The organism is Pseudoduganella lurida (genome assembly GCF_007830455.1).
Lineage (GTDB): Bacteria > Pseudomonadota > Gammaproteobacteria > Burkholderiales > Burkholderiaceae_D > Rugamonas > Rugamonas lurida.
The window spans coordinates 172,719-228,043 of record NZ_VLLB01000006.1; the positions used below are offsets into that span (position 1 = coordinate 172,719).

Here is a 55,325-nt window from a genome sequence, read left to right on the forward strand (position 1 = left end):
ACTTCCAGGTACAGGAAGCCGCCGATACCGCCCTTCTTGACCATGTCGCCGACACCGCTCTCGCCCTCTTCACCCTTTTCAAGATAGCTGGAGATCGCGTCCACGCCAACGTAGATCAGCACACCCCACAGGCCGGAGATCAGCACCACGAACTTCTGCGCTTCCTCGACGATCGACAGGCTGCCCAGCAGTACGCCCAGCGCGATCATGATCGAGACGGACGAGACCTTGCCCAGCGAACCGATCTTCTTCTCGAAGTTGCCCAGCCAGTGCGTTTCCTTCTCCGGGTCCAGCAGGAAGTTCAGGAACACCATCAGCAGGAACATGCCGCCGAAGGCCGCCACTTCCGCGTGGTGGTTCGTCAAATGACGCGAATACTCGTCCGGGTTGTTCAGTGCCAGCGTCCATACTTCCGTCAGCCCGATGTCGGCAGCCACGGCCACGATCACCAGCGGGAACAGCAGCCGCATGCCGAACACGGCGATGATGATGCCCACGCCCAGGAACAGCTTGCGCCAGAACGCGTCCCACGTCTTCAGCACGGAGGCGTTCACCACCGCGTTGTCGAAGGACAGCGAGACTTCCATCACGCCCAGAATGATGGCGATACCCAGTGCGGACATGGCGCCCGCCATCCCGGCCTTTTCATAGCCCCACCATCCCGCGACGGCAAGACAGACGAACGTGACCAGGAATGAAATCCTGAAGTGCTTCATCGATGCCCCTTGTTGATTAATGTCAATGCATGCAGTGTAGAGAAATCCCGCCAATTGAAAAATAGAAGATAATATGAACTTCACTTCGTAAAATCCGAACCATGAAAACCAGCGGCATCAATTTCCGCCACCTGTATTTCTTCCGCGTGGTAGCCGCGGAAGGCAGCGTCACCCGGGCCGCGGAGCGCCTGGGCCTCGCCATCCAGACGATCAGCGCGCAGCTGTCGTCGCTCGAGCAGCAGGTGGGCAAGCAGCTGCTGACACAGCAGGGCCGCCGGCTGGTGCCTACCGAAGCGGGCCGCGTGGCGCTCACCTATGCCGAGCAGATCTTCGAGCTGGGCGACCGCATGCAGGAGGCGCTGAACGAGGCCGACGCGGGCCGCATGCGCCTCACGGTGGGCATCTCGGACTCGCTGCCCAAGCTGATCGCCTATCGCCTGCTGCGCTCCGCCTTCGACATGGATACGCCCGTGAAACTGGTGTGCGTGGAGCGCGAGTTCGAGGCGCTGCTGGCCGACCTGGCGCTGCACAAGCTGGACGTGGTGCTCACCGACCGTTCGGTGCGCGCCTCGGCCAGCCTGCGGGTGTACAGCCACCTGCTGGGTGAAAGCGAGATGCTGCTGTTCGGCGCGCCGGCGCTGGCGAAACGGCACGGCCGCAACTTCCCGGCCAGCCTGGCGGGTGCGCCGCTGCTGCTGCCAACCCGGAACAACGCCCTGCGCGGCCGTATCGACGAGTGGCTGCTGCAGCACGATGTGCGGCCGGACGTGGTGGGGGAATTCGAGGACAACGCGATGCTGACGACCTTCGCGCGCGACGGCCTGGGCCTGTTCTTCGCGCCGGCGCGGCTGGAAGCGGATGTGAAGCTGCAGTTCGGCGTGGTGCCGGCCGGTGCGGCCACCGAACTGCGCGAGCAGTTCTATGCGATCTCGAGCGAGCGGCGCATCCGCCACCCGGCCGTGGAAGCGATCCTGCAGGCGACGAACACGGGCCTGTTCGGCGCCTGACGGTGCGGCTGGCGGCTCAGCCTTTCGAGCCGGCGGCCCAGCGCAGGCCGAAGCCGTATTTCTGGTCCATCACCTGGTGCGAGCCCGTGCCGGGCCGCGCGCCGATGTAGTCCACCAGCTTGGTGACCTGCAGCTCGCCGTTGCGGTTCTCGATCGACGCGATGGCGCACATGCGTTCGTTGGCGGCATGGTCGAGCCGCACCTCGACGGTGGGGTGGCCCGGCACCTCGATCGTCACCACGCCATCCGTGGCGGCCCAGTTGGGCACACCCTCGTAGATGAACGCGAACACCAGCACGCGCCGGATCTCGTCGAAACGGTCGCCGTTGATGTGCATGTTCTCGCCGGCGGTCGACGTGCCGGTGCGGTCGTCGCTGTCCAGTTCGATGAACGGCTTCTCGTCGAAACGCCCCCACGCGTCGCCCAGCGCCTGCACGCAGCCGGGCCGGCCATCGGCCAGCTCGAACAGGCAGCCCAGGTCCAGGTCGATGCCGTTCGGCTTCTTCGCGCCGAACATGCCGCCAAACAGGCCCTTCTTCTCCGGCTCGGCCGCGACCCCGCCGCGGTTCCAGTTCAGGTTGACGCGGATCCTGCCGAAACCGCGGCCGCCTGCCTTCTTCTCCAGCGAGACCTTGTCGCCGCGTTTTTCCAGCGTGACCTTGGACAGCGAAATCTTGGCCGGTGCCGGAGCAGGAGCAGAAACAGGCGCCGGAGCAGAAACAGGAGCTGCCGTGGGTGCGGCCGCCTCGCCGCCGAAGTGCGCCAGCAGCGCGGCCAGGCCGCCGTTGAAGCCCTGCCCCACCGCGCCGAAGCGCCACTGGCCGTCGCGGCGATACAGCTCGCCAAGGATCACGGCCTTCTCTTCCTGGAAGTCGCCGCCCGCGAACGGGAATGCCGCGCCGTCGCCCAGCTTGAGCGTGCCATTGCCGATGCCCCGCATCGTGCCGCTGCCATCGACGGCGCCGGTGAACACCAGCTTGGCGATCGACGCGGGCAAGGCGTCCAGGTCGATGTTGAAAACAGCGCGCCCGGCCGACAGGTCGACGCGCAGCGCGCCTTCCGGGCTGGCCGGCTGGTTGTAGAAGATCATGTAGCGCTCGTCCGCGAGCTTGTCCGCCGCATCGAGGCCGAAGCAGGACAGGTCGACGGTGATGCCTGGCGCCGGCATGTCGATGGCCACCGCCAGGCGCGTGCCCAGGCCCAGGTCGGCCAGGCGGCTCTTTTCGCCACGTGTGAAGGTTTTCATGGAATGGGAAGTGAAGGATGAAAAAAACGGCGGCGGCTGGGGTACCAGCGGCCGCCGGGCGGTCATGGGGCGGTACGTGCTTACACGTTCACGCCGAACGAGCGGGCCAGCGGGCCCAGGCCGCCCTTGAAGCCCTGGCCGATGGCGCGGAACTTCCAGTCGGCGCCGTTGCGATACAGCTCGCCGAAGATCATCGCCGTTTCCGTCGAGCCGTCTTCCGACAGGTCGTAGCGGGCCAGTTCCGTGCCGCCATCGGCGTTCACGCAGCGGATGAAGGCCTTGGCCACCTGGCCGAAGTTCTGGCGGCGCGCATCGGCCTCGTGGATCGTCACGGCGAACGACACGCGGTCGATCTCGGCCGGCAGTGCGGCCAGGTCGACGGCGATCGTCTCGTCGTCGCCCTCGCCGGCACCGGTGCGGTTGTCGCCGGCGTGCACCACGGCGCCATCGGTGGATTTCAGGTTGTTGTAGAAGATGAAGTCCGCGTCGCCGCGCACCTTGCCATCGGCCTTCACCAGGTAGCAGCTGCCGTCGAGGTCGAACTCGGAGCCGTCGGTGGCGCGGGGATCCCAGCCCAGGCCGATGATGACCTTCTTCAGGCCCGGTGCTTCCTTGCTGAGGTTGACGTTGCCGCCTTTTTGCAAACTGATTGCCATGGTTGACTCCTATCTGGTTAATGTGTGGCGAGGCCGTGGCCTGCGCCGTTCAGGTACACGGCGATCCGGGATCGCCGCCAGGCTGCGTCAGTGCCGACCCGGGTCGGCGCCGATGATTTTTTCTGCTGCCATGCCACCGCCTTGCCGCCATGCGGCGGGCCGCAGCAGGCTGACCCGCGCGGGCGGATGCGTGCCGAAGCGGCTGGCCCGCGCCATCACGGCGCTGGCCCAGTCGCGGTGCGTGGCCACCTCGCACATCGAATCGTCCATGCGGAACACGGCGGGCGCATCGGCATCGAGGATCCTGCGCGCCATCGCCACCTCGGTCGGCTGCACGCGGTAGTGCTGCTCGATCAGGTCGATCTGCGTGGGATGGATGGCCGTCTTGCCCACCATGCCGTACGCCAGGTCCTGCTGCACTTCCTGCGCCATCAGTTCCGGGCAGTCGAGATGCTCGAACACGGGCGCGGTCAGGCGAAAGCCGTGCGGGCGGAACGTCGTCACCAGGTTCGCGATCACGGGTCCCAGCGGCGTGGCGTACAGCGTCATGGTGCGCGGACGGCGCAGGCCGAGCAACGCCAGCAGGTCGTTGCCGCCGATGCGCAGCGCCAGGATGCGGGGCGCCACGTCCGGTGCCGCCAGCCGCACGCGCAGCTCGCGCATCTCCAGCGGATCGAACACCTCGGCCGTTTCCAGCGTGGGCATCAGCAGGTGGCGCGTACCGGCCAGCGGCGCCAGGTAGTCGTCCAGGTTGGCGCGGGTGGTCTTCGGCAGCACGAAGCCCGTCAGCTTCGCCGCGCCGGGCATCGCCAGCACGCGTGCCAGGATGTCCGGGTTCCGCACCCGCACGAAGCGGTCGAGCGGTGCCTCGGCCGGCATGTCGCGCAGCGTGGCAGCCAGGTTGGCCAGCGCGATGGCCAGGTCGCGCGCCGCCACCGCATCCTCGGTGCAGAAGATCACGGAGCGCAGCGATGGCAGCCGCGCCCCGCTGGCGATGGCGGGCAGGTCCTTGTGCGTAGCGGGCACATACAGCGATGCGCCTATGGGCTGGTCATGCATCGGTACCACTCCTGATCAATGAAACGGCATGATAAGGCAAGTCGGGATCGACCGCGACGGGCACGCCCTTCTCCTGTGCCAGCACCTGCAGGTGCGCCACTGCCTCCGCGGCCGGATCGCGCAGGATCAGCAGGTATGGCACGCGGCGCAGCAGCACGCGCGTGGCTTCGCCAATGCCGGGCTTGACCAGGTTGATGTCGGCGATGCCGTACTGCGCCGAGATCGCGGCCAGGCAGGCGCGCGACGTGGCAGCGGCACGCTCGCGCTCCAGCGGCACGGCGTCGGGAATCCCGGCACCGGCAGCGCGTTCCAGCGCCGCGGCCACGATGTCGTCGGCAAAGCTGCGCGAGCGGTCCTGTGGTGCGAAAGTTCCGTAGTACACGCAGCCATGAAAGTCGCCGGGCCCGATGGCCTCGTTCAGGATCGAACGGCTGATGAGGCCCGAAACGGTGGCGTTCAGGATGCTGGACGGGATCAGGTAGTCGGCCGCGGACGCGGCGCAGGCGGCCGTGCCGGCCAGGTCGGACAGCACGAACAGGCCGCTGTCGATGGCCACGCCATGGCGCGCATTGAACAGCGCCACCCAGTGTTCCAGCTCGCGGGAGATCACGCCCTTGCCGGTCCAGCCGTCGACGAACACGATCGATTCCGGCGCATGGCGGGCCACGATCGCCCCCAGCGCCACTTCGTCGATGCCGCGGTCGCGGATGATCGATACGGAATAATGGGCCGCCGCGCGGTCGAACACGCGGGCCAGCAGGTGCTTCAGGATCACTCCCACCGGCGTGCCGGCGCGGGCCAGCGATACCAGCGTGATGTCGCCGCCCCGCCGCGCGGCGATCAGGCTGGCCAGCACCAGGCAGTCGGCCGCCATCTGCTCGCGGTTCTCGCGGCATGCCGCATCGAACAGGTCGAGATAGCGCGCCGATGGCAGCGATTCCGGCGACAGCATCTCGCTGTAGTGCCGCTGGCCGGACTGGATCAGCGCTTCCTTGTCGGCCACGCTGACGAAGTCCTGCGCCGGCAGCTGCTTGAGCAGGATCTGCACGTCGTCGGCGCGGTAGCTGCCGGAGAAAGGGGTGTCGCGGGATGGCGTCACAGCGCCTCCACCGTCAGCGCCGCCAGCTGCGTGCCGCGCGGGATGATCGCGTAGTCGCAGGCGGCCATGAAGCGCGCGTCCGACCGGCTGTCGCCCATGCCGAAGGTCATGATGGCACCATGCTGCTCGCGCAGCCGCGCCTGCACGTACTCGACGGCGCGCACCTTGTTCAGCCGCTGCGGCATGATGGCCAGGTTGTTGCCGTTGCGATGCAGGCAGAAGTCCTGCCCCTCGTCCGCCAGCCATGGCAGCACGGCCTCCGCTTCGACGGGATCGAGGCGCTCGGACCGCTTGTCCGGATCCTTCACCACCACGTAGAACGGCAGGCCGTAGTCCTCGATCAGGCGCGCGCGCATGGCCAGGCCGGCACGTTCCGCGTACGCGTCGATCACCGCCATGGCCCGGCGCAGGCCCGGCAGCGCGGTCGCCATGTCGTCGCCCATGCGGGCCAGCCAGACGGGGTCCGGCGCGCCGTCGGGGGCCAGCACGATGCCGCCGTAGTCGATGATCTGGTAGCTCGTGAACGGCAGGCGCACGCGGCCCAGCGCATCGCGGTTGCGCGCCGTGGCGGGAATCATCGTCATGCCGGCGGCGAAGTGCTCGATGAAGGCGCGCTGCCGCCCGTTGGTGTACGAGATCGGCGCGCCGTCCTTCAGGAAGGCCACCGGCTCCAGCACATCGTCCGCGCCGCACTTGGGCAGCGAGGTAAACAGGGTGTCGTCGAGGTCGACGAACAGGAATTTATTCAACGTGATGCTCCGAGCGGAAGTGGATGAGCCGGGCGCCGAGCTGCGCGGCGAGCGCATGGAGCCCGTCCTGCTGGCTATTGTCGAGCGGCGTTTCGTGGCAGATGAACACGTGCGCATACTGGCCGGGCCGCACGTTGTACAGGTAGTTGGCGACGCCCTCGCCGTAGTTGTCGGCGAAGGCCAGGCGGCTGCCGATGGCGCCCCATTGCAGGATCGGCGAGCGCGTGGTGGACTGCACGGCCACGTCGATGCCCCGATCTTCCAGCGCGCACGCCAGCACGAACGGCGCGTGCATGAATTCGCCCGTGCCAAGCACCAGCACGGATTCGCCGGGCTGCACGGAGGACGCCAGGGCTGCCACGATCGATGACGGGACCGTCAGCCTGTGCGCCAGCCCGGTACGGCCGAATGCGCCGCCGACCGGCAAGCTGCCGGCCGCGCCCACGATCTGTGCCGGCGGGGCCTGCGGTGGCGCGTCGCCGGCCTCGAACGCATAGCTGCCCTGCAGCGCGGCGCCCAGGGTGACGGGCAGGCCGATGTCACGCCCCAGTTCGGCCGCGGCCCCTGACCCCATGAAGTTGGCCAGCGTGACCACGTGGACGTGCGCCAGCGCGGGATTGAGCGCGCGGCAGGCGGCGGCCAGGTTGCGGAAGGTGTTGCCCGTGCTGGCCTCGTCGTCCACCAGCACCAGCGTGCGGGCGCGCAGGAACAGCTCGCGCAGCGTCGCGTCCACGGGCAGGTGCAGGAACTGGCGCGGCGCATGGCTGTGCGCTTCGGTGAATTCGATCAGGGGCACGCCATCCATGCGGTAGCGGGTGGTGTGCAGGAACAGCGCTTCCTGCGCGCCATCGCCGGCCAGGTGGGCATCGAACACGCCCTGCCCCAGCCCGACGGCCGTCTCGGCCAGCCCGACGAACACCAGGGGACCGGGCAGGTCCGCCGGCAGCTGGGCGGCCAATGCCGCATGCAGCGCGCGCATGGCGGCGGGACGCGAAGGCCAGTGCTTGCCCAGCACCTTGCTGACGAACAGGAAGCCGCGGCGTGCATTGGCGCGGGCACCGAAGCCCAGCAGCGCATCGAGGGCGAACGGCCCGGGTGCCACGTCAACGCGCAGCACGCCGGTGGGCATGGCGATCTCGCGGCTGTCCGTCACGAGGGTCGTCATGCGTCCTCCGCCAGCACGACCGGCAGCGCCGCCTCGGCCACCCGCACGCCGGCGCGCACCGGCGGTATGTCGATGCGGTCGAAGCCCTGGTCGAAGCCGGCCAGCGCCACGTAGGGCAGCACGGGGCCGGCCAGGCAGGCCATGCCGATGCCGCCGGACATGCGGGGATTGATCTCCAGCAGCCGCAGCCGCCCTTCGTGCTCGCGGAACTGCACGTTGAACAGGCCGTTCAGGCCGTAATCGGCCGTCAACTTCGCCGTGGCGGCGAGGATGTCTGCACGAGGATCGATCACCTGCCCCGTGCCGGCCGCCATTGGCTTGCGGCGCGGGACGGCGCACACCAGGCGCCCGGCGTCGCCCACGCAATCGACGCTGTACTCGTGGCCGTCGAGGTACTCCATCAGCAGCATCGTGCGGAAGTCTTCCAGCTGGCCGAGGCCCGTGCGCAGGTCCTCCAGGCCGATGTGATACTGCTCGCCGGCCAGCAGCAGTTGCGCGCTGCTGCGCCGTTCGTCCAGGATCGCAAAGCCCAGCCCATACACGGACTGGGAAGGCTTCACGCACAGCTTGCCGTGCTTCGCGCGCAGCACGGCGTGCGCCGCATCGAATCCGGCCAGCGTCGTGAAGGGCAGCGTTTCCGGCGGCGCGGCCAGCGGCAGGTCGACCGTCGCATAGAAGCGCGCCTTGTCGTGCAGGAGCTCTAGCACGGCCGGGCTGCCCACCGTCAGCACGCGCGTGCCCATGGCAGCAAAGCGCTCTGCCGCACCGCTGATCAATGCCGCCTCGCGGCCCGGCACGAAGATGCCCACCTCGTGCCGGCGGCAGAAGTCGAGGCACCAGGCCAGGTACTCCTCGCCCTTCAGCTTCGGTTCCAGCTCGAAATGGTCGGCGGCCGCGGCGGCGATGCCGGCGCTGCCGGCGGTGTAGATCAGGCGATAGCGGCCCGCCCGGTCTTCCTGCCGGATGAGCCGCATCGCCGTGGCGACCGATGAAAACGTCCTGTTGAACCAGACCCGCATAATGCCTCTGAAGTAGGGAAAGCGACCACCTTGCGTGGAACTATCCGGCCCCCGTTCTGCAGGCCAAACCTGCCAACTATACTGGTTTTGCGGGCCGGCTCAAAACACGGCTGGCGCGCGCGGCACGCGGCATCCTTCGCCGGCATGGTCCGCACGCGCCGGCGAAAATTGCGCGGACCGGCGGCCGGGTCGGATAAGATGGCGTTTTAAACTACCCGCTTTCGGGGAAGTTCGCGCCTTTTGGCAGCGTATGGCCACACGTCAGCGCCTGCGCCGGGCCGGCTGCAACCCGAAGTGCGTCCTATGCATAATCTACTGCTTGTCCTGCTGGCCTTCCTCCTCGTTGCATTGAACGGTTTCTTCGTGGCCGCCGAATTCGGCATCGTGACGCTGCGCCGCACCCGCGTGCGCGCCATCGCGAAAACGCAGGGCTTCAAGGGCCGCATCCTGGAAAAGGTGCACGGCCAGCTCGATGCCTACCTGTCGGCCTGCCAGCTGGGCATCACGCTGGCCTCGCTGGGCCTGGGCTGGATCGGCGAACCGGCGTTTGCCGGCCTGCTCGAACCGCTGCTGGCGGCCATCGGCATCACGTCGCAGGAAATCATCCACGGCATCTCGTTCGTCTTTGCCTTCGTCACCATCTCCTTCCTGCACATCGTCGTCGGCGAACTGGCGCCGAAATCGCTGGCGATCCGCATTCCGGAAGCGGTGGGCCTGTGGTGCGCCGTGCCGCTGTATGCGTTCTACTGGATGATGTATCCCGCCATCTGGCTGCTGAACCAGAGCGCCAACATGGTGCTGCGCCTGGCCGGCCTGAAAGGCTCGGGCGGCCATGAGTCGCACTATTCGCTCGACGAGCTGAAGCTGATCCTGCGCACCAGCAAGCCGGGCGAGCAGTTCAACCGCGACGAGCGCAACATCCTGGCCAACACGCTGGACTTCTCGCAGCTGCGCGTCTCCGACCTGATGCGACCCATCAACGAGGTGATCGCGCTGCAGGCCTCCCGCCCCATCGAGCAGAACCTGGAAACGGTGGTGCGCAACCGCTTCTCGCGCTATCCGTATTTCGACGAGGACGGCAACAGCGTGCTGGGCGTGGTGCACCTGAAGGACCTGTTCTTCGCCCAGCAGTCCGGCAAGCCGATCCACTCCTTCACGGCCTTCCTGCGCCCGGTGGAAACGATCTCCGCGCGCACGCCCGCGCTGGAACTGTTCCGCCGCTTCCGCGAAGGCGCGCCCCACTTCGCGCTGATCGGCGAAAAGGGCAAGCGCCCGGTCGGCTTCCTTACGCTGGACAACCTGCTGGGCGCGATGGTGGGCGAGATCCACGACGAATTCCGCCTCAACGAGAACGACTGGCTGAAGGGGGCCGACGGCACGCTGATCGGCAAGGCCAGCCTGCCGATCTTCTCGCTGGAACGGGTGCTGGGCATCGACATCGAGAACGAGGAAATGGGCCTCGACGAAGTGGAATCCGTGGGCGGCCTGGTCATGCTCAAGCTCGGCGACATCCCGAAACAGGGCCAGCGCGTGAGCTTCAATGCCTTCGACATCGTGGTGCGCAAGATGAACGGCCCGCGCATCCTGCTGGTCAAGGTGATCCCCCGCCAGGTGCGTCCGGCCGAGGACGAGCAGGACTGATCCGCCACTGGACTATACTCGGGGGCTTCACCACCGTGGAGATCCCGATGCGTCCATCCTGTTCCGCCATCTTCCTCGCGCTCCTGCCGGCGCTCCTGCCGACATTCCTGCTGGCCGGCGCAGTCCACGCCGCACCCCAGTATGTCGAAGTGGGCAGCCAGCTGCCCCGCTTCAACCTGCTGAAGGAAGGCAGCCACCGCTACCTGCGCTACCTGCGCACGGCCGACAGCAACACGGCGCTCGACATCTGGCAGCGCGACATCCACTTCGACGGCAAGCGCCTGCAGATCCGCCAGCGCTGGGACGCGGTCGGCAAGACGCCATCCACCAAATGGCTGGAATCGACGTTCGACACAGGCACCTTCCGGCCGCTGACGCACGTGCGCATCACGGAGAAGGACGGCAAGAAGACTGTCGAAGGTTTCGCGTTCGCGCCGGACCGCATCACCGGCCTGCCGGACCTGCCTGACAACACGCAGAAGGCGCTGGTGGTGCCCTCGCCCGAAGCGGCCTTCAACTTCGAGACGGACATGGAATTTTTGCAGGCGCTGCCGCTGGCCGAGGGTTACGAGGCGCAGATCGTGTTCTATCACGCCGGCGGTGCGGCCGCGCCGGCGCGCTACACGTTCAAGGTGGCGGGCAGCGAGGCGATCGGCGGCCCGGCGGGCCCGGTGGACTGCTGGCTCGTCACCACCGACTACAACCAGCCGGGCAGCGTGTCGAAGTTCTGGTACGCGAAAGGCACCCAGCAGATGGTGAAGCAGGAAAGCACGCTGCCGGATGGCCGCGTGCTGGTGAAGACGCTGCTGGACTGATTGCAGGTTCCGTCACGGCGCCGCCTCGCCATGCGCAGGGCCGGCCTGGTGCGGCGTGACGGGATGCACATTGGTCCAGTTGCGCAGCAGGCCGAGCGCCACGGCCAGCAGCGTGGGCCCGATGAACAGGCCGACGAAGCCGAAGGCGATCACGCCGCCCAGCACGCCCAGCAGCACCAGCAGGAACGGCAGGCTGGAGCCGCGGCTGATCAGCAGCGGCTTGACGACATTGTCCACGCCGCTGATCAGGAACACGCCCCACACGGCCATGAAGATCGCCCAGCCGGTGCTGCCCTGGTAGAACAGCCACAGCGCGGCGCCGCCCCACACCAGCGGCGGCCCGACGGGAATCAGCGAGAACAGGAAGGTGGCCACGGCCAGCAGCGCCACGGCCGGCACGCCGGCGATCAGGAAGCCCACGGCGGCCACGGCGGCCTGCGCCAGCGCCGTGCCGAGCAGGCCGTACATCACGCCGCGCACGGTGCGGGCGACGGTGTCGGCCACCTCCAGCGCGTGCTCGCCCATGATCTTGTCCATGCCTACCGACAGGGCCCGCAGCAGCGTCTGGCCGTCGCGGTACAGGAAGAAGCTCACGAAGGCGGCCAGGCTCACCTGCGCCACGCCGCTGCCCAGCACGATACCGCCGCCCAGCAGGAAGTGCCGGGCCGGCTCCATGAAGCGCTTGGCTGTATCGACCAGCTGTTCGCGGCTGCCGATCAGGCCTTCGAAATAATGGTAGGCACTGTCGCCGATGACGGGGATGGTGCGCAGCCAGGCCGGCGGCGCGATGGTGCCGGCGTCCAGCGCGGCGCGCAGCGCGCGGTACACATTGCCGGCGTTATCCGCCACGTTCCATGTCACGAGCGCCAGCGGCAGCAGGATCACGAGGACCAGCGACACGGTCATCACGGTGGCGGCCAGCGTGCCGCGGCCGCGCAGCCGCGCCACCAGCCGCAAGTACAGGGGCCAGCTGGAGATCGTGATCGCGCAGGCGAACAGCACGGCGGGGAGGAACGGCCGCAGCACCCACAGGCAGCCGATGACGAGGAAGACGATGGCCGCGAGGCGGGTATAGGGTTGAAAGCGCTTTTCCATGCGTTCGGCCGGCAGAATGGCGATGCGCCAGCTTAGCAGGGTTGCGCGGCGCCGCGGCCGCCTGGAACTTAAGGGTTCATGAAAGCAGCAGCTTCAGGTCGTGCACGATCGGCGCGGCGCCCTGGTTATGGCGCAGGAACAGGCGCGGCTTGCCCTGCTTGTCGAACACGTAGCTGCCGGCCGTGTGGTCGATCGTGTAGCTGTCCGGCGTCTGGCCCGGCACCTTCTGGAAGAACACCTTGAATTCCTGGGCCGTCTGGATCGTTTCGGCCGGCGTGCCGTACAGGCCCACGAAGCGCTTGTCGAAGGCCGGCGCGTATTCGCGCAGCAGCTCGGGCTTGTCGCGCTCCGGATCGAGCGTCACGAACAGCACCTGCACTTCGTCCGACTGCGGGCCCAGTTCCTTCATCACATTGGCCATTTCCGCCATCGTGGTCGGGCACACGTCCGGGCACTGCGTGTAGCCGAAGAACATGACGACGACCTTGCCCTTGTAGGTCTCCAGCGTGACGGGCTTGCCGTCGTGGTCCTTCAGCGAGAAGCCCTTGGCGTAGTTCAGGCCCGTGATGTCGGTGTTGTTGAAGGCCGGCCGGCGCTCCGAACAGGCGGCCAGTGCGAGGACGAGGAACAGCGGCATGCACAGCGCGGCGAACAGCTTTTTCATGTCAGATCCGGACGTAGTGGTCGAGCAGCAGTGCGCCGAACAGCAGCGCCAGGTAGAGAATCGAGAACGCGAACGCCTTGCGGGCCAGCAGGTCGCTGTAGTTGCGCCAGATGCGCCAGCCGTACCACAGGAACACGGCATCCAGCACGACGGCACTGGCCAGGTAGATCAGCCCGCTCATGCGCACCGCGAACGGCAGCAAGGTGGTGGCGGCCAGCGCGATCGAGTACAGGAACACGTGGAACTGCGTGAACCCCATGCCGTGCGTGATGGGCAGCATCGGCAGGCCGGACTTGGCGTAGTCGTCGCGGCGGTACAGGGCCAGCGCCCAGAAGTGCGGCGGCGTCCACAGGAAGATGATCAGCACCAGCAGCCAGGCCTGCATCGGCACGTCGTTGGCCACGGCCGCCCAGCCCAGCGCCGGCGGCATCGCGCCGGACAGCCCGCCGATGACGATGTTCTGCGGCGTGGCCGGCTTCAGTATCATCGTGTAGATCACGGCATAGCCGACGAAGGTGACGAAGGTCAGCCACATCGTCAGCGGATTGACCAGCGCATACAGGATCCACATGCCCGCGCCACCGATGATGGCCGAAAAGACCATGGTCTGCTGCGGGGTGATCTCGCCGCGCGCCATCGGCCGGCGCGCGGTGCGGGCCATGCGCGCATCGATCTCGCGCTCGGCCAGGCAGTTGACGGCGAACGCAGCGCCGGCCAGCAGCCAGATGCCGATCGTGCCGGCGACGACGGTGCGCCAGGGCGGCAGCTCGTCGGTGGCGAGGAACATGCCGATGACCGCGCAGAACACCGCCAGTTGCGTCACGCGCGGCTTCGTCAGCGCCCAGTACTGGGCGACGCGGCTGGCGGTGGTGTGGGTCAGGGCTTGGGTGGTCATCGGGGGGACGTCAGGAACACAACCCGGTAGTTTACCATGGTCAGGCACAGCACGAGGGCGGCCGCCCCGGCGTTGTGCAGCACGGCGATGGCCAGCGGATAGCTCAGGTAGATCGTGGCGATGCCTGTCAATGCCTGCAGCACCAGCACGATCGCGATGCCCCGGACGGGCTTGCGCAGCGCCGCCACGTGCCGCGCGCGCCAGCAGGTGTAGCCCAGCACGAACACGACGACGAGCGCGAAATTGCGGTGCACCCAGTGGATCGCCGTGAGCGCCGAGAACGGCAGGTAGTGGCCGGCCGAGGTCTTGCCCAGCTCGCGCCACAGGTGGAAGCCGTGCCCGAAGTCCATCTCCGGGATCACCCGGCCACCGCCGCACAGGGGGAATTCGGTGCAGGCCAGCGTGGCGTAGTTGGTGCTTACCCATCCGCCCAGGAACAGCTGCACCAGCAGCACGACGCCGGACAGGGCCGCCAGCACGCGCAGGCCGCCCGGCATCACGGCGGGTACGCCAGCCGGGCCGGACGACTGCACCGCGTGGTTCTGCTTTTCTCCGAACCACACCAGCAGCGCCAGCAGGCCCATGCCCAGCAGCAGGTGCATCGTGACGATGATCGGCTGCAGCTTGAGCGTGACGGTCCAGGCGCCGAACGCGCCCTGCAGGCAGATGAACAGGAACAGCGCGGTCGGATAGCCGGGCTGGTAGCCGGCCTTCTTCTCGCGGCGCCAGCGGTACCAGGCGGTGGCCATCATCGCCATGATCAGAATGCCGATGCCCATCGCCAGGTAGCGGTGGATCATCTCGACCCAGGCCTTGAACAGCGTGACGGGGCCGGTGGGCATCAGCGCCTCGGCCGCGCGGATCTCGTCATGCGCCAGGAAAGGGTTGGCCAGGCCGTAGCAGCCCGGCCAGTCAGGGCAGCCCAGGCCGGAATCGGTCAGGCGGGTAAAGGCGCCGAACACGATCAGGTCGAAGGTGAGGAACACGCTGACCCAGACGAGCTTGCGGTACTTGTCGACATCCTTCGAGATCCAGACCATCGACAGCGGCAGCAGCGCGACGATCAGGGCGGTGATGGCCATCTGGGCCAGCGTGGTGTGATGCATGCAGTCTCTTTAAAATGGTCGGCCTAGCCGATCGACGACGCCTTGAGCAGCTTGCCCAGATCCTTCTTGACCTGCGAAGGATCCGGGTGACGCGGAAAGCGCATCATCAGATGGCCGCGCGGGTCGATCAGCCAGATATGGTCCTCGGCGCGGCTGCCCGGTTCGACCGGCAGCCATTGTGCCACCTTGTCGGCCGGCGCGCGCAGCATGCGCGTGCCATCCTCCACGCGCAGCAGCACCGTCTCGAGCGGCCTGTCGTCCGTGATCAGCCAGACCCGTTCGATGCGCTCGCGCTCCTTGCCCTGCATGGTGCGCAGCTGGCGCATCGCGAACAGCTGGTCCTGGCAGGCCTGGCCGCAGTCCGAACCGCCCACCTTCAGCATGATCCACTTGCCCGCCATCGATTCGAGCGTGACGGGATCGCCGCCCAGCGTGCGCGTGGCCATCGGCGGGATGGGGTGCGCGGCGGGATCGATCAATGTACCGTAGTTGGTACGCGCCGCCGGCTTGATCACGTAGTAGGTGAAATACGAGGCGACCAGTGGCGCGGCGCAGACGGCCAGCACGGCAAGGAGCTTCCAGCGCCCGCGCGACCGGTTCACGGGAGATGGGTGCACCGCAGGTTGGGTGGGTTCAGCTGGTTTTTCTGCCACGTCGGAATCCGCTCACGAGAAAGAACAAAAAGGCCGTCACGGCCAGCGCATACCACTGGAATGCGTAGCCACGGTGCTTGTCGACACCCAGATCCGGCGCGGGCCAGTCGCGCACCAGCATGCCTTCGCTGCCATCGGCCGAGGTCTGCTGGATGACGAAGGGTTCGAACGCCAGGCCGGTGGCGCGTGCCACGTCCTCCGGCAGCGCGTTCTGCACGATCGCGTGCGGCCGCAGCGACGCCGGCTCGCCCAGCTGCAGCAGGCGGCCCGCATCGGGTTTCGCCAGGCCTTCGATGGTCACCACGCCCGGTGGCGTGGGATAGGCGGCGATGCGTTCGCGGTCCTGCGGATCGCGTGGCAGCCAGCCGCGTGCCACCAGCACGTGCGTGGCCGTGTGGCCGATCCGGAACGGCATCAGCAGCACGAAGCCGGCGCGCCCGCCATTGGGCCGGTTGTCCAGGTAGACGGGCCAGTCGCGCACGAAGGTGCCGGTGACGGCGATGCGCCGCCATAGCGCGCGTTCCGGCGCCACCTGCTCGCCATGCAGCACCAGCGGCGCGGCGGCATTGGCGGCAGCGATGCGGGCAGCGAGCGCCAGCTTCTGCTCGGCGCGCCCATCCTGCCAGCGGCCCAGCGTCACGCCCAGCGCTACCAGCAGCAGCGTGGCAATCAGCGGTATTGCCCCGGTGCGGAAAGGGATACGCATTACAATGAGGTCTCACCTTGAGGCATGCGCCACCATGAAAATTTTCGTCGCCATCGCATTCATCCTGATCATCGGCAGCCTGGGCTCCGCGCTGTTCTACCTGATGCGCGACCGGGGGCGCAGCAACCGCACGGTGCATGCGCTGGCGCTGCGTGTGGGCCTGTCCATCGCGCTGTTCATCGCCATTCTCGTGCTGCACCACTTCGGCTACATCCAGCCGACCGGGATCCGATAAAAAAAGCCGCAGTGACGATGCCACCGCGGCCTTCCTGTCCTTAGCGCGGATTATAGCCCTGGCCTATAACCAATACACGACGACATACAGCCCCAGCCAGACCACGTCCACGAAGTGCCAGTACCAGGCGGCGCCTTCGAAGGCGAAGTGGTTCTCCGGCGTGAAGTGGCCCTTCAGTACGCGCGCCAGCACGACGGACAGCATGATCGCGCCCATCGTCACGTGGAAGCCGTGGAAGCCCGTCAGCATGAAGAACGTGGAGCCGTAGATGCCGGACGTGAGCTTCAGGTTCAGCTCGTGGTAGGCGTGGATGTATTCGTAGGCCTGGAAGCCCATGAACACGGCGCCCAGCAGGATCGTGGCTGCGAGCCAGAAGGCCGTCTTGGCACGGTGGCCGGCGCGCAGCGCATGGTGGGAGATCGTCAGCGTCACGCCGGAGGTCAGCAGCAGCGCCGTGTTGATGGTGGGGATGGGGAACGGGCCCATCGTGCTGAACGTGTCCACCACGCCGGCCGGGCCGGCATTGCCCCACTGCGGCGCGAAGTCCGGCCACAGCAGCTTGTGGTCCAGGTCCGACAGCCACGGCATGGAGATCACGCGTGCGTAGAACAGCGCGCCGAAGAACGCCGCAAAGAACATCACCTCGGAGAAGATGAACCAGCCCATCGACCAGCGGAACGAGTAATCGATGCGGCGGCTGTACAGCCCCGCTTCCGATTCGCCGATCGCTTCGCCGAACCAGCCGAACAGCACGGCCAGCATCGCCACGATGCCGGCCAGGCACAGGTAATGGCCCCAGGCCGCGTCGTTGACCCAGCCGGACGCGCCGGCCATCGTCGCGAGCATCGAGATCCCCGCCAGCATCGGCCAGCGCGACGGTCCCGGCACGAAGTAATACGGTGCTTCAGTCGAACGCATTTTCATCTCCCCGTGTACTGCTGTTATGGTGACACCACCAACCGGACAATCACAATCAGAACAATGACGAACAGCGCGGCGGCCAGCAGGCCGGCCGCGATCACGTGCAGCGGATTCAGCCTGCCCGAATCCTGGTCGAAGTCGCTCTTGCGGCGCAGGCCCACGAACGACCACAGCACCGCCTTGAGCGAATATAAGAACGACGGCTTGCGTTCGCCCTTCACAGCTTGCCTTTCGACGTCGAAGCCGACACCGGTGCCTGCGCCAGCCCCGCCACCTCGATGAACGTGTACGACAGCGTGATCGTCTTCACTTCGCGCGGCAGCTTCGGATCGATGTAGAACATCACCGGCATCTGCTTCGCCTCGTGCGCCTGCAGGGTCTGCTGCCGGAAGCAGAAGCACTCCACCTTCTTGAAATGCGGCGTGGCGCTCTGCGGCGCATAGCTGGGCACCGCCTGCGCATTGACGACGCGGCCCTGCGAGTTCACCACTTCGTACACCACCGTCGCCAGCTCGCCCGGATGCACCGTCACCCGGCTCGTGGTGGGACGGAAGCGCAGGGTGCCCTGCACATTGCTGTCCAGTTCCACCGTGATGCTGCGGCTCCTGTCCACCTGCGTGTTCGACGGCGCGGCCACCGTGCCATCCTTCTGCGTCAGCACATTGATGCCCAGCGCCTCGCACAGGTGCTTGTAGACGGGGATCAGCGCATAGCCGAAGCCGAACATCGCCACCGCGATGACCAGCAGCTTTCTCAGCAGGATGCGGTTGTCGGGATTCATGGCCATGGCGGGCCTCAGCTCAGCCAGATCCGCTTGACGAACACGGAGACGAAGAACAGCAGCGCCAGGCCGCCCAGGATGAGCGCCAGGCGCAGGTTGCTGCCCTTTTTCGGATCGGTCATGGCGCGCCTACTTCACCAGCGGCGGCGTTTCAAACGTGTGGAACGGCGCCGGCGACGGCACGGTCCACTCCAGGCCTTCCGCGCCTTCCCAGGGCTTGTCGGCGGCCGGCGCACCCTTGCGTATCGTCGGCAGCACGACGCACAGCAGGAAGAACACCTGCGTCAGGCCGAAGCCGAACGCGCCGATCGAGACGATGGCGTTCATGTCGGCGAACTGCGCCTGGTAGTCCGCATAGCGGCGCGGCATGCCGGCCAGGCCCAGGTAGTGCATCGGGAAGAACGTGACGTTGAACGTGACGAGCGACAGCCAGAAGTGGATCTTGCCCATCGTTTCGTTGTACATGTGGCCCGTCCATTTCGGGCTCCAGTAGTAGAAGCCGGCGAACAGGGCGAACAGCGAGCCGGCCACCAGCACGTAGTGGAAGTGCGCCACCACGTAGTAGGTGTCCTGCACCTGGATGTCGATCGGCGTCACGGCCAGGATCAGGCCCGTGAAGCCGCCCATCGTGAAGACGAAGATGAAGCCGACGGCGAACAGCATCGGCGTCTCGAACGTCATCGAGCCCTTCCACATCGTGGCGATCCAGTTGAACACCTTCACGCCGGTGGGCACGGCGATCAGCATCGTGGCGTACATGAAGAACAGCTGCGCGGTGACGGGCATGCCGGTGGTGAACATGTGGTGGGCCCACACGATGAACGACAGGATGGCGATCGATGCGGTGGCGTACACCATCGAGGCGTAGCCGAACAGCGGCTTGCGCGCAAAGGCCGGGATGATCTGCGAGATGATGCCGAACGCCGGCAGGATCATGATGTAGACCTCCGGGTGGCCGAAGAACCAGAAGATGTGCTGGTACAGCACCGGATCGCCGCCGCCGGCCGCGTTGAAGAAGGTGGTGCCGAAGTGGCGGTCGGTCAGCGTCATCGTGATGGCGCCGGCCAGCACGGGCATCACGGCGATCAGCAGGTAGGCGGTGATCAGCCAGGTCCAGCAGAACATCGGCATCTTCATCAAGGTCATGCCGGGCGCGCGCATGTTCAGGATGGTGACGATGATGTTGATGGAGCCCATGATCGACGAGGCGCCCATGATGTGCATCGCGAAGATGGCCATGTCCATGCCCGGGCCCATCTGGGTGGACAGGGGCGCGTACAGCGTCCAGCCGGCTGCCGTGGCGCCGCCCGGCACCAGGAAGGAACCGGCCAGCAGCAGCGCGGCCGGCGGCAGCAGCCAGAAGCTGAAGTTGTTCATGCGCGCGAACGCCATGTCGGAGGCGCCGATCTGCAGCGGGATCATCCAGTTCGCGAAGCCCACGAAGGCCGGCATGATGGCGCCGAACACCATCACCAGGCCGTGCATCGTAGTGAGCTGGTTGAAGAACTCGGGCTGGAAGAACTGCAGGCCGGGCTGGAACAGCTCGGTGCGGATCAGCAGCGCCAGCACGCCGCCGGACAGCAGCATGATGAAGGAGAACCACAGGTACAGGGTGCCGATGTCCTTGTGGTTGGTGGCAAACAGCCAGCGGCGCGCGCCGGTGGGGTGATCATGGGCGTGGTCGTGCTCATGTGCGTGATCATGCGCATGGTCGTGATCGTGCGCGTGGCCAGCGGTGTCGAGAGTAGTCGTGCTCATGATGAAGCTCCTTACTTACGTGCTGCCACAATTTCGGCCGGTTGGACGATGTTTTCCGCTGCCTTGTTCGACCAGTTGTTGCGCGTGTAGGTGATCACGGCGGCGATGTCGGTATCCGACAGCTGCTTCCAGGCCGGCATCTCGGCCGGGTACTTGCCGCTCTTCTGGCCGTTCAGCAGCACGTGGATCTGCCCATCCTTCGGACCGTTCACGACGGCCGAACCGTCCAGCGGCGCGAACGCGCCCGGCACGCCCTTGCCGGTGGCCTGGTGGCAGACCACGCAGTTGGTCGCGTAGACCTTCTCGCCCTTGGTCTTCAGCTCGTCGATCGTCCAGGTCTTGTTCGGATCGTCCGCCAGCGCGGCCATTTCCTTCTTCTTCCCTTCCACCCAGGCCGTGTACTCGCCGGCCGTGACGACGCGCACGACGATCGGCATGAACGCATGCTCCTTGCCGCACAGCTCCGCGCAGTAGCCGCGGAAGGTGCCGGTGTGTTCCGACTTGAACCAGGTATCGCGCACGAAGCCGGGAATCGCATCCTGCTTCACGCCGAAGGCGGGAATCCACCACGAGTGGATCACGTCGTTGGCGGTGGTGACCACGCGGATCTTCTTGTGGACGGGGACGACCACCTCGTTGTCCACTTCCATCAGGTAGTTCTCGCCGCGCGCCTGGGTGGGCGCCTGGCCCGGCGCGCCGATCTGCGACCGCGGCGTGGACAGGTTCGACACGAACGAGATGCCCTCCCCTTCGCCCTGCAGGTAGTCGTAGCCCCACTTCCACTGCATGCCGGTGGCCTTGATGGTGATGTCGGGATTCGACGTGTCCTTCATGCCGACCACGGTGCGGGTGGCGGGCAGCGCCATGCCGATGACGATCAGGAACGGCACGACCGTCCAGGCGATTTCCACGGCGGTGGATTCGTGGAACGTGGCGGCCTTGTGGCCGACGGACTTGCGGTGCTTGAAGATCGAGTAGAACATCACGCCGAACACGGCGATGAAGATCACCAGGCACACCACCATCATCCAGGTGTGCAGGTTGTAGATTTCGGAAGCGATGCCGGTGGCGGGCGGCTGCAGGTTCAGCTGGTTGGCGATGGGGCCGCCCGTGCCGCCGGTGGCCGCGGCGTAGGTGCCTGGATTGCCCGATGCGGATGATGTGGCTGTGGCTGCCGGCGCTGCCCAGGCCGGTAAACCGGCCAGTGCCGCCATGGAGGCGGCCAGCAGCGCGTGAAGTCGCTTCGCAAGTTTCATATTTTCCCCAAACCACCCAAGATAATAAGAAATTATTATTGCGACGACCTGCCGGCGGGCCAGTGGTCGTCGTGCATGCATACACCGAGCGGTCCTGGGACCGCTCTCGCCACCGGCAAAATCAATATCACCGATGGGTTGACTATTGATGCCTTGCTCGCGTTGGTCCTGCTCGATCCCGCCGGTGGATGCTTCTGTCCGGTTGGAAATTAACAGGCCAAAACAGTCAGGGATTATAAGCAGTAACACTTTGCCTGATCAAGGCAAATTGCCCTTCTGTTAATGGTGCGGCGCGGCATGAACTTCTCTTATAGGAGCCTTATTTCGGGGCCTTGGGCGCGAAGCGGACGATGGCTTCGCCATCCTTCGTCATGCGGGCCTGGGGGCGGAAGGCGTGCCCGTAGATGACCTCGAACGTAAGGGCCAGCTTGCCGTCGGCGCGACGGCCTTTCTCGAAGGCGGCCAGCAGGCGCGCGTGGGCCGCCCTGCCGAGCAGGCCCTTGCGGGCCGTCGTCAGCGGATTGCCGCCGAGGGAGCGCACGTCGGCCAGGAGTTTGCCGGCATCTTCGTAGGTGACGGTGATCTTCTCCATGTCCATGACAGGGGTGGAGAAGCCCGCCTCGACCAGCTGGTCGCCGAAGTCGTGCATGTCCACGAAGGGCAGCGTGTGCGGTGCAAGATCGATGTCGGCAAAGGCGGTGCGCACTTCCTGCAGCGAATCGGGCCCGAAGCAGGAAAACATCAGCAGGCCGTTCACGCGCAGCACGCGGCGCCATTCGGCGAACACGCGGTCCGGCTGCGGGTGCCAGTGCAGCGCCAGGTTCGACCACACCAGGTCCACGCTGTTCGGCGCCAGCGGCAGGTCGGCAAAGTCGCCGCAGACGACGTCGATGCCGCTCTTGGCCGGCAACAGGCGGCTGATGAAGCGGTTGAGGCCCGTGGCCTGCTGGCCGTCGACGCCGCGCAGGATGGGCTCCGACAGATCGACGCCGACGATCTGCGCGGCCGCGTACTGCTTCTGCAGCACGGCCAGGTCCGCACCGGCGCCGCAGCCGGCATCCAGCACGCGCTGCGGCGCCAGGCGCACCAGCTGCAGGCGCTCGAGCATGCGGTGGGCGATCTCGCGGCGCAGGAATTCGGCTTCGGTCAATTTGTCCGGACGGGAGAAAATGGCCCGGACCCGTTCCAGGTCGATCGGGGCGGACAGCTTGGGGGGACGCTCTTGCATGGCTCTGGACAGGGGGACGATAATGGGACAGTTTACAATGCCGCCCGCCGGACTGCCTGGAGCGACGATGCTGGCCTCTGCCGCGAACACCATTCTGGCTGCGCTGCTGCCCTCCGCGTGCGTGCTGTGCGGGATGCATGGACGGGCGGCTTTGTGCGCTGCTTGCCGGGCGCAGTGCCTGGGTGGCGGTGAGATCCGGTGCCCGGTTTGTGCGGATCCGGTGGGGTGGTCGGCGCTGCCGGATGCGGTGGCTGCGGGCTTGGGTGCCGGGGTGTCGTCTGCGGCGGCATGGGCTGGCGCCGGGCTGGATGGTGCGGCTGCTGGAGGGACAGCTGGTGGCGGTGCGGGCGTTGGCGGTGCGGGCGTTGCCGGTGCAGGCGTTGGCGGTGCGGGTGTTGGCGGTGCTGACGTTGTCGGCGCGGGTGTTGGCGGTGCTGACGTTGTCGGTGCGGGTGTTGGCGGTGCTGCCGGTGGCGGTGCTGCCGGTGGGGCGTCGGTGGCGGCGCCGTTGCCAGTCGCTTCGACGGCTTCGGTGGCGGTGGCCTGCGGGCGCTGCCTGGCGCGCCGGCCCGCCTATGACGCGACAGTGGTCGCCGCCTCGTATGCGCTGCCGCTCGACCGCCTCGTGCTCGAACTGAAGTTCGGCGGCCAGCTGGCGCATGCGCGGCTGTTCGCGGAGCTGCTGGCCGATGCGGTGCGCGCCACGCCCGGCTTCGTCGCGCCGGCCCTGCTGTGTCCCGTGCCGCTGGGTGCGGGGCGGCTGGCCTGGCGCGGCTTCAACCAGGCGCTCGAAATCGCACGGCCACTGGGCCGCCTGCTGGACATCGCCGTGGAGCCGCGGCTTGCCGTGCGGGTGCAGGAGACGTCCGCACAAAGCAAGCTGCATGGGGGCAGCCGGCGCGCCAACGTCGCCCACGTGTTCGCGATTCCCGACCGCGCGCTGGTCGAGGGCCGGCACATCGGCATCGTCGACGACGTGATGAGCAGCGGCCAGACGCTGGGCGAGCTGGCCGCCGTGTTCAAGCGCCATGGCGCCGCGCGCGTCACGAACCTGGTCTTTGCGCGCACGCCGCCCCACCTCTAAAGGAGAGCAAGTTGTTCCATGTAGTGCTGGTCAATCCCGAAATCCCGCCGAACACCGGCAACGTCATCCGCCTGTGCGCCAACACAGGCGCGCAGCTGCACCTGATCGAACCGCTCGGCTTCCCGCTGGACGACGCCAAGCTGCGCCGCGCCGGCCTCGACTACCACGAGTACGCGCGCATGCAGGTACACAAGGACTGGGCCGCCTTCCTGGCCGCCGTCTCGCCCGACCCCGCGCGCCTGTTCGCGATGACGACGCACGGCTCCACCCCGTTCGGCCAGCTGGCCTTCCAGCCGGGCGACGTGTTCATCTTCGGCTCCGAAACACGCGGCCTGGCCTCCGAGTTCCGCGAATCCTTCCCGCCCACCCAGCGCATCCGCCTGCCCATGCGCCCGGACAACCGCAGCCTGAACCTCTCCAACACCGTCGCCGTCGTCGTGTACGAGGCCTGGCGGCAGAACGGCTACGCCGGCGGGGCGTAACAGCCGAGCCCGTGTCCACCTTGGGGTCAGACCCCGACATGGACACGAGCTCATCCATTGCTATCGAAGTTTGGTGATGCACCTCACGCCCAGCGAACTCACCCGTGCTAGCTTTGCTGGATGGCCCGAGCTCCCCGCATCCAATACCCCGGCGCGTTGTATCACGTGACTTCCCGTGGCAACCGACGCGCGCATATCTATCTCGACGTTCGCGATTATCAAATCTGGCAGGATCAACTTGCGGCAACAGTTGAACGCTTCAACTTTGCCGTGCATGCGTTCTGCCAGATGCCCAATCACTACCACATGATCGTGCAAACGACGGAAGGCAATCTGTCTGACGGGATGCGCTACCTGAACGGAACCTACGGGCAGAAGTTCAACTGGCGTCACAATCTGGTTGGGCACGTCATACAGGGGCGCTTCCACACTGTCCTCATGCGTCGAGAAACGCAGCTTTTGGCAACCGCCCGGTATGTCGCCTGGAATCCGGTACGTGCCGAGCTCGTAAAGTCGGCCCAGGAGTGGCGTTGGGGAAGCTATCCACACACCTCCGGCCTCGCCCATCCTCTCGATTGGCTGGACGATGACTGGCTGATCAGCCAGTTTGGTGACGGTGACAGAAAGCATGCGGCAATGCGGTACCGGGCATTTGTCAACAGCGAAGAGATGCCGGCGGATCCCCTGGTCGACCACGGTGCACGCGGCCTGGATACCGCTGCGAGATGCCGCCGGTTAGCGTTGTCGCTGGAAGAGTATCAGCGTCGTTACGTCAACAGGAATGAGGCAATGGCACGCGCCTATTTCTCCACCGCGTACACGATGCCTGCCATCGCAGCCCACTTTGGGGTATCGGCCAAGACCGTCAGCCGCGCTGCTGCGACATTCGAGCCACTTCTTAAAGCCGAGCTCGTGTCCATGTTGGGGTCTGACCCCACGGTGGACACGAACTCGGCCATAGAAGCCAACGGTGTTGGCATAATTGCACGCAAAGTCGTATAAGCAATCTAACTCAGGTGGAGGTTGCTATGTTCGACATGGATTTGCCGTGGTGGGAGTTCGTCGTGCGGGCGGCCGCAATCTACTGCTTCTTGCTGGTCATGGTGCGCATCACGGGCAAGCGCACGATCGGCCAGTTCACGCCGTTCGACCTGCTCGTTGTGATGCTGCTGTCCGAGGGCGTATCGAATTCGCTGTCGGGAGGCGACAATTCGCTGCCCGGTGGTCTCATCATCGCCGCGACGCTGATCGCGCTGAACGTGCTGTTCGCGGTGGCCACCTCGCGCAGCCGCAAGATCGCGGAACTCGTGGACGGCCGCCCGGTGCTGCTGGGGCGCGACGGCAAGATCTACGATGACGTCATCAAGAAGTGCCGCGTGGCCGAGGGCGATGTCGAGCAGGCGCTGCGTCAGGCCGACTGCCCGCTGCACAAGATGAAATGCGCCTTCCTGGAGCCGGATGGCGCGATCACCATCCTGCAGCACTGAACCAGGACATCAGCCGCCGAACTCCCGCACCTTCGCCAGCAGCTTGGTGGTCGAACGGTCGTGCGCGAAGTCGATGGCGACGGCCTTGCCGCCATAGCCGATCACCGCCCGCCCTTCGGGGATTGCCGTCATGTCGTAGTCGCCGCCCTTTGCGTAGATTTCCGGACGCGCCTCCTGCACCACCTCCAGCGCCGTGTCCTCGTCGAACGGCACCACCAGGCTCACCGATTCCAGCGCGGCCAGCAGTGCCATGCGATCGTCCAGCACGTTCAGCGGCCGGTCGTCGCCCTTGCCGAGCCGCTTGACCGAAGCATCGGTATTCGCGGCCACCACCAGCGAGCCGCCCAGCTCGCGCGCCTGCGCCAGGTACGTCACATGGCCGCGGTGCAGGATGTCGAACACGCCGTTGGTCAGCACCACGGGCTTGGGCAGGGCGGCGATGCGGGCCGGCAGGTCGGCGCGGCTGCAGATCTTGTCTTCGAAACGGGGCATGAGGGAACTCGGCTGAAAGAATCCATGATTATAGAGGCCGCATCCGGCCCCGGCGGCCCGTGCCTGCGCCGGCAGTGCGTTCCGTTACAATATCGTGCTCCGCGCCCTGCAGGAAAGTCATGACACTCACCGAACTGAAATACATCGTCGCCGTTGCCCGCGCCCGCCATTTCGGCCATGCGGCGGAAGCCTGCTTCGTGGCCCAGCCCACGCTGTCGGTCGCGATCAAGAAGCTGGAGGATGAACTGGGCGTCACGCTGTTCGAACGGGGCGGCACGGAGATCTCCGTCACGCCGCTGGGCGCGCAGATCATCGCGCAGGCCGAGCGCGTGCTCGAACAGACGGCCGCCATCAAGGAACTGGCCAAGCAGAACAAGGATCCCCTGGCCGGCCCGCTGCGGCTCGGCGTCATCTACACCATCGGCCCGTACCTGCTGCCACCGCTGGTGAAGGCGATGATCGACAACGTGCCGCAGATGCCGCTGATCCTGCAGGAGAACTACACGGTCAAGCTGCTGGAACTGCTGCGCCAGGGCGAGCTCGATGCGGCCATCATGGCGCTACCGCTGCCGGACCACGGCATGGCGATGCAGGCGCTGTACGACGAGCCGTTCGTCGTGGCGATGCCCGGCCCGCACCCGTGGACGAAGCGGGAGCGCATCCCCGCCGAGGACCTCAAGAGCGAAACGATGCTGCTGCTGGGCGCCGGCCACTGCTTCCGCGACCAGGTGCTGGAAGTGTGTCCCGAGATGGCGCGCTACGCGTCGCCCGGCAACGGCATGCAGCGCACCTTCGAAGGCTCGTCGCTGGAGACGATCCGCCACATGGTCGCTTCCGGCATCGGCCTGACGGTGCTGCCGCGCGCTTCCGTGCCGGACATGAACCCGAAACACAGCCTGCTGCAGTTCCGCGAGTTCGAGGAGCCGGTGCCATCGCGCCGCGTCGTCATCGTCTGGCGCAAGAGCTTCACGCGCAAGGCCGCCATCGACGCGCTGTGCGAAGCCATCGCCGGCATCGACCTGCCAGGCGTGACCAATCTCGACCCGGCCACCGCCTGAGACCCCATGCAAGCCACCGCTTCTTCTCCGACCAAGCTGCAGCTGTACTTCCGCCTCGTGCGGCTGGACAAGCCGATCGGCACCGTGCTGCTGCTGTGGCCCACGCTGGCCGCCCTGTGGCTGGCCTCCGGCGGCGTGCCGGACTGGCGCCTCCTCGTCATCTTCACGCTGGGGACGTTCCTGATGCGCTCCGCCGGCTGCGCCATCAACGACTACGCGGACCAGGACATCGACCGTCACGTGAAGCGCACAGTGGACCGTCCCATCACGAGTGGGCGGGTGAGCGGCAAGGAAGCGCTGGCGATTGCGGCCGGCCTGGCGATCGCCGCGTTCCTGCTGATCCTGCCGCTGAATGCGCTGGTCAAGCAGCTGTCGGTGGCTGCCGTGATCATCGCCGGCACCTACCCTTACTTCAAGCGCTTCTTCGCGATCCCGCAGGCCTATCTCGGCATCGCGTTCGGCTTCGGCATCCCGATGGCGTTTGCGGCCGTGCAGAACACCGTGCCCCCGTGGGCCTGGCTACTGCTGCTGGGGAACGTGTTCTGGGCCGTGGCCTACGACACCGAGTATGCGATGGTCGACCGGGACGATGACCTGAAGATCGGCATCAAGACCTCGGCCATCACCTTCGGGCGCCTCGACGTGGCCATCATCATGCTGTGCTACGGCGTGCACCTGGCGATCCTGCTGGCCGCCGGCCGGCATTTCGGCCTCGGCGTGGCCTACTACCTGGGCATCGCGATCGCCGCCGGATGCGCCATCTACCATTACTTCCTGATCCGCGGGCGCGAACGTGCGCCATGTTTTGCCGCGTTCCGTCACAATAATTACCTGGGAGCGGCAGTTTTCGCAGGTATCGCGCTCGACTACGCACTGCGCTAGGTCCGGACGGGAGTAACTTCCCGTTACGATGGCAGGAAAAGTCGACAGCGCGCCTGCTTGCCGCCGACATTCAACCAACCGAACAAGAGGCGACCATGAACCAGACGAACAATGGCACGACGAGCGGCAACGGCAGCACGTATCAATCCGACAGCGACAGCACGGCAGCACGCGACCGCCTGATGGGCGACCTGAAAACCGCCATCGGCGACGCCGAACAGTGGCTGCGCGGCGCCGCCAGCACCGGCGCGGACACCGTCGATGAAGCGAAGACGCAATTCAAGGACACGCTGCGCAACGCCAAGACCAACCTGCTGACGCTGGAAGACAGCGTGCTGGCAAAAAGCAAGCTGGCAGCGCAGTGCGCCGACACCTACGTACAGGACAACCCATGGCGCGCCGTGGTCATCGGCGCCGTCGTCGGCGTGCTGGCCGGCGTGATCATCTCGCGCGACTGATTCTCGTCGCCCGCAGCAAAACGGCCCTCGCGGGCCGTTTTTGCGTTTACGGCCGAGCCCGTGTCCACCTCGGGGTCAGACCCCGACATGGACACAAGCTCAACCGTTTAGCGGCTGGATCATGGTCGAGGCCGTGTCCGAGTCGGGGTCTGACCCCACGGTGGACACGGGCTGGGCCGTTAGTCGCGGCCCAGCTCGTCGCCGAGTGCGTGGCCGCGGGCGGCGGCGGCTTTCACGGCGGTGATGATGGCCGCTTTCACGCCGCTCGCCTCCATGCTGGTGAGGGCGGCGTAGGTGGTGCCGCCTTTCGAGGTGACGCGCTCGCGCAGCAGCGCCACGGGCTCGGACGATTGCGCGGCCAGCTGCGCGGCGCCGGTGAAGGTGGCCTTGGCCAGCTCGAGTCCCTGCGCCGCGGAGAGGCCCAGTTCGACGGCCGCCTGCTGCATCGCCTCGATGAAGTAGAACACGTAGGCCGGACCGCTGCCCGAAACGCCCGTCACCGCATCGATCTGCGCTTCGTCGTCGAGCCACACGGTGCCGCCGACGGCGCGCAGCACCTGGTCAGCCGCGGTGCGCTGCGCAACGTTCACGCCGCCCGCTGCGACGAGGCCCGTGATGCCCATGCCGATCAGTGCCGGCGTGTTCGGCATGCAGCGCACGATGGCATCGTAGCCGCCCAGCCAGCGCGCCAGGTCGGCGCTGCGGATGCCGGCCGCGATCGACAGCACCAGTGGCTTGTGCCCCGCCTGCGCCAGCAAGGGCACGAGTGGTGCGACAGCCTCGCGCATCGCCTGCGGCTTCACGGCCAGCACGATCACTTCCGCCGCCGTGACGGCCGCATCGATCGACGCACCCGTCGTCACGCCATGCGCGGCATGCAGCGCCTCGAGCTGCGCGGGATTGGGATCGACGACGTGGATGTTCGTGCCAGGCGTCACCTTGCCGGCCAGGCCGGCGATCAGTGCGGCAGCCATGTTGCCGCCGCCGATGAATGCAATCTTCATGGAACTCCTCAAGGTTGATAGTGGCGCGCGCCGAAGATGGCGCTGCCGACGCGCACGACGGTCGCCCCTTCGACGATGGCCGCGCGCAGGTCCGCCGACATGCCCATCGACAGCGTGTCGAAGTCCGGGCCGAAGCGTTCGCGCAGCCGGTCGAACAGCGTGCGCATCGCCGCGAACGGCGCGCGCTGCGCAGCAAAGTCCTCCGCGGGTTCCGGGATCGCCATCAGCCCGCGCAGCCGCAGCTGCGGCAGGCGCGCCACGGCCTCGCACAGCGCCGCCACCTCGTCCGGCGCGACGCCGCTCTTGCTGCCCTCCCCGCTGATGTTCACCTGCACGCACACGTTCAGCGGCGGCAGCTCCGCCGGCCGCTGTTCGGCCAGCCGCGTGGCGATCTTCTCGCGCTCGACGGTATGCACCCAGCCGAAGTGCTCGGCGATGGGCCGCGTCTTGTTGCTCTGGATGGGGCCGATGAAATGCCACTCGAGCGCATGGCCCGGTGCGGCATCCGTCATGGCAGCAGCCACGGCGCGGATCTTGTCCACGCCTTCCTGCACATAGTTCTCGCCGAACGCGCGCTGCCCGGCAGCGATGGCAGCCAGCACCGCATCGGGCCCGAAGGTCTTCGACACGGCCAGCAGCCGCACACCGGCAGGCGGGCGCCGCGCCTCGTCGCACGCGGCGACAATGGTCTTTTCGACAGCTTGCAAACGCTCTTCGATTCCGGACATAATCAGTGCGCCAGCGTTTCAAGCTGGCGTTATTTTCTAGGCCTAGGGATTATAAATGGACATCTCCGAACTGCTCGCCTTCTCCGTGAAGAACAAGGCCTCCGACCTGCACCTGTCCGCCGGCCTGCCGCCGATGATCCGCGTGCACGGCGATGTCCGCCGCATCAACCTGCCGCCGCTGGAGCACAAGGACGTGCACGGCATGATCTACGACATCATGAACGACTCGCAGCGCAAGACCTACGAGGAGATGCTCGAGATCGACTTCAGCTTCGACATCCCGGGCCTGGCGCGTTTCCGCGTGAACGCGTTCAACCAGGAGCGCGGCGCCTCGGCGGTGCTGCGCACCATCCCGTCCAAGATCCTCACGCTGGAAGACCTGAACGCACCGAAGATCTTCGCCGACTTCGCGCTGAAGCCGCGCGGCCTGGTGCTCGTCACGGGCCCCACCGGTTCGGGCAAGTCGACCACGCTGGCGGCGATGGTCAACCACCTCAACGAGAACGAGTATGGCCACATCCTCACCATCGAGGATCCGATCGAGTTCGTGCACGAGTCGAAGAAGTGCCTGATCAACCAGCGCGAGGTCGGGCCGCACACGCTGTCGTTCAACAATGCGCTGCGCTCGGCGCTGCGGGAAGATCCGGACGCCATCCTGGTCGGCGAGCTGCGCGACCTGGAGACGATCCGCCTGGCGCTGTCCGCCGCCGAGACGGGCCACCTGGTGTTCGGCACGCTGCACACCTCGTCCGCCGCGAAGACGATCGACCGCATCGTCGACGTGTTCCCCGCCGAAGAGAAGGAGATGGTGCGCGCGATGCTGTCCGAATCGCTGCAGGCCGTGATCTCGCAGACGCTGCTCAAGACGAAGGACGGCGCCGGCCGCGTGGCCGCCCATGAAATCATGGTGGGCACGCCGGCCATCCGCAACCTGATCCGCGAAGCGAAGATCGCGCAGATGTATTCGTCGATCCAGACCGGCAGCAATGCCGGCATGCAGACGCTGGACCAGAACCTCACGGACCTGGTGCGCCGCAACGTGATCTCGGCCGCCAGCGCCCGCGCCGCCGCCAAGATCCCCGAAAACTTCCCCGGCTAAGCCAATACAAGGACCCCACCATGGAACGCGACCAGGCATCCAAGTTCATGTTCGACCTGCTGCGCCTGATGGTGAACAAGAAGGGGTCGGACCTGTTCGTCACGGCCGGCTTCCCGCCCGCCATCAAGATCGACGGCAAGCTCACGCCCGTCTCGGCCCAGCCGCTGACGGCCTCGCACACGGCCGATCTGGCCCGCGCCATCATGAACGACAAGCAGGCGGCCGGCTTCGAGCAGACCAAGGAAGCCAACTTCGCCATCAGCCCCGGCGACCTGGGGCGCTTCCGCGTCTCGGCCTTCGTGCAGATGAGCGCCGTGGGCATGGTCCTGCGCACCATCAACAGCTCGATCCCCGTGCTGGATGATCTCGGCCTGCCGGAGGTGCTGAAGGACGTTGTGATGTCCAAGCGCGGCCTGGTGATCATGGTGGGTGCCACCGGCTCGGGCAAGTCGACGACGCTGGCCGCGATGGTCGGCTACCGCAACGCCAACAGCTACGGCCACATCATCACGATCGAGGACCCGGTGGAATTCGTCCACCCGCACCACAACTGCATCGTCACGCAGCGCGAAGTGGGCGTCGACACGGAAGACTGGGAGATCGCGCTGAAGAACACGCTGCGCCAGGCGCCGGACGTGATCCAGATCGGCGAGATCCGCGACCGCGAAACGATGGACCACGCCATCGCGTTTGCCGAGACGGGCCACCTGTGCCTGGCCACGCTGCACGCCAACAGCGCCAACCAGGCGCTCGACCGCATCATCAACTTCTTCCCCGAGGAGCGCCGCCAGCAGCTGCTGATGGACCTGTCGCTGAACCTGAAGGGCATGATCTCGCAGCGCCTGGTGCCGCTGAAGGAAACCAAGGGCCGCGCGGTGGCCATCGAGATCCTGCTGAACTCCCCGCTGGTGTCGGACCTGATCTTCCAGGGCAAGGTCCACGAGATCAAGGAGCTCATGAAGAAGTCGCGCGAGCTGGGCATGCAGACCTTCGACCAGTCGCTGTTCGACCTGTACGAGGCGGACCGGATCAGCTACGAGGATGCGCTGCGCAACGCCGACTCCGTGAACGACCTGCGCCTGGCCATCAAGCTGGAAGGCAAGGACGCGAAAAACCGCGACCTGTCCGCCGGCACGGCCCACCTGGGCCTCATCTGAAGCGCGCCGGTCCCGCGATGAGCACCGTCTTCGACTTCCCGGCCGTCAGCCTGGCCGGCCAGCCCGTGCACCTGGCGCAGTACGACGGCAAGGTGCTGCTGATCGTGAACACCGCCAGCGCCTGCGGCTTTACACCGCAGTACGCGGGCCTGGAGCGGCTGTACCAGCGTTACCGTGCGCAGGGCTTCGAAGTACTGGCCTTCCCCTGCAACCAGTTCGGTGCCCAGGAGCCGGGCACGCCGGCGGACATCGGTGCGTTCTGCGAGAAGAACTTCGGCGTCACCTTTCCCCTGTTCGCCAAGGTGGACGTGAACGGCGCGGCGGCCGATCCGCTGTGGCAGCACCTGAAACATGCAGCACCGGGCGTGCTGGGGACGGAAGCGATCAAGTGGAATTTTACAAAGTTTCTCATTCGCCGCGACGGCTCCGTTGCACACCGCTATGCGCCGGCCACCCGACCCGAAGAAATCGCCGCCGACATCGAAGCACTTTTAGCCAAATAAGCCATGGCGATTTCATTGAAACGGCGAATCAGCTACGGCGATATTTCCTCAGTACCATATTTCGATCCGATTTCACAATCTCATCCATAAGCATTTCATTATAAGTAATAATGACCAGCGGTTATCCCTGTCGATCCGCTATGTCACTGCCTGCATACCTGTTCCGCCGCTGGATGAAGATGGGCCTGTACGCCCGCCTGTTCGTGCCGATTACCGTACTGATCGTCACCATCGTCAGCCTCCGCTACACGCTGTTGGTCGAATCCGAATCGGCCCAGGCACGCCACCAGTTCGCGCTCGAATCCCAGCAGACGCTGTCCCGCCTGCTGCAGCAGGCGCGCATCGCCATCGATGTGAATGACGCGGCGCTGCTGTCCGCACAACTGCAGGGCGCGCTCACGGAAAGCCACGCGCTGACCACCGTCACATGGAGTGCCGCCGGCCACGCGACCCGGGTGCAGCAGGCCGGCACGCAGCCCGCCTACCCTAACTGGTTTCCCCGCATGGCCAGCATCGCGCCGATCGACTACGTGGTGCCCGTGCAGGCGGCAGGCGAGCTGCATGCCGCCTTCAGTCCCACGCCCGCGCTGAACGCCGCCTGGCGCGCGCTGCGCAAGCAGGTGCTTGTCACCCTCCTCAACATCTTCCTCATCTATTCGCTGCTTGGCCTGATGATCCATGTCACGCGCCGCATGATGCGCCACGTGGTGGCCGCCACGCGCGCGTTCCGCGACGGCGACCTGTCCGTGCGCCTGCCGGTGCGCGGCTTTCCGGAAGTGCGCGAACTGGCCACCACCTTCAATGGCATGGCGGCGCGCATCCAGGAACTGATGGGCAGCCTGCATGCGGAGAAGGAACGCATCGAAGTCACGCTTGCCTCGATCGGCGACGCCGTCATCGCCACCGGCCCGGGCGGCCTTGTCCTCACGATGAACCGCACCGCCGAACGGCTCACCGGCTTCACGGCCGCCGAAGCACAGGGCCGCGCACTGCACGGCGTGTTCACGCTGGCGAACAACTTCGGCCAGCACACGCTATTGAAAACGCTGTCAGCCATCGAGGCCGGCGGTCCGGTGGTCACGGCGCGCGACCAGAGCCTGCGCAATCGCCGCGGCGAGCGCTACACGGTGGAATACACGGCCGCGCCGATCCGCCACGAGGACACCCCGGCGGAGCAGGCCTCGCCCGGCATCGTGCTGGTGTTCCGCGACGTGAGCGAGAGGCGCCACCTGATGCAGCAGATGTCGTGGCAGAGCCATCACGATGTGCTGACGGGGCTGCCGAACCGCACGGCGCTGGAACCCCGCTTCGAACACGAGATCGCGCGTGCCCGCGACGAGCAGGTGCTGCTGGCCGTGTGCCTGTTCGACCTGGACCACTTCCGCCTGGTGAACGACAGCGGTGGCCAGGGCCTGGGCGACGAGGTGCTCAAGCAGGCCGCCAGCCGGCTGCACGATTTCGCCGGCGCGCATCACTACGTGGCGCGCCTGGGCGGCGACGAGTTCGTGCTGCTGCTGCGCGACCAGGCCAGCCGCGCCGACGTGGAGCGGGCGCTGGAGCGCCTGATGCAGTCGCTGGCCCGCGTCTACCATGCCGGTGGCCGCGCGATCCCGCTCACGGCCAGTGCCGGCGTGGCACTGTGCACCGGCGCGGAACTGAGCGCGGACCACCTGCTGCGCCATGCCGACCAGGCGCTGTACCAGGCCAAGATGCAGGGTCGCAGCAAGGTGCACTTCTTCGACGCGGCGGCGGACGAGCAGGTGCGCACCCACCACAACCGGCGCACCGAAGTGCGCGAGGCGCTGCTGGCGGACCAGCTGCGCCTGTTCTACCAGCCGAAGGTGAACCTGCGCGACGGCCGCGTGGTCGGCATGGAGGCGCTGCTGCGCTGGCAGCATCCGGCGCGGGGCCTGCTGGCGCCGCTCGAATTCCTGCCCGCCATCGAGCATACGGACCTGATCGCGGACATCGGCGAATGGGTGCTGCGGCGCGCGCTGGCGCAGGTGGAGCAGTGGTGCGCGGCCGGCCGCGAATGGGCCGTCAGCGTGAACATCGCGGCGCGCCATTTCCAGCGGCCCGACTTCGTGCGGCAGCTGCGCGCCATCCTCGACGAATTCCCCGGCGTGCCGCCCCGGCTGCTGCAGCTGGAGATCCTGGAATCGTCGGCCCTGCACGACGTGGCGCATGTGCGCGCCATCATGCAGGAGTGCCAGGCCTTCGGCATCCGCTTCGCGCTGGACGATTTCGGCACCGGCTACTCGTCGATGTCGTACCTGAAGCGCCTGCCGGCGGACGTGCTGAAGATCGACCAGGGGTTCGTGCGCAACATGCTGGAGGACCGCGACGACCTGCACCTGGTCTCGGCCGTCATCGGCCTGGCGCGTGCCTTCAACCGCGGCGTGATCGCGGAAGGCGTGGAAACGGTGGCGCACGGCGAGCTGCTGATCCGGCTCGGCTGCGATCTCGCGCAGGGCTACGGCATCGCGCGCCCCATGCCGCCGGACGACGTGCCGGCATGGGCCGATGGCTTCGTGGCCGCGCCCGAGTGGATCAGCGCCAGCCTGCAGGAGCCACTGGCCGCGCCGTGGAGCGAGACGGCCCTGGCACGCCTGCCGCAGTTCGTCGGCAGCTAGGCCCCGCCACGGTCATCCGGCCAGGCGATCAGGCGATCAGGCGGTCCACCAGCTCGATCCAGTGCTCCACCGGCGTGCCGGTGCCCGACTGCAGGTGATGGATGCAGCCCACGTTGGCCGACACGATGCGCGGGACATCCGTCTCCGCCAGGTTCGCCAGCTTGCGGTCGCGCAGCTGCGTGGCCAGTTCCGGATGCAGCAGCGAGTAGGTGCCGGCCGACCCGCAGCACAGGTGCGCATCGGCACACAGCCGCACCTCGACACCCAATGCGCGCAGCAGCCCTTCCACCGCGCCGCGGATCTGCTGGCCGTGCTGCAGCGTGCAGGGCGGGTGATAGGCGACAGGACCGCCCTCCCCCTTCACGCGCCCTACCAGCCGGGCCTCGAAGGCAGGCAGCACTTCGGCCAGGTCGCGCGTCAATGACGAGATGCGCGCGGCCTTGGCGGCATAGGCCGGATCGTGCGCCAGCAGGTGGCCGTATTCCTTGACGGTGACGCCGCAGCCGGAGGCCGTCATCACGATCGCCTCGACCTGGTCGACGTGAGGCCACCACGCATCGATATTGCGGCGCATGTGTTCCAGGCCGCCGGCCTGGTCGTTCATGTGGAAGCGCACGGCGCCGCAGCAGCCGGCCTGCGGTGCCGCCATCAGCTGCACGCCGACCGCATCGAGCACGCGCGCGGTGGCGGCATTGATGTTCGGCGCGAGACCGGGCTGCACGCAGCCTGCCAGCACCAGCATCTTGCGCTCGTGGGTGCGCGTGGGCCAGGGCGATGCAGGCTGCCGCGGCGGCACCTTGTCCTGCAGTGCCGGCGACAGCAGCGGCCGGCGCAGCTGCCCCGCACGCAGCGCCGGCGTGAACAGCGCCTTGCGCGACAGGCCCTCCTTCAGCACCCAGCGGCGGATGCGGTCCGGCAGCTTGCGCGGCACGCGCTGTTCGACGATGTCGCGCCCGATGTCCGCCAGGCGGCCATAGCGCACACCGGACGGACAGGTACTCTCGCAGTTGCGGCAGGTGAGGCAGCGGTCCAGATGCAGCTGCGTGCTGCGCGTGACGGGCGCGCCTTCCAGTACCTGTTTGATCAGGTAGATGCGGCCGCGCGGGCCATCGAGCTCGTCGCCCAGCAGCTGGTAGGTGGGACAGGTGGCCGTGCAGAAGCCGCAGTGCACGCAGGCGCGCAGGATGCTTTCCGCCTCGTCACCGGCCGGCGTGCCCTGGATGAAATCGGCGAGATTGGTTTGCATGGGAGCAGTGGAAATCAGTTCATCCGGCCGCGGTGGAAGATGCCGGCCGGGTCGAACGTGGCGCGCAGCCGCGCGTGGATGGCATCGACCGCCGGTGCCAATGGATGGAACACGCCGGCGGACTTGTCGGCGGCGCGGTACAGCGTGGCGTGGCCGCCCGCAGCAGCCACCGTGCGGCGGATCTCGCTGGCGCTGGCATGGACATCGCCGAGCCAGCGCTGCGCACCGCCCCACTCGATCAGCTGCTCGCCGCCCAGCACCAGCGCGCTGGCATTCGGCGGCACGGAGAGGCGCCACAGGGGCGACCTGCCGAAGAAGCAGTACGCCTGGTCGCGCAGCGCCGTCCAGAATGTCTCGCCATCCGTCACGCGCTCGCCACCGAGCCGGCGCACTGCCGCATCGACAGCCGCATCGGCACCGGAGAGGCGCACCGTCAGCAGGCCGGCATGCCAGCAGCTGGCCGACAGCGGCAGCGGCTGGCCGCCCCATTCGTTCAGCCGGCGCAGCGCGGTGATTTCATCGAGCTCGAAGCGCAGGGTGGTTTCGCACAGCGGCACCGGCAGCACCTTCAGTGACACCTGCGTGATCAGCCCCAGCGTGCCGAGCGAACCGGCCAGCAGGCGCGACACGTCGTAGCCCGCCACGTTCTTCATCACCTGGCCGCCGAAGTTGAGCAGCTCGCCCCTGCCGTCCATCAGCTGCGCGCCCAGCACGAAGTCGCGGAGGGCACCGGCCGTGGCGCGGCGCGGGCCGGACATGCCTGCCGCGACCACGCCGCCGATGGTGGAGCCGGCGCCGAAGCGCGGCGGCTCGAAGGCCAGCATCTGCCGCTCGCCCGCCAGCACCCGCTCGATCTCCGCCAGCGGCGTGCCGCAGCGTGCCGTGATCACCAGCTCCGTCGGCTCGTAGTCGACGATGCCGGCGTGCGCGCGCGTGTCGAGCGGCGCGCCTGCAAGCGGGCCGCCATACCAGTCCTTGGTGCCGCCGCCCACGATGCGCAGTGGCGTCGCCGAAGCGCTGGCGGACCGGATGCGGTCGCGGAAATCGTCGAGGCTCATGGGTCGAGGCTCATGGTTCGAGGTTCATCGTTCAAAACCGCGGCAGGTCGGGATGGGGCAGCGCGCCATGCTTCACGTGCAGGCGGCCAAATTCGGCGCAGCGGTGCAGCGTGGGGATGGCCTTGTTCGGATTGAGCAGGCCGGCCGGGTCGAAGGCGTGCTTGACGCCGAAGAAGGCCGTCAGTTCGGCCGGGCGGAACTGCACGCACATCGAATCGATCTTCTCGATGCCCACGCCATGCTCGCCCGTGATGGTGCCGCCCACGGCCACGCACAGCGCCAGGATCTCGGCGCCGAACGCTTCCGCGCGCGCCAGTTCATCGGGCCGGTTCGCATCGAACAGGATCAGGGGATGCAGGTTGCCGTCGCCGGCATGGAATACATTGGCGCAGCGCAGCGCGTACTTCACTTCCATCTGCGCGATGCCGGCCAGCACATGGGCCAGGTGCTTGCGGGGGATGGTGCCGTCCATGCAGTAGTAATCGGGCGAGATGCGGCCGGCGGCGGGAAAGGCGTTCTTGCGGCCGGACCAGAAGCGCAGGCGCTCGGCCTCGCTGGTGGAGACGGTGATGGCGCCCGCGCCGGCTTCGCGCAGCACGGCGCTCATGCGCGCGATCTCGTCCTCCACCTCTTCCGGCGTGCCGTCCGCCTCGCACAGCAGGATCGCCGCCGCATCGAGATCGTAGCCGGCGTTCACGAACGGTTCGACCATGCGCGACGACGTGCGGTCCATCATTTCCAGCCCCGCCGGAATGATGCCGGCCGCGATCACGCTGGCCACCGCATTCGCGCCGGTGACGATGTCGCCGAACGAGGCCATGATCACCCGCGCCACGGCCGGTTTCGGCACCAGCTTCACCGTCACTTCCGTAACGATGCCCAGCATGCCTTCCGAGCCGATGAACACGGCCAGCAGGTCGAGGCCCGGCGCATCGAGCGCTTCGCTGCCCAGTTCGACGATCTCGCCATCGATGGTGGCCACGCGCACGCGCAGCACGTTGTGCACCGTGAGGCCGTACTTCAGGCAGTGCACGCCGCCGGAGTTTTCCGCCACGTTGCCGCCGATCGTGCAGGCGATCTGCGACGACGGATCGGGCGCGTAATACAGCCCGTACGGCGCGGCCGCCTCCGAGATCGCCAGGTTGCGCACGCCGGGCTGCACGACGGCCGTGCGGGACATGGCATCGAGCCGCACGATGCGGTTCAGCTTCGCGGTCGATAGCACCACGCCATCCTCCATCGGCATCGCGCCGCCCGACAGGCCCGTGCCGGCGCCGCGCGGCACCACCGGCACCCCGTGGCCGCGGCACACGTCCAGTACGGCCAGCACCTGCATCTCGTCCTCCGGCAGCGCCACGGCCAGCGGCGGCTGGCGGAATGCCGACAGGCCGTCGCATTCGTACGGGCGCGTGTCCTCGAGCCGGAACAGCACGCAGCCGACGGGCAGCACGGCCTGCAAGGCGCTGACGATGGGGGGCGGATGGTCGAACTGGGCGCGCATGAGCCGATTGTAGGGCAATCTGGCGTATCCTCGCACGATTCAAACCACTTACACGGACATGGAGACCCTATGGGCAACCGACTATCGAAGATCGCCACGCGCACCGGCGACAACGGCACCACGGGACTGGGCGACGGCAGCCGCACCCGCAAGGACAGCGTGCGCGTGCATGCGATGGGCGACGTCGACGAGCTCAATTCGAACCTGGGCGTGCTGCTGTGCGAACCGCTGCCGGACGCGCTGCGCGAGGAGCTGGTGACGATCCAGCACGACCTGTTCGACCTGGGCGGCGAACTGTGCATCCCCGGCTACCAGCTGATCAAGGAAGAACACGTGGAGCGCCTGGATGCGCTGCTGGAGAAGTACAACGGCACGCTGCCGGCGCTGACGGAATTCATCCTGCCGGCCGGCTCCCGCGCCGCCGCGCTGGCCCACGTGTGCCGCACCGTCTGCCGCCGCGCCGAGCGCAGCATCGTCACGCTGGGAAGCGAGGAAACGCTGCACGAGCATCCGCGCCAGTACGTCAACCGCCTGTCCGACCTGCTGTTCGTGCTGGCCCGCGTACTGAACCGCCACGCCGGCGGCAGCGACGTGCTGTGGCACCACGACCGGCAACGGGGCTAGCGCTACGGCTCAGCTCGTGTCCACCTTGGGGTCAACCCCATTTTCGGACACGAACTGAGCACTAGCGATTGCTTCCGAAGGCTTTTACGGTCGAGCTCGTGTCCGATTTCGGGGTTGACCCCTTGGTGGACACGGGCTCGGCAGTAGTCCATCAGCCCTTGCCGCCGTCAGGATGGATGGCGAGGTAGGAGCCGGCGCCGGCACCGGCGCTGAGGAGCCAGCCGGTGAGCAGCAGGAACACGAGCAGCATGCCGAACAGCGTGGCCACGCGGCGCCGGTCGGTCAGGTTCTCGAAGATGGGCGGACGGCCGTAGTTCACGCCGAGGAAGTAGGCGGCGAACACGGAGGTCAGGTAGTGCATGGCGCCGAACGTTTCGCTCAGCTCGCCCTTGCGCGGGTGGTCCACCGCCACGTTCGACAGGATCACCAGCGCCACGTACAGCACCGATGGCCACAGCGGCGGCAGGTACAGGCCGAACTTCTCGACGAAGGTGCGGATCGCGGGACGCGTGCGGGCCAGCAGCGGCAGCACGATATTGTGCGTCAGGCCGACCAGCACGATCAGCTTGACGAGGATGGTCTTGTGGATGCTGCCGCTCTTGCCGATGGCGAGGTTGTGCAGGTTCGTCTCGCCCTGGCGGTTGTTCTGGACGAAGTAGTCCGGCGTGGCGATGTGCAGGATGCGCTGGAACCAGCTGATCTCTTCCAGCGCGGCCAACGCCACCACCAGCGACATGCCGGCCAGCGCCAGCAGCACCAGGTCGATGCGGCGCACGCGCTGCCAGTGCTCGACGGCGGCAAACGCCAGCAGGCCGGAGGTTACGGCGAAGCACAGGAACTGCATCCATTCGACGATGCCGTCTTCCACCAGCAGGCGCCACAGCGCCGCCTGGTCGCCGGACCAGACGATGGCCAGGCCCATCACGAAGACATTGATGAGGGCCGCGACCACGAAGACCGGATGTCCATACCACTTGTTCATCACCACGCACTACTCCCAGAAAATTGAAGATTCATTCGATGCCGGCGGCGTGCACAGGCACGGCTTCTGGCTCGGTTGCCGAGACGGAGACAGGCGCGGGCGCTTCCGTCCGTACGCTCCCGTCCGCGCGCCGTGCAGCACGTACCGCGGCCATCACGAGCGACACCACCGCCCAGGCCCACAGCAGCGGATCGAGCACGGCATCCCACAGGTTCCCCGTCGGCAGGCGCACCAGCGCATACAGCAGCAGGCCGGCCAGCGCTGCCAGCGGCGCGGTACCCGAGCGGCCGCGCACGATGGCGGCTGCGCAGGCCACCATCGCCAGCAATGCCAGCAGCGGCATTCCAGTGCCGCCGAAGCCCGCATGGTAGAGGCCCAGGGCCAGCACGCCGAACGTATCGAGATAGAGCAGCGTGCCGGCCACGAACAGGGGCAGCGCGAACGCGGGCCGCAGCTGCAGGGCGGCCCGGCTGCCACGCCAGTTCGCGTACAGCGTCACGAGGCTGCAGCCGACCAGCAGGCCGCTGGGGAAGGCAAAGGCCAATGTCAGCCAGTAGGCGGGGGATGCGGCACCTGGCAGCACCATCAGCACGACGGCAGATACCACCACGGCCGCACGGAAGCGCTGCGCCAGGCGCGGCGCCAGCATGCACGCCAGCGCGGCCAGCACCAGCGCCCACGCCACGCGGCCATACACGGTCTGCAGGACGAGATCGGGCAGCGTCATAGCCGGTCCTTGTCGAAATTGATCTTCAGTTGATGGTGGGCGATCGACTGCCGCTGGTGCGTGTAGGTGATGTGCAGCTCGTTGCCCACCTGCTGCATCGACGGATACGAGAACTCGTCGCCCGGCTTGCCGCTGACGATGTCGGCCAGCGGGCGCCAGGTGCGCGCATCGGTCGACAGGGCCAGCGACAGCACGCTGCGCGAGGTATCGCCCACGCCCACGTGGTTGTACAGCATGACGATGGCGCCGCTGGTGAGCCGCAGCGCGGCCAGCGACGTGCTCTGGTTCGACAGCGTCATCGGCGCCGCGTCTTCCCAGCTCGCCCCGCCGTCCCGGCTGAACGCCTGCTGCACGCGCTGCTCTTCGCCGGCATCGCGCATCCAGGCCCGCACGTCGGTGGCCGACAGCGGCACGATGGTCGGCTGCAGCGACGTGGTGCCGCTGCCGATGCGCACGATGCGCTGCGGTTCGCCGTGCGCATCGAACGCCATCAGCATCGGATACTTGTTGCCGATCTCGAAGTAGATCGGGAGCCACCAGCCGCCATCGGCCAGCGGCACGGGCGCGGTGCGCACCAGCGTGCTGGTATTGAACAGCGGCGAGACGGGCAATACCCGGCTGACGGCAAAGGTCTGCCCTTCGTCGCGCGACTGCATCTGCACGATGCGCGACGCGGCCCAGCCACCCAGGCCGGTGGCGACGACGTACAGGTGGATGGTGCCGTCGGTGGCCGTCCACGCCACCGGATTGCCGATGCGGCGCACGCCGTAGCCCAGCGCGGCGCCCAGCGATTCGCGGCTGGCGACGACCCAGTTGTCGCTCCAGCGGCCGTTCGACCAGCGCGACGCGTACACCTTCACATCCGGCCCGCTTTCACGGCTGCCGGCCCACCAGAAGGAGATCAGGCGCCCGCCGGACAGGCTGGCCAGCGCGCTGGCATGCGCGGACGGCACGCCCTTCGGCATCGGAATGACGCTGCGGGACAGTTCGGTGACGGTGACGGATGTCGGCACGGCCACGTCGACGACGACGGGCCGCTCGGCGTGATCCACTGCGCGCGACCACCGGAATGCTTCCGCTGCCGCCGCGCCTGCTACTGCGAGGATGCATGCCAGCGCGACCAGCTTGCCGGTGCGCCGGACAGGTGGGCGCCAGGCTCCCATTCCGTCTCCGAATAAGATTGGACACGGGGAAGCCAACGCCCTGATTCCCTGCCCATGATGAACATCTCAGCCAGCTCGTGATGCTGGTCTGGAACTGATTCTCGCCAGCATTTTGCGCGGACGAAAGACGGTATCCTACAGGAAAAGAGCTCGGCCATGTGGAAGTCGGCCGCTCGGCGGGGTGATTGATTCGCGAGCCGTGCGGGACTTAAAAAGGCGGCAAGATTGCGTGATTTGCAGGGCTCGACGGTGCCGGGTTGGCCAAGAACGGTGTCCGACACCTTTTGCGGAGACGACAGGCCGGTCGTCGTCCCGGGCGGAAAAGATGTAAGACACCAGCTTCCACTCGGCACTTGGCGTGTCCTGGTGCCAGGCACCAGGACACGGGTTCAGCCGTTGTTGACGACCAGCCGCGGTTCGCCGCCCAGGAAGCGCGCCTTGATCGAGGCGGCGATGCCGTCGCCGTCCAGGCCCACGCTGGCCAGCAGCTTGGCCGGATCGCCGTGGTCGATGAACTTGTCCGGCAGGCCCAGGATCTGCAGCGGCTTGGCAATGCCGGCGGCGGCCAGCGCCTCGGCCACGGCGGCACCGGCGCCGCCCATCACGCAGCCCTCTTCCACCGTCACCAGGTAGTCATGGCTGGCAGCGAGCTGCTTGACCAGGTCCACGTCCAGCGGCTTCACGAAGCGCATGTTGGCGACGGTGGCATTGAGCTGGCCGCCGGCCTTCAGCGCCGGTGCGACCATCGAGCCGAACGCCAGGATCGCAACGCGTTCGCCCTGGCGGCGGATCTCGCCTTTGCCCAGCTCGATCGTCGTCAGCGCCGGCGCCACGGTGGCGCCGATGCCCGCGCCGCGCGGGTAGCGCACGGCGGCCGGACCGGGATACCGGTAGGCGGTGGTCAGCATCTGGCGGCACTCGTTCTCGTCCGACGCGGCCATCACGACCATGTTCGGGATGCAGCGCAGGAAGGCCAGGTCGTAGTTGCCCGCGTGCGTAGCGCCGTCGGCGCCCACCAGGCCGGCGCGGTCCAGCGCGAACGTCACGTCCAGGTTCTGCAGCGCCACGTCGTGGATCAGCTGGTCGTAGGCGCGCTGCAGGAAGGTCGAGTAGATCGCCACGACGGGCTTGACGCCCTCGCAGGCCATGCCGCCGGCCAGCGTGACGGAATGCTGTTCGGCGATGCCCACGTCGAAGTAGCGGTCCGGGTATTCGGCGTGGTAGCGCACCATGCCGGAGCCTTCGCGCATCGCCGGCGTGATAGCGACCAGGCGCTCGTCCGCGGCGGCCATGTCGCACAGCCAGTTGCCGAACACCTCGGTGTAGGTCTGCTTCGACGGCGGTGCCGGCTTGATGCCCTCCGCGGGATTGAACTTGCCGGTGCCGTGGTACAGGATCGGCTCCGCCTCGGCCAGCTTGTAGCCCTGGCCCTTCTTCGTGACCACGTGCAGGAACTGCGGCCCCTTCAGGTTGCGGATGTTCTGCAGCGTGGGAATCAGCGAATCGAGGTCGTGGCCGTCGATCGGGCCGATGTAGTTGAAGCCGAATTCCTCGAACATCGTGGCCGGCACCACCATGCCCTTCGCATGCTCTTCCAGCTTCTTGGCCAGTTCCAGCACGGGGCCCGGCAGCACGGACTTGCCGACGTTCTTCGCGGCCGCATAGAACTGGCCGGACATCAGCCGCGCCAGGTAGCGGTTCAGCGCGCCGACCGGCGGCGAGATCGACATGTCGTTGTCGTTCAGGATCACCAGCAGGTTGACGTCTTCCTCCACGCCGGCGTTGTTCAGGGCCTCGAAGGCCATGCCGGCCGTCATGGAACCGTCGCCGATGACGGCGATGGCGTGACGCTGCTCGCCCTTGATCTTGGCGGCCAGCGCCATGCCCAGCGCGGCGGAGATCGAGGTGGACGAGTGGGCCGTGCCGAAGGTGTCGTATTCGCTTTCCACGCGGCGCGGGAAGCCCGAGATGCCATCGAGCTGGCGCAGCGTGGGGAACTGCTCGCGCCGGCCGGTAAGGATCTTGTGCGTGTAGGTCTGGTGGCCCACGTCCCACACGATGCGGTCGTGCGGCGTGTTGAACACGTAGTGCAGCGCCACCGTCAGTTCGACGGTGCCCAGGTTGGAGGACAGGTGGCCGCCCGTTTTCGATACGGAGTCGAGCAGGAAGTTGCGCAGCTCGTCGGCGAGCGGGGCCAGTTGCTGGCGCGGCAGCTTGCGCAGGTCGGCCGGGTCGTTGATGGTTTCAAGCAGGTTCATTTATGCCTTCCGCTGCACGATCAGGTCAGCCAGTTCGCGCAGGCGTTGCGCACCGTCGCCGAAGGCATCGAGGGCCGCGTGGGCATCGCGCCGCAGGCGCTCCGCCAGCGCGACCGATGCTTCCAGCCCCAGGATCGAGACATAGGTGGGTTTGTTGTCGGCCGCATCCTTGCCGGCCGTCTTGCCAAGGGTGGCGGAATCGGCGGTCGCATCGAGCACGTCGTCCACTACCTGGAATGCCAGGCCGATGGCGCGGCTATAGTCGTGCAGCGCCTGCAGTTCGGCCGCGTCGAGGTCCTTGCCGGCCATCGCGCCCAGCAGCACGGAAGCGCGCAGCAGTGCGCCCGTCTTGAGCTGATGCATCCGCTCCAGCTGTTCGCGCGTGAGGCTGAGGCCCACGCTGTCCAGGTCGATCGCCTGGCCGCCGCACATGCCGGACGAACCGGCCGCCTCGGCCAGCACGCGCAGCATCGCCACCAGCCGCGCCGGCGGCACGCCCTCGGCGCCGGCCAGCACGGCGAAGGCCTGCGACTGCAGCGCATCGCCGACCAGCAGCGCGGTCGCTTCGTCATAGGCCACGTGCACGGTGGCTTTGCCGCGGCGCAGGTCGTCGTCGTCCATGCACGGCATGTCGTCGTGCACCAGCGAATAGGCGTGGATCATTTCGACGGCGCTGGCGGCGCGCGACAGCGTTTGCGCAGCGCCACCGGACACGGCGCCGGCGGCGTACACCAGCAGCGGGCGCACGCGCTTGCCGCCGCCCAGCAGCGCATAGCGCATCGCTTCGTGCAGCTTCGCCGGGATGGCGGTGGCAGCCGGCAGATAAGCGGACATGTCCGCCTCCATCGTGCCCTGCACCCCGGCCATCCAGTCACCGAAGGTGACGCTCGTGGTCTCGCTCATTGTGCACCCTCGTCGCCTTCGGCGAAGGGCTTGAGCATGTCGCCTTCCAGGATCTTCACCTGCGACTCCACCTTGTCCAGCTGGCCCGCGCAGAATTTCACCAGTTCCGAGCCGCGCGCATAGGCGGCCACCGACGCTTCCAGCGGCAGCTGGCCCGATTCCATCTGCGTCACCAGCTGCGCCAGCTCCGCCATCGCCGCTTCGAAGGAAGCAGGCGCCTGGGCACCGCTGTCGCCGGCGCTTTTTGTTTTATTGACCATAAATGCTTTGATTGACTCGTTCCTGGAGTGTAGCCCGGTATTTTAGAACAAACCGCCCCCCACGGTCCAAAATGACAACGGCGCGCCGGCCCGTGCGACACACCCGCGTTGCAATTTGCATCCGGGCGCAATGCGGGACGCCATGGGGACGCCACCGGGGGCCGAAACGGGGCACAATGCCGGGCTCGACGGGCGCCTTCCCCGGGGCGCGCGGCGAAGAATTGTCGGCAGAGCTTTCTCAGGCACGCTATAATCGCCGGTTCTGTCCGAAATACCGTTCTCATACTCTGAATTCAGGTCTTTGCGGATTCTGTCTCTTCTTGGTTGCAGTACTTTAATTAAGGGGGGTTGGGATGTCCGATCTGGGTACCCACGCCAGGCTGGCGCGCTCGAATGCGCAACTTCCGGTCCACGTCTATTTTGACGAAACGCTCCTGCAGCGGGAAATGCAGCAATTGTTTCAAAATGGTCCGCGCTATGTGGGCCATGAACTGATGGTACCCAATGTCGGCGACTTCACCACGCTCGCCGCGGAGAACGAGGGCCGCATGCTGGTCCGCAATGCCCAGGGGATCGAACTGCTGTCCAACGTCTGCCGTCACCGCCAGGCGCTGATGTTCAATGGGCGCGGCAATGCCAATACGATCGTCTGTCCGCTGCACCGCTGGACCTACGACCTGAAGGGCGAACTGATCGGCGCACCGCACTTTCCGGAGACGCCCTGCCTGAACCTGCCGAAGACCACGCTGCAAAGCTGGAACGGCCTGCTGTTCGAGCAGAACGGCTACAACGTGATGGAGAAGCTGGGCACCCTGTCGGTCACGAAGGACCTCGACTTCACCGGCTACATGCTCGACCACGTCGAGGTGCACCACTGCGACTACAACTGGAAGACCTTCATCGAGGTCTACCTCGAGGACTACCACGTGGAGCCGTTCCACCCCGGCCTGGGCGGCTTCGTGTCGTGCGACGACCTGCGCTGGGAATTCGGCGCCGACTATTCGGTGCAGACGGTGGGCGTGAACCGCGGCCTGCAGAAATCCGGCTCGGCCGCTTACCAGCGCTGGCAGGAGGAGGTGCTGAAGTTCCGCGGTGGCGAGGCGCCGCCGTATGGCGCGATCTGGCTGACGCTGTACCCGAACATCATGGTGGAGTGGTATCCGCACGTGCTGGTCGTGTCCACGCTGTGGCCGGACGGTCCGGGCCGCACGAAGAACGTGGTGGAGTTCTACTACCCGGAGGAGATCGTGCTGTTCGAGCGCGAGTTCGTCGAGGCCGAACGCGCCGCCTACATGGAAACCTGCGTGGAGGACGACGAGATCGGCCTGCGCATGGATGCCGGCCGGCGCGTGCTGATGGCGCGGGGCGAGACGGACGCGGGGCCGTACCAGAGCCCGATGGAAGACGGCATGCAGCACTTCCACGAATGGTACCGAAGCAAAATCGACGTCTGAAGATGGTCAACACGAGGGGACAGCACCGGATCAAAACGGGCTGTCCCTTCGGCTTTTAAGGAATCAAGAATGCAGTCGCTGTGGATGTTGTTTGCCAGTTTCCTGTTTGCCGCCATGGGCGTGTTCGTGAAGCTGGCCTCCGAGATGTACTCCACCTCGGAGATCGTGATGTACCGGGGCCTGATCGGCGTGACCGTGCTGTACCTGCTGATCCGCGCCCAGGGCGGCACCCTGCGCACGCAGTTCGCCATGGGCCACCTGTGGCGCAGCATCATCGGCGTGATCTCGCTGTGGATGTGGTTCTACTCGATCGCCAAGCTGCCCCTCGCGACGGCCATGACCCTGAACTACCTGTCGCCGATCTGGATCGCCGTGTGGCTGTTCGCCCATGGCTGGTGGCATGCCAAGAACCGCGTCGAGTGGCCGCTGATCGCTGCGGTGACGATGAGTTTTGTGGGCGTCGTGCTGCTGCTGCAGCCGGCCTTCGCGTCGAACCAGCTGTTCTATGCGCTGATCGCGATCGGCTCCTCGGTGCTGACGGCGGTGGCGTACATGCAGGTGCGCAAGCTGGGCCTGGCGGGCGAACCGGAAAACCGCGTGGTGTTCTATTTCGCCTGCAGCAACGTGGTGGCGGGCCTGCTGGGCAATGTCGTCGAGAATGGTGGCACGTTCGTGTTCCACTCGCTGACCAAGGGCCATGGCGCCCTGCTGCTGCTGGGGATCGGCCTGTTCGCCACCGCTGCGCAGGTGTCGATGACGCGTGCCTACCGCCTCGGCAACACGCTGGTCGTCGCCAACCTGCAGTACACGGGCATCGTGTTCTCCAGTATCTGGGGCGTGCTGGTGTTTGCCGACCGCTTCGACTGGCACAGCTGGCTGGGCATCGGCATCATCCTCGTCTCCGGCTGCGCCGCCGCGTTCTACAATACGAAGAGCACCGCGCGTGGCAAGGCCGTGGCCACGACGGATCCGATCGCAAGCGAAGTCTGAGGAACCCTCATGTTCAATACCTTGATTGATGCCGGCACGCTGGCGCAGCACATCGATGATCCGCAGTGGGTGGTGATCGACTGCCGCCATGACCTGATGAATCCCGCGTATGGTCGCGAGGCTTATGCGGCGGGCCACCTGCCGAACGCGCGGTTCGCCAGCATCGACGACGACCTGTCGGGCCCCAAGAGCGGTGCGGGCAGCACCTTCCGCGGCCGCCATCCGCTGCCGGAACGGGCCGCGCTGCTGGCCACGCTGCGCCGCTTCGGCATCGATGACGGCACGCAGGTCGTCGCGTACGACGCGCATGGCGGCATGTACGCCGCGCGTTTGTGGTGGTTGCTGCGCTCCATCGGCCACGGCGCCGTGGCGGTACTCGATGGCGGAATGGCGGCGTGGCAGGCAGCCGGGCAGGCGTTGTCCGTGGACGTGCCCTCCCCCGCTGCCGGCTCGTTGACCGAACGCGCATCGCTAACCCGCAGCGTGTCGGTGGATGACGTGGTCGCGAACCTGTCGACCGGCGGCGCGACCGTGGTCGATGCCCGCGCCAACGACCGCTTCCGAGGCGAGAACGAAACCATCGACCCGGTGGGCGGCCACATCCCCGGCGCGAAGAACCGCTTCTTCAAGGACAACCTGCAAGCCGACGGCACGTTCAAGCCGGCCGCGCAGCTGAAGGCGGAATTCGCGCCGCTGTTTGCCGCGCCGTCGCAGGCGATCATGCAGTGCGGCTCCGGCGTGACGGCCTGCCACAACCTGCTGGCACTCGAAGTGGCCGGCCTGTCCGGTGCGGCGCTGTATCCGGGATCGTGGTCCGAGTGGTGCGCGGCGCCGGAGCGGCCGGTCGCTACGGGCGAATAACGAGCATGGCGACGTCCGGCGCGCTGGCGACGCGCGTAGCCCATCTCGCCCGCGCTTCCGGATGGCTCATGCCGGCCTTGCAGGCGGTCCGCGAACTGGGGTTGCCGTCATGGTGCATCGGCGCGGGCGCCGTCCGCAACCTGGTGTGGGATGCCCTGCACGGCCATGCGGCACCCTCGCACCTGCCCGACATCGACGTGGCCCATTTCGACGCGGCCGACCTGTCGCCGGCGCGGGATCGGACACTGCAGCGGCGGCTGCAGGAAGCGCTGCCACACATCCCCTGGGAAGTAGCGAACCAGGCCGCCGTCCACCTGTGGTTCGAAGCGCAGTTCGGGCACGCGGTCGAGCCGCTGCAGTCGCTCGAACAGGCTGTCGCCTCGTGGCCGGAATATGCGACCTCGGTGGGGCTGCGGCTGCGCGATGACGATGCCATCGAAGTGATCGCACCGCACGGCCTGGACGATCTGTTCAATTGCATCGTGCGGCGCAACCCTGCGCGAGTCAGCCTGGCCACCTACCGCATGCGCATCGCGCAGAAGAACTACCCGGCGCGCTGGCCGCGCGTCACGATTGTTGCCTGAAAAATGGGGTCTGTCCCCATTTTTCAGGCAACACGGTATTCAATGCCCGTGCTCGGCGTGGCCGCCGGCGGTCAGGAACAGCACGATGCAAACGCCCAGTCCGATCAGCAGCACCTGCGGCACCGTCTCGCGCAGCGTGGCGCGGCGCTGCATCTGCGGCATCAGGTCGCTCACGGCGATGTAGATGAAGCCCGATGACGCGAACACCAGCACGTAGGGAATCAGGTTGCTGGCGCGGTCCAGCGTGAAGTAGCCGAGCAAGCCGCCGGCCACGGCCAGCAAACTGCACAGGAGGTTGTAGACATATGCGCGGGTGCGCGAGAAGCCGGCGTTGAGCAGCACGATGAAGTCGCCGATCTCCTGCGGGATCTCGTGGGCGATGATGGCGACACCCGTGACGATGCCCAGGTGCGGGTCGGCCAGGAACGCGGCGGCGATCAAAATGCCGTCCGTGAAGTTGTGCATGCCGTCGCCGACGAGGATCATCCAGCCGGCCTTGCCCGCCTCGCGCTTGTCATGACCGTGCGCATGGTGGTGACCATCGCCTTCGTGATGGTGCGAGTGGCGCATGATCGCCAGCTTTTCCAGCATGAAGAACGCCAGCAGGCCCGCCAGCAGCGTGGCGAACAGCGTGCGCGGATCGGCGTGCGATTCGAATGCTTCCGGCAGCGCGTGCAGCAGGGAGGTCGACAGCATGATGCCGACCGACAGGCTGACCAGCGGCTCGACGATGCGTGCCAGCAGCGTGAACGAGAACACGGCTGCCGCGGAAATGCTGACGACGCCGGCGAGCGTGGTCGCCAGCAGAATGGAGATAAGTACCGGATCGATTTTAGGACCTCTTGTGCGCGTGCCAGCGCGCGCAACGCCGGACCCGGGAAGCGCGCAAACCGGGCATTCTACCGCCCGGCCCGCTCTTCTGCTCGTTTTACTAGGATGGCGACGCCCGAGGTCAGGCTACGCCATGCTCCTTGAACCACTCGGTGGCGCGCTTCCAGCCATCCTTCGCATCCGCTTCCACGTAGCTGGGGCGGTAATCGGCGTGGAAGGCGTGGCCCGCGTCCGGATACACGACGAACTTCGAACCGGACGAGCCTTTCGCCAGCTCCGCCTTCATCTTCTCGATGCTCTCCTGCGGGATGCCGGTGTCCTTGCCGCCGTACAGGCCGAGGACGGGCGTCTTCAGGGTGGCGGCAATGTCAACTGGATGCTTCGGAAAGTTGGCGGAGACATCGCCCACCAGCCTTCCGTACCACGCCACGCCGGCCTTCACCGCAGGATTGTGTGCGGCGTACAGCCACGTGATGCGGCCGCCCCAGCAGAAGCCGGTGATGCCCAGCTTGTCCGCCGCGCCGCCATTGGCCTTGGCCCAGGCGACGATCGCATCGAGGTCCTTGAGCACCTGGATGTCGGGCGTCTTGCTGATGATATTCTTCTGCAGGTCGGCGATCGACGCTTCCTTCTGCGGATCGCCCTGGCGCGCGAACAGGTTCGGTGCCAGCGCCAGGTAGCCGAGTTTCGCGAAGCGGCGCGCCACGTCGGCGATGTGTTCATGCACGCCGAAGATCTCGGAGATCACCAGGATCACGGGCAGGCCCGTCTTGCCGGCCGGCTGGGCGCGGTACACGGGCACCGGGTAGCCGTCGACGGTGACGTTGACGGTGCCGGCGGTCAGGCCGTCGCTGTCCGTCTTGACCACGGTCTGCGCCTGGACCGGCAGCACCGCCGCGGCGAAGCCCGTGCCGAGTGCCGCTTTGAGGAGGTCGCGCCGGCTGATGCCTTCCGCGTCGCCGATCAGGGCCGCGCTATCGTTGTGCAGGTCTTTCATGCATCCTCCAGGTTAGTGATGCTCAAATTGAAACATAGGGGGTGGGGAATTGCCAACTAATTAAATTGATTCGAAGGCAGCGGAAGTCGCGGATGGCGGTGGAGTACCGGGGTCTGACCCACAGCGCCGGCGGCTATGAGCATAGTCGCGGGCTGGATCGCGGGTCTGACCCAGCAGTTTGCCGGCGTTTCGACGGCGCCCCCGAAAGGCTGGGGTCAGACCCGCGACCATTTCACTGGCAAGCGCAAACGCCAGCGGCGCTGTGGGTCAGACCCCGTAGCTCACACACTAGCGGCGACTCAATGCGCCTCTTCCCAATTCTTGCCAACGCCGACTTCCGCCACCAGCGGCACCTTCAGCTGCGCCACCCCCGCCATCAGCTGCGGCAGCGTGGTGCGCACCAGTTCCAGTTCCGCGTCCGGCACTTCGAGCACCAGTTCATCGTGCACCTGCATGATCATGCGGGTCTGGAGCTGTTCCTTTTCCAGCCAGTCCTGCACGGCGATCATGGCCAGCTTGATCAGGTCCGCCGCCGTGCCCTGCATCGGCGCGTTGATGGCGGCCCGTTCGGCGCCCTGGCGACGGGGACCGTTCGGCGAGTTGATCTCCGGGAGCCACAGGCGGCGGCCGAACACCGTCTTCACGTAGCCGTTCGATTTCGCTTCCAGGCGCGTCTCGTCCATGTACTGCTTCACGCCGTGGAAGCGCTGGAAGTAGCGGTCGATGTAGTTCTGCGCGGCGGCGCGGTCGATGCCCAGGTTGGCGGCCAGGCCGAACGCGCTCATGCCGTAGATCAGGCCGAAGTTGATGACCTTCGCGTAGCGGCGCTGTTCGCTGTTCACTTCATCCGGCGGCACGCCGAAGATCTCGGCGGCGGTGGCGCGGTGGATGTCCACGCCTTCGGCAAACGCGCGCAGCATCGCCTCGTCGCCGGAGATGTGCGCCATGATGCGCAGCTCGATCTGCGAATAGTCGGCCGAGACGATATGGCTGCCTTCCGGTGCGATGAACGCCTCGCGGATGCGGCGCCCTTCTGCCGTGCGGATCGGGATGTTCTGCAGGTTAGGGTCGGACGACGCCAGGCGCCCCGTCACCGCCACGGCCTGCGCATAGTTGGTGTGCACGCGGCCCGTCTGCGGGTTGATCATCTTCGGCAGCTTGTCCGTGTACGTGGACTTCAGCTTGGCCATGCCGCGGTATTCCAGCAGCACCTTCGGCAGCGGATAGTCCTCGGCCAGCTTCTGCAGCACCTCCTCGTCCGTCGACGGTGCGCCGCTCGGCGTCTTCTTGACGACGGGGAGCTTCAGCTTGTTGAAGAAGATCTCGCCGATCTGCTTGGGCGAACCGAGGTTGAACGGTCCTTCGGCCAGCTCGTAGGCCTTCTGTTCCAGTTCGGTGATGCGGGCACCCAGCTCGTTCGACTGCGTGGCCAGCAGGCCCGCGTCGATCAGCACGCCATTGCGTTCGATCTTCTGCAGCACCACGGCGGTGGGCAGTTCGATGCTGCGGTAGATTTTCGTGAGGCCCTCGTCGCCAGCTACGTGGCCGTGCATGGCCAGGTGCAGGCGCAGCGTGATGTCGGCATCTTCCGCCGCATACTCGGTGGCCCGCTGCAGTTCCACCTGGTCGAAGCAGATCTGGCTGGCGCCCTTGCCGCACACCTCTTCGTACGCCACGGTCTTGTGGTTCAGGTGGCGCATGGCCAGGCTGTCCATGTCGTGCGTGCGGTGCGATTCGAACACGTACGATTGCAGCAGCGTGTCGTGCTCGACGCCGCGCAGGTTCACGCCGTAGTTGGCGAAGATGTGCGAATCGTACTTCAGGTTCTGGCCCAGCTTGCGCTTCGCGGCGTCTTCCAGCCAGGGCTTGAGCTGTGCCAGCACGGATTCGCGCGACAGCTGCTCCGGCACGCCCGCATAGCGGTGCGCCACCGGGATATAGCAGGCCAGGCCCGGCTCCGTCGCGAACGAGATGCCCACCAGTTCCGCGTTCATCGCGTCCAGCGACGTGGTTTCGGTATCGACCGCCACCAGTTCGGCCGCGTTGATGCGCGCGATCCATTCGTCCAGCTGTTCCTGCGTCACGACCAGGTCGTAGCGCACGTTGGCCGGCGGCTGGGCGAACATGTCGTCCGTGGCGCCTTCCGGGGCCGAAGGACCGGTCTGGCCGGGAATCGACGGCGAAGGCGTGACACCCTTCAGCTCGCGCAGCAGCGTCTTGAAGCCATACTTGGTGAAGAACGCCAGCAGCGATTCGTGGTCCTCTTCCCGCGCGACGAGCGTTTCCGAGATCGACATCATGTGCGCGGCCAGGTCGCAGTCCGTCTTCACGGTGATCAGTTCGCGGCCCTTCGGCAGCCAGTCCAGCGACGCCTTCAGGTTGGCCCCCACGGCGCCGCCGATCTGGTCGGCATTGGCGATCACGCCATCCAGGCTGTCGTACTGCGTGAGCCATTTGACGGCCGTCTTCGGACCGCATTTCGGCACGCCGGGCACGTTATCGACGGTGTCGCCGATCAGGGTCAGGTAGTCGACGATGCGGTTCGGCGGCACGCCGAACTTGGCCAGCACGCCCGCTTCGTCGAGCTTCTCGTTGCTCATCGTGTTGATCAGCGTGACGTGCGGCGTCACGAGCTGCGCCAGGTCCTTGTCGCCGGTGGAGACGATCACGTCCATGCCGTTCTTCTCGGCCGTGACGGACAGCGTGCCGATCACGTCATCGGCCTCCACGCCTTCCACCATCAGGATCGGCCAGCCCATCGCCTTGACGGCTTCGTGGATCGGCTCGATCTGCAGCGACAGGTCGGGCGGCATGCCGGGGCGCGTGGCCTTGTAGTCGGGGTACAGGTCGTCGCGGAAGGTCTTGCCCTTGGCATCGAACACGCAGGCGATGTAGGCGGCCGGGTAGTCGGCGCGCAGGCGGCGCAGCATGTTGACCATGCCGTGCATCGCACCGGTCGGGTGGCCGTCCGGGCTGCGCAGGTCCGGCAGCGCGTGGAAGGCACGATAGAGGTAGCTGGAACCGTCGACCAGCAGCAGAGTTTTTTGCATGAGGGAAACCGGCGTCGGCCGGCCGTGGAAAGCTGAAAGATCCTCCGATTATCGCAGAGTTGGACGAAGCACGAAGTGCAGCGCCGATGCCGTTTTGCTCACGGCCCAGCGGAAAACCGTGTCGGTTTGCTACAATGAACCATAAATGAAACTCCAGGTTCCCGAAAGGCTCCTCATGCGCTCCCTGCCCCGTCCTGCAAGTATTTCTTTCGGTATTGCTTCCGCCCTGCTGATGCTGGCGACCGGCGCCGTTTCCGCCCAGACCGGGGTGCCCGCCAATGCGCAGCCGGTGCAGGATG

57 protein-coding genes (2 of these 57 cut by a window edge) are annotated in these 55,325 nt (G+C 66.7%); 21 read left to right on the top strand and 36 right to left on the bottom strand.

The genetic code is table 11. The features are described 5' to 3' along the window. Window positions 1–716, bottom strand: the 5' portion of a protein-coding gene (locus tag IP91_RS17680; protein ID WP_145650415.1) for a DUF475 domain-containing protein. Its footprint begins 334 nt before the window's first position; 716 of the gene's 1,050 nt are visible here — the first part of the coding sequence; it begins with the start codon at window positions 714–716; its stop codon lies beyond the left edge, outside the window. A 101-nt stretch (window positions 717–817) separates the two neighbouring features. On the opposite strand from IP91_RS17680, the gene nhaR reads away from it, so the two are divergent. Continuing rightward, a complete protein-coding gene (gene nhaR / locus IP91_RS17685) occupies window positions 818–1,723 on the top strand; it encodes a transcriptional activator NhaR (RefSeq protein ID WP_145650416.1) in 906 nt (301 codons plus the stop codon). 16 nt (window positions 1,724–1,739) lie between these two features. Here the strand turns inward: nhaR and IP91_RS17690 are convergent, their stop codons facing one another. From IP91_RS17690 to IP91_RS17720, 7 genes are all read right to left on the bottom strand, one after another. Next, window positions 1,740–2,969, bottom strand: coding sequence for a TerD family protein (locus IP91_RS17690; protein WP_145650417.1), 1,230 nt, complete (start codon window positions 2,967–2,969; stop codon window positions 1,740–1,742). Window positions 2,970–3,049: 80 nt separating this feature from the next. Then, window positions 3,050–3,625, bottom strand: a complete 576-nt coding sequence (locus tag IP91_RS17695; RefSeq protein WP_145650418.1) for a TerD family protein — start codon at window positions 3,623–3,625, stop codon at window positions 3,050–3,052. Between the two features lie 87 nt (window positions 3,626–3,712). Then, a complete protein-coding gene (locus IP91_RS17700) occupies window positions 3,713–4,684 on the bottom strand; it encodes an HpcH/HpaI aldolase/citrate lyase family protein (protein WP_145650419.1) in 972 nt (323 codons plus the stop codon). Further along, window positions 4,677–5,783 (bottom strand): cysteine protease StiP family protein, encoded by a 1,107-nt coding sequence (locus IP91_RS17705; protein WP_145650420.1) that lies wholly within the window; start codon window positions 5,781–5,783, stop codon window positions 4,677–4,679. Before IP91_RS17705 ends, IP91_RS17700 begins: the two co-directional genes overlap by 8 nt. Further along, the gene (locus IP91_RS17710) at window positions 5,780–6,532 is read right to left on the bottom strand and encodes an HAD family hydrolase (RefSeq protein WP_145650421.1); all 753 of its coding nucleotides are present in this window, start codon (window positions 6,530–6,532) and stop codon (window positions 5,780–5,782) included. The genes IP91_RS17705 and IP91_RS17710 overlap by 4 nt, the downstream gene beginning before the upstream one ends. Beyond that, the gene (locus IP91_RS17715) at window positions 6,525–7,697 is read right to left on the bottom strand and encodes a phosphoribosyltransferase domain-containing protein (RefSeq protein ID WP_145650422.1); all 1,173 of its coding nucleotides are present in this window, start codon (window positions 7,695–7,697) and stop codon (window positions 6,525–6,527) included. Before IP91_RS17715 ends, IP91_RS17710 begins: the two co-directional genes overlap by 8 nt. Beyond that, the gene (locus tag IP91_RS17720; protein ID WP_145650423.1) at window positions 7,694–8,716 is read right to left on the bottom strand and encodes an ATP-grasp domain-containing protein; all 1,023 of its coding nucleotides are present in this window, start codon (window positions 8,714–8,716) and stop codon (window positions 7,694–7,696) included. Before IP91_RS17720 ends, IP91_RS17715 begins: the two co-directional genes overlap by 4 nt. A gap of 303 nt (window positions 8,717–9,019) precedes the next feature. Between IP91_RS17720 and IP91_RS17725 the strand changes: the two genes are divergently transcribed. Continuing rightward, window positions 9,020–10,357, top strand: a complete 1,338-nt coding sequence (locus IP91_RS17725) for a hemolysin family protein (RefSeq protein WP_145650424.1) — start codon at window positions 9,020–9,022, stop codon at window positions 10,355–10,357. Between the two features lie 47 nt (window positions 10,358–10,404). Beyond that, entirely contained in the window at window positions 10,405–11,172 is a 768-nt protein-coding gene (locus tag IP91_RS17730; RefSeq protein ID WP_145650425.1) for a DUF3108 domain-containing protein, read from the top strand. 12 nt (window positions 11,173–11,184) lie between these two features. Here IP91_RS17730 and IP91_RS17735 read toward each other — a convergent pair whose 3' ends face one another. The 6 genes from IP91_RS17735 to IP91_RS17760 form a co-directional block, all read right to left on the bottom strand. Then, the gene (locus IP91_RS17735; RefSeq protein WP_145650426.1) at window positions 11,185–12,267 is read right to left on the bottom strand and encodes an AI-2E family transporter; all 1,083 of its coding nucleotides are present in this window, start codon (window positions 12,265–12,267) and stop codon (window positions 11,185–11,187) included. Between the two features lie 76 nt (window positions 12,268–12,343). Further along, the gene (locus IP91_RS17740) at window positions 12,344–12,931 is read right to left on the bottom strand and encodes an SCO family protein (RefSeq protein WP_145650427.1); all 588 of its coding nucleotides are present in this window, start codon (window positions 12,929–12,931) and stop codon (window positions 12,344–12,346) included. A gap of 1 nt (window position 12,932) precedes the next feature. After that, entirely contained in the window at window positions 12,933–13,811 is an 879-nt protein-coding gene (gene cyoE / locus IP91_RS17745) for a heme o synthase (protein WP_145650582.1), read from the bottom strand. 11 nt (window positions 13,812–13,822) lie between these two features. Further along, entirely contained in the window at window positions 13,823–14,932 is a 1,110-nt protein-coding gene (locus IP91_RS17750) for a COX15/CtaA family protein (RefSeq protein WP_229474589.1), read from the bottom strand. A 23-nt stretch (window positions 14,933–14,955) separates the two neighbouring features. Next, entirely contained in the window at window positions 14,956–15,534 is a 579-nt protein-coding gene (locus IP91_RS17755) for an SCO family protein (protein ID WP_229474591.1), read from the bottom strand. Window positions 15,535–15,565: 31 nt separating this feature from the next. Then, complete coding sequence (locus IP91_RS17760; protein ID WP_145650429.1) at window positions 15,566–16,291, bottom strand: SURF1 family protein; 726 nt, start codon at window positions 16,289–16,291, stop codon at window positions 15,566–15,568. A gap of 34 nt (window positions 16,292–16,325) precedes the next feature. On the opposite strand from IP91_RS17760, the gene IP91_RS17765 reads away from it, so the two are divergent. Then, on the top strand, window positions 16,326–16,526 hold the full coding sequence (locus IP91_RS17765; RefSeq protein WP_145650430.1) for a twin transmembrane helix small protein: 201 nt from the start codon (window positions 16,326–16,328) through the stop codon (window positions 16,524–16,526). 63 nt (window positions 16,527–16,589) lie between these two features. On the opposite strand, the gene IP91_RS17770 is transcribed toward IP91_RS17765, so the two are convergent. From IP91_RS17770 to IP91_RS17795, 7 genes are all read right to left on the bottom strand, one after another. Then, complete coding sequence (locus tag IP91_RS17770) at window positions 16,590–17,450, bottom strand: cytochrome c oxidase subunit 3 (RefSeq protein WP_145650431.1); 861 nt, start codon at window positions 17,448–17,450, stop codon at window positions 16,590–16,592. A gap of 17 nt (window positions 17,451–17,467) precedes the next feature. Beyond that, window positions 17,468–17,668, bottom strand: coding sequence for a DUF2970 domain-containing protein (locus tag IP91_RS17775; protein ID WP_145650432.1), 201 nt, complete (start codon window positions 17,666–17,668; stop codon window positions 17,468–17,470). Next, window positions 17,665–18,234, bottom strand: a complete 570-nt coding sequence (locus tag IP91_RS17780; protein WP_145650433.1) for a cytochrome c oxidase assembly protein — start codon at window positions 18,232–18,234, stop codon at window positions 17,665–17,667. Before IP91_RS17780 ends, IP91_RS17775 begins: the two co-directional genes overlap by 4 nt. An 8-nt stretch (window positions 18,235–18,242) precedes the next feature. After that, window positions 18,243–18,350: a cytochrome oxidase small assembly protein gene (locus tag IP91_RS26495; protein ID WP_229474593.1), complete on the bottom strand. Its 108-nt coding sequence runs from the start codon at window positions 18,348–18,350 to the stop codon at window positions 18,243–18,245. A 7-nt stretch (window positions 18,351–18,357) separates the two neighbouring features. Beyond that, complete coding sequence (ctaD, locus tag IP91_RS17785) at window positions 18,358–19,986, bottom strand: cytochrome c oxidase subunit I (RefSeq protein WP_145650434.1); 1,629 nt, start codon at window positions 19,984–19,986, stop codon at window positions 18,358–18,360. Window positions 19,987–19,997: 11 nt separating this feature from the next. Continuing rightward, on the bottom strand, window positions 19,998–21,242 hold the full coding sequence (gene coxB, locus IP91_RS17790; protein ID WP_145650435.1) for a cytochrome c oxidase subunit II: 1,245 nt from the start codon (window positions 21,240–21,242) through the stop codon (window positions 19,998–20,000). Between the two features lie 319 nt (window positions 21,243–21,561). Then, window positions 21,562–22,470 carry a methyltransferase domain-containing protein gene (locus IP91_RS17795; RefSeq protein WP_145650436.1) on the bottom strand — a complete coding sequence of 303 codons (909 nt, stop codon included), beginning with the start codon at window positions 22,468–22,470 and terminating at the stop codon, window positions 21,562–21,564. Between the two features lie 508 nt (window positions 22,471–22,978). Here IP91_RS17795 and IP91_RS17800 point away from each other — a divergent pair. From IP91_RS17800 to IP91_RS17815, 4 genes are all read left to right on the top strand, one after another. After that, window positions 22,979–23,554, top strand: a complete 576-nt coding sequence (locus IP91_RS17800) for a ComF family protein (protein ID WP_199754635.1) — start codon at window positions 22,979–22,981, stop codon at window positions 23,552–23,554. Window positions 23,555–23,565: 11 nt separating this feature from the next. Beyond that, window positions 23,566–24,036, top strand: coding sequence for a tRNA (uridine(34)/cytosine(34)/5-carboxymethylaminomethyluridine(34)-2'-O)-methyltransferase TrmL (gene trmL, locus IP91_RS17805; protein ID WP_145650437.1), 471 nt, complete (start codon window positions 23,566–23,568; stop codon window positions 24,034–24,036). 120 nt (window positions 24,037–24,156) lie between these two features. After that, window positions 24,157–25,038 (top strand): REP-associated tyrosine transposase, encoded by an 882-nt coding sequence (locus IP91_RS17810; protein WP_145650438.1) that lies wholly within the window; start codon window positions 24,157–24,159, stop codon window positions 25,036–25,038. Between the two features lie 26 nt (window positions 25,039–25,064). After that, window positions 25,065–25,523 carry a DUF421 domain-containing protein gene (locus IP91_RS17815; protein WP_145650439.1) on the top strand — a complete coding sequence of 153 codons (459 nt, stop codon included), beginning with the start codon at window positions 25,065–25,067 and terminating at the stop codon, window positions 25,521–25,523. A gap of 9 nt (window positions 25,524–25,532) precedes the next feature. On the opposite strand, the gene IP91_RS17820 is transcribed toward IP91_RS17815, so the two are convergent. Further along, window positions 25,533–26,015 (bottom strand): adenylyltransferase/cytidyltransferase family protein, encoded by a 483-nt coding sequence (locus IP91_RS17820; protein WP_145650440.1) that lies wholly within the window; start codon window positions 26,013–26,015, stop codon window positions 25,533–25,535. A gap of 119 nt (window positions 26,016–26,134) precedes the next feature. On the opposite strand from IP91_RS17820, the gene IP91_RS17825 reads away from it, so the two are divergent. The 3 genes from IP91_RS17825 to IP91_RS17835 all read left to right on the top strand — a co-directional run bounded on the left by IP91_RS17825 (window position 26,135) and on the right by IP91_RS17835 (window position 28,413). Continuing rightward, window positions 26,135–27,073, top strand: a complete 939-nt coding sequence (locus IP91_RS17825) for a hydrogen peroxide-inducible genes activator (protein WP_145650441.1) — start codon at window positions 26,135–26,137, stop codon at window positions 27,071–27,073. 6 nt (window positions 27,074–27,079) lie between these two features. After that, window positions 27,080–27,955, top strand: a complete 876-nt coding sequence (gene ubiA / locus IP91_RS17830; protein WP_145650442.1) for a 4-hydroxybenzoate octaprenyltransferase — start codon at window positions 27,080–27,082, stop codon at window positions 27,953–27,955. Between the two features lie 95 nt (window positions 27,956–28,050). Then, on the top strand, window positions 28,051–28,413 hold the full coding sequence (locus IP91_RS17835) for an ElaB/YgaM/YqjD family protein (protein ID WP_145650443.1): 363 nt from the start codon (window positions 28,051–28,053) through the stop codon (window positions 28,411–28,413). Between the two features lie 179 nt (window positions 28,414–28,592). Here the strand turns inward: IP91_RS17835 and proC are convergent, their stop codons facing one another. Both proC and IP91_RS17845 read right to left on the bottom strand, forming a co-directional pair. Further along, window positions 28,593–29,417 carry a pyrroline-5-carboxylate reductase gene (proC, locus tag IP91_RS17840; protein WP_145650444.1) on the bottom strand — a complete coding sequence of 275 codons (825 nt, stop codon included), beginning with the start codon at window positions 29,415–29,417 and terminating at the stop codon, window positions 28,593–28,595. 8 nt (window positions 29,418–29,425) lie between these two features. Then, the gene (locus IP91_RS17845; protein WP_145650445.1) at window positions 29,426–30,145 is read right to left on the bottom strand and encodes a YggS family pyridoxal phosphate-dependent enzyme; all 720 of its coding nucleotides are present in this window, start codon (window positions 30,143–30,145) and stop codon (window positions 29,426–29,428) included. Between the two features lie 55 nt (window positions 30,146–30,200). Here IP91_RS17845 and IP91_RS17850 point away from each other — a divergent pair, with 55 nt between their 5' ends. The 4 genes from IP91_RS17850 (at window position 30,201) to IP91_RS17865 (ending at window position 35,537) form a co-directional block, all read left to right on the top strand. Then, the gene (locus IP91_RS17850; protein ID WP_145650446.1) at window positions 30,201–31,244 is read left to right on the top strand and encodes a type IV pilus twitching motility protein PilT; all 1,044 of its coding nucleotides are present in this window, start codon (window positions 30,201–30,203) and stop codon (window positions 31,242–31,244) included. A gap of 20 nt (window positions 31,245–31,264) precedes the next feature. Beyond that, complete coding sequence (locus tag IP91_RS17855; protein ID WP_145650447.1) at window positions 31,265–32,401, top strand: PilT/PilU family type 4a pilus ATPase; 1,137 nt, start codon at window positions 31,265–31,267, stop codon at window positions 32,399–32,401. A gap of 17 nt (window positions 32,402–32,418) precedes the next feature. Then, window positions 32,419–32,904 carry a glutathione peroxidase gene (locus IP91_RS17860; RefSeq protein WP_145650448.1) on the top strand — a complete coding sequence of 162 codons (486 nt, stop codon included), beginning with the start codon at window positions 32,419–32,421 and terminating at the stop codon, window positions 32,902–32,904. 140 nt (window positions 32,905–33,044) lie between these two features. After that, complete coding sequence (locus tag IP91_RS17865; RefSeq protein WP_229474595.1) at window positions 33,045–35,537, top strand: EAL domain-containing protein; 2,493 nt, start codon at window positions 33,045–33,047, stop codon at window positions 35,535–35,537. A gap of 28 nt (window positions 35,538–35,565) precedes the next feature. On the opposite strand, the gene glcF is transcribed toward IP91_RS17865, so the two are convergent. Genes glcF through IP91_RS17880 form a run of 3 tightly spaced genes read right to left on the bottom strand, consistent with a single transcriptional unit; the run spans window position 35,566 to window position 39,342 of the window. After that, window positions 35,566–36,783 carry a glycolate oxidase subunit GlcF gene (gene glcF, locus IP91_RS17870; RefSeq protein WP_145650449.1) on the bottom strand — a complete coding sequence of 406 codons (1,218 nt, stop codon included), beginning with the start codon at window positions 36,781–36,783 and terminating at the stop codon, window positions 35,566–35,568. 14 nt (window positions 36,784–36,797) lie between these two features. Then, window positions 36,798–37,841, bottom strand: coding sequence for a glycolate oxidase subunit GlcE (glcE, locus tag IP91_RS17875; protein WP_145650450.1), 1,044 nt, complete (start codon window positions 37,839–37,841; stop codon window positions 36,798–36,800). 31 nt (window positions 37,842–37,872) lie between these two features. Beyond that, window positions 37,873–39,342 carry an FAD-linked oxidase C-terminal domain-containing protein gene (locus tag IP91_RS17880; RefSeq protein ID WP_145650451.1) on the bottom strand — a complete coding sequence of 490 codons (1,470 nt, stop codon included), beginning with the start codon at window positions 39,340–39,342 and terminating at the stop codon, window positions 37,873–37,875. A gap of 69 nt (window positions 39,343–39,411) precedes the next feature. Between IP91_RS17880 and IP91_RS17885 the strand changes: the two genes are divergently transcribed. Continuing rightward, window positions 39,412–39,966 (top strand): cob(I)yrinic acid a,c-diamide adenosyltransferase, encoded by a 555-nt coding sequence (locus IP91_RS17885; protein WP_145650452.1) that lies wholly within the window; start codon window positions 39,412–39,414, stop codon window positions 39,964–39,966. A gap of 151 nt (window positions 39,967–40,117) precedes the next feature. On the opposite strand, the gene IP91_RS17890 is transcribed toward IP91_RS17885, so the two are convergent. From IP91_RS17890 to IP91_RS17915, 6 genes are all read right to left on the bottom strand, one after another. Further along, on the bottom strand, window positions 40,118–40,948 hold the full coding sequence (locus IP91_RS17890) for a hypothetical protein (RefSeq protein ID WP_229474598.1): 831 nt from the start codon (window positions 40,946–40,948) through the stop codon (window positions 40,118–40,120). 31 nt (window positions 40,949–40,979) lie between these two features. After that, on the bottom strand, window positions 40,980–41,675 hold the full coding sequence (locus IP91_RS17895; protein WP_145650454.1) for a hypothetical protein: 696 nt from the start codon (window positions 41,673–41,675) through the stop codon (window positions 40,980–40,982). Continuing rightward, entirely contained in the window at window positions 41,672–42,838 is a 1,167-nt protein-coding gene (locus IP91_RS17900; RefSeq protein ID WP_145650455.1) for a sialidase family protein, read from the bottom strand. Before IP91_RS17900 ends, IP91_RS17895 begins: the two co-directional genes overlap by 4 nt. A 389-nt stretch (window positions 42,839–43,227) precedes the next feature. Continuing rightward, window positions 43,228–45,096, bottom strand: coding sequence for a 1-deoxy-D-xylulose-5-phosphate synthase (dxs, locus tag IP91_RS17905; RefSeq protein WP_145650456.1), 1,869 nt, complete (start codon window positions 45,094–45,096; stop codon window positions 43,228–43,230). Beyond that, entirely contained in the window at window positions 45,097–45,999 is a 903-nt protein-coding gene (locus tag IP91_RS17910; protein WP_145650457.1) for a polyprenyl synthetase family protein, read from the bottom strand. Continuing rightward, window positions 45,996–46,259 carry an exodeoxyribonuclease VII small subunit gene (locus IP91_RS17915; protein ID WP_145650458.1) on the bottom strand — a complete coding sequence of 88 codons (264 nt, stop codon included), beginning with the start codon at window positions 46,257–46,259 and terminating at the stop codon, window positions 45,996–45,998. Before IP91_RS17915 ends, IP91_RS17910 begins: the two co-directional genes overlap by 4 nt. 353 nt (window positions 46,260–46,612) lie before the next feature. Between IP91_RS17915 and IP91_RS17920 the strand changes: the two genes are divergently transcribed. The 4 genes from IP91_RS17920 to IP91_RS17935 all read left to right on the top strand — a co-directional run bounded on the left by IP91_RS17920 (window position 46,613) and on the right by IP91_RS17935 (window position 50,148). Then, on the top strand, window positions 46,613–47,713 hold the full coding sequence (locus tag IP91_RS17920) for an aromatic ring-hydroxylating oxygenase subunit alpha (RefSeq protein WP_145650459.1): 1,101 nt from the start codon (window positions 46,613–46,615) through the stop codon (window positions 47,711–47,713). A 69-nt stretch (window positions 47,714–47,782) separates the two neighbouring features. Beyond that, window positions 47,783–48,703, top strand: coding sequence for a DMT family transporter (locus IP91_RS17925; protein ID WP_145650460.1), 921 nt, complete (start codon window positions 47,783–47,785; stop codon window positions 48,701–48,703). Window positions 48,704–48,712: 9 nt separating this feature from the next. Further along, window positions 48,713–49,564: a sulfurtransferase gene (locus tag IP91_RS17930; RefSeq protein WP_145650461.1), complete on the top strand. Its 852-nt coding sequence runs from the start codon at window positions 48,713–48,715 to the stop codon at window positions 49,562–49,564. A gap of 68 nt (window positions 49,565–49,632) precedes the next feature. After that, window positions 49,633–50,148: a nucleotidyltransferase family protein gene (locus IP91_RS17935; RefSeq protein ID WP_145650462.1), complete on the top strand. Its 516-nt coding sequence runs from the start codon at window positions 49,633–49,635 to the stop codon at window positions 50,146–50,148. Window positions 50,149–50,187: 39 nt separating this feature from the next. On the opposite strand, the gene IP91_RS17940 is transcribed toward IP91_RS17935, so the two are convergent. The 3 genes from IP91_RS17940 to polA form a co-directional block, all read right to left on the bottom strand. Continuing rightward, window positions 50,188–50,955, bottom strand: a complete 768-nt coding sequence (locus tag IP91_RS17940; RefSeq protein ID WP_145650463.1) for a ZIP family metal transporter — start codon at window positions 50,953–50,955, stop codon at window positions 50,188–50,190. 145 nt (window positions 50,956–51,100) lie between these two features. Beyond that, window positions 51,101–51,976: a dienelactone hydrolase family protein gene (locus IP91_RS17945; RefSeq protein ID WP_145650464.1), complete on the bottom strand. Its 876-nt coding sequence runs from the start codon at window positions 51,974–51,976 to the stop codon at window positions 51,101–51,103. Between the two features lie 299 nt (window positions 51,977–52,275). After that, a complete protein-coding gene (polA, locus tag IP91_RS17950; protein WP_145650465.1) occupies window positions 52,276–55,026 on the bottom strand; it encodes a DNA polymerase I in 2,751 nt (916 codons plus the stop codon). A 175-nt stretch (window positions 55,027–55,201) separates the two neighbouring features. Between polA and IP91_RS17955 the strand changes: the two genes are divergently transcribed. Next, window positions 55,202–55,325: the 5' end (the start) of a hypothetical protein gene (locus IP91_RS17955; protein WP_145650466.1), read on the top strand. Its footprint extends 317 nt past the window's final position; the window shows 124 of its 441 coding nt (coding positions 1–124); its start codon is at window positions 55,202–55,204; the stop codon falls past the right edge of the window.

Bases quoted from the DNA above. Each gene is read 5' to 3' on its own strand.
- IP91_RS17895 (WP_145650454.1), bottom strand. From the start codon at position 41,675: ATGACGCTGCCCGATCTCGTCCTGCAGACCGTGTATGGCCGCGTGGCG.
- IP91_RS17820 (WP_145650440.1), bottom strand. From the start codon at position 26,015: ATGCCCCGTTTCGAAGACAAGATCTGCAGCCGCGCCGACCTGCCGGCC.
- IP91_RS17700 (WP_145650419.1), bottom strand. From the start codon at position 4,684: ATGCATGACCAGCCCATAGGCGCATCGCTGTATGTGCCCGCTACGCAC.
- IP91_RS17945 (WP_145650464.1), bottom strand. From the start codon at position 51,976: ATGAAAGACCTGCACAACGATAGCGCGGCCCTGATCGGCGACGCGGAA.
- nhaR (WP_145650416.1), top strand. From the start codon at position 818: ATGAAAACCAGCGGCATCAATTTCCGCCACCTGTATTTCTTCCGCGTG.
- IP91_RS17815 (WP_145650439.1), top strand. From the start codon at position 25,065: ATGTTCGACATGGATTTGCCGTGGTGGGAGTTCGTCGTGCGGGCGGCC.
- IP91_RS17835 (WP_145650443.1), top strand. From the start codon at position 28,051: ATGAACCAGACGAACAATGGCACGACGAGCGGCAACGGCAGCACGTAT.
- ubiA (WP_145650442.1), top strand. From the start codon at position 27,080: ATGCAAGCCACCGCTTCTTCTCCGACCAAGCTGCAGCTGTACTTCCGC.
- IP91_RS17810 (WP_145650438.1), top strand. From the start codon at position 24,157: ATGGCCCGAGCTCCCCGCATCCAATACCCCGGCGCGTTGTATCACGTG.
- IP91_RS17780 (WP_145650433.1), bottom strand. From the start codon at position 18,234: ATGGCCATGAATCCCGACAACCGCATCCTGCTGAGAAAGCTGCTGGTC.
- IP91_RS17760 (WP_145650429.1), bottom strand. From the start codon at position 16,291: ATGCGTATCCCTTTCCGCACCGGGGCAATACCGCTGATTGCCACGCTG.
- IP91_RS17690 (WP_145650417.1), bottom strand. From the start codon at position 2,969: ATGAAAACCTTCACACGTGGCGAAAAGAGCCGCCTGGCCGACCTGGGC.
- IP91_RS17825 (WP_145650441.1), top strand. From the start codon at position 26,135: ATGACACTCACCGAACTGAAATACATCGTCGCCGTTGCCCGCGCCCGC.
- glcE (WP_145650450.1), bottom strand. From the start codon at position 37,841: ATGAGCCTCGACGATTTCCGCGACCGCATCCGGTCCGCCAGCGCTTCG.
- IP91_RS17885 (WP_145650452.1), top strand. From the start codon at position 39,412: ATGGGCAACCGACTATCGAAGATCGCCACGCGCACCGGCGACAACGGC.
- coxB (WP_145650435.1), bottom strand. From the start codon at position 21,242: ATGAAACTTGCGAAGCGACTTCACGCGCTGCTGGCCGCCTCCATGGCG.
- IP91_RS17915 (WP_145650458.1), bottom strand. From the start codon at position 46,259: ATGGTCAATAAAACAAAAAGCGCCGGCGACAGCGGTGCCCAGGCGCCT.
- IP91_RS17735 (WP_145650426.1), bottom strand. From the start codon at position 12,267: ATGGAAAAGCGCTTTCAACCCTATACCCGCCTCGCGGCCATCGTCTTC.
- IP91_RS17730 (WP_145650425.1), top strand. From the start codon at position 10,405: ATGCGTCCATCCTGTTCCGCCATCTTCCTCGCGCTCCTGCCGGCGCTC.
- IP91_RS17765 (WP_145650430.1), top strand. From the start codon at position 16,326: ATGAAAATTTTCGTCGCCATCGCATTCATCCTGATCATCGGCAGCCTG.
- glcF (WP_145650449.1), bottom strand. From the start codon at position 36,783: ATGCAAACCAATCTCGCCGATTTCATCCAGGGCACGCCGGCCGGTGAC.
- IP91_RS17890 (WP_229474598.1), bottom strand. From the start codon at position 40,948: ATGAACAAGTGGTATGGACATCCGGTCTTCGTGGTCGCGGCCCTCATC.
- IP91_RS17910 (WP_145650457.1), bottom strand. From the start codon at position 45,999: ATGAGCGAGACCACGAGCGTCACCTTCGGTGACTGGATGGCCGGGGTG.
- IP91_RS17920 (WP_145650459.1), top strand. From the start codon at position 46,613: ATGTCCGATCTGGGTACCCACGCCAGGCTGGCGCGCTCGAATGCGCAA.
- IP91_RS17925 (WP_145650460.1), top strand. From the start codon at position 47,783: ATGCAGTCGCTGTGGATGTTGTTTGCCAGTTTCCTGTTTGCCGCCATG.
- dxs (WP_145650456.1), bottom strand. From the start codon at position 45,096: ATGAACCTGCTTGAAACCATCAACGACCCGGCCGACCTGCGCAAGCTG.
- ctaD (WP_145650434.1), bottom strand. From the start codon at position 19,986: ATGAGCACGACTACTCTCGACACCGCTGGCCACGCGCACGATCACGAC.
- proC (WP_145650444.1), bottom strand. From the start codon at position 29,417: ATGAAGATTGCATTCATCGGCGGCGGCAACATGGCTGCCGCACTGATC.
- polA (WP_145650465.1), bottom strand. From the start codon at position 55,026: ATGCAAAAAACTCTGCTGCTGGTCGACGGTTCCAGCTACCTCTATCGT.
- IP91_RS17720 (WP_145650423.1), bottom strand. From the start codon at position 8,716: ATGCGGGTCTGGTTCAACAGGACGTTTTCATCGGTCGCCACGGCGATG.
- IP91_RS17850 (WP_145650446.1), top strand. From the start codon at position 30,201: ATGGACATCTCCGAACTGCTCGCCTTCTCCGTGAAGAACAAGGCCTCC.
- IP91_RS17865 (WP_229474595.1), top strand. From the start codon at position 33,045: ATGTCACTGCCTGCATACCTGTTCCGCCGCTGGATGAAGATGGGCCTG.
- IP91_RS17860 (WP_145650448.1), top strand. From the start codon at position 32,419: ATGAGCACCGTCTTCGACTTCCCGGCCGTCAGCCTGGCCGGCCAGCCC.
- IP91_RS17935 (WP_145650462.1), top strand. From the start codon at position 49,633: ATGCCGGCCTTGCAGGCGGTCCGCGAACTGGGGTTGCCGTCATGGTGC.
- IP91_RS17740 (WP_145650427.1), bottom strand. From the start codon at position 12,931: ATGAAAAAGCTGTTCGCCGCGCTGTGCATGCCGCTGTTCCTCGTCCTC.
- IP91_RS17880 (WP_145650451.1), bottom strand. From the start codon at position 39,342: ATGCGCGCCCAGTTCGACCATCCGCCCCCCATCGTCAGCGCCTTGCAG.
- IP91_RS17845 (WP_145650445.1), bottom strand. From the start codon at position 30,145: ATGTCCGGAATCGAAGAGCGTTTGCAAGCTGTCGAAAAGACCATTGTC.
- IP91_RS26495 (WP_229474593.1), bottom strand. From the start codon at position 18,350: ATGACCGATCCGAAAAAGGGCAGCAACCTGCGCCTGGCGCTCATCCTG.
- IP91_RS17900 (WP_145650455.1), bottom strand. From the start codon at position 42,838: ATGGGAGCCTGGCGCCCACCTGTCCGGCGCACCGGCAAGCTGGTCGCG.
- IP91_RS17930 (WP_145650461.1), top strand. From the start codon at position 48,713: ATGTTCAATACCTTGATTGATGCCGGCACGCTGGCGCAGCACATCGAT.
- IP91_RS17695 (WP_145650418.1), bottom strand. From the start codon at position 3,625: ATGGCAATCAGTTTGCAAAAAGGCGGCAACGTCAACCTCAGCAAGGAA.
- IP91_RS17725 (WP_145650424.1), top strand. From the start codon at position 9,020: ATGCATAATCTACTGCTTGTCCTGCTGGCCTTCCTCCTCGTTGCATTG.
- IP91_RS17750 (WP_229474589.1), bottom strand. From the start codon at position 14,932: ATGCATCACACCACGCTGGCCCAGATGGCCATCACCGCCCTGATCGTC.
- IP91_RS17715 (WP_145650422.1), bottom strand. From the start codon at position 7,697: ATGACGACCCTCGTGACGGACAGCCGCGAGATCGCCATGCCCACCGGC.
- IP91_RS17795 (WP_145650436.1), bottom strand. From the start codon at position 22,470: ATGCAAGAGCGTCCCCCCAAGCTGTCCGCCCCGATCGACCTGGAACGG.
- IP91_RS17855 (WP_145650447.1), top strand. From the start codon at position 31,265: ATGGAACGCGACCAGGCATCCAAGTTCATGTTCGACCTGCTGCGCCTG.
- IP91_RS17770 (WP_145650431.1), bottom strand. From the start codon at position 17,450: ATGAAAATGCGTTCGACTGAAGCACCGTATTACTTCGTGCCGGGACCG.